Below are 57,671 nucleotides of genomic sequence, written 5' to 3'. Positions count from 1 at the left end.
GTAATAAAGTTGCTTATGAAAACATGGGAGCAACACTTACATTTAATGAATTAGATGAAAAAAGTGCAGCCTTTGCAGCTTATCTACAAAGAAAAGGGTTACAGAAAGGCGATCGTTTTGTTATTCAATCACCTAATCTTATTCAATATCCAATCGCTATTTTTGGCATTTTGCGTGCAGGATTGATTGTGGTAAATACAAATCCACTCTACACTCCCAAGGAAATGGAACATCAGTTTACAGATTCGGGTGCAAAAGGGATTTTGATTTTAGCAAATTTTGCTTCTAACCTTGAAAAGGTAATCAAGCATACAAGTATAGAACATGTTTTTGTTACAGAAGTAGCTGATATGGTAGGTGGTATAAAAGGTTGGGCTATGAATATGGCAATCAAGTATTTGAAGAAAATGGTTCCTTCTTATTCTCTTCCTCAAGCTGTTTCTTTTACAGATGCAATTTATGAAGGCAAGAAGTATAATTATAGTAAGCCAAAATTTGATTCTGGAGATGTTGCTTTCTTACAATATACAGGAGGAACAACAGGAGTTTCGAAGGGTGCAATGCTAACACACCGAAATATTTTAGCCAATATGCAACAGTTGGTTGCTTGGATAAATGCTAGTCCAATTAAAGAAGGAGTCGAAACAGGTATTACTGCGCTTCCATTGTATCATATCTTTGCACTTACCTTCAACTGTTTTGGATTTTTGCGTTATGGAGTTAAGAATGTTTTGATTACAAATCCTAGAGATATGGAAGGATTTGTAGAAGAACTCAAAAAACATAAAATGGGACTTATTAGTGGTGTAAATACACTTTTTAATGGTCTTTTGAATCAACCAGAATTTAAAAATGTAGATTTTTCTCATCTTAAAGTTGCTTTAGGTGGTGGAATGGCAGTGCAAGAAGCTGTAAATAATCGTTGGAAAGCTGTTACAGGACAACCTATTGCAGAAGCGTATGGACTTACCGAAACTTCACCAGGACTTATCGTAAATCCTCTAGCTGGAGATGTGCGTATTGGTTGGATTGGATTGCCTCTCCCAAGTACAGAAGTACGTATTTTGGATGATGCAGGAAACGATGTAGAACTTGGACAACCAGGTGAAATTTGTGGAAAAGGACCTCAAATTATGAAAGGCTATTGGGAGCGTCCAGAAGAAACTGCAAATGTGATGATAGGTGATTATTTCAAAACAGGAGATATTGGTGTAATGGATGAAGAAGGGTATTTCAAAATTGTGGATAGAAAGAAAGAAATGATTTTGGTTTCAGGTTTCAATGTTTATCCAAACGAAATTGAGGGTGTAATTGCACTCAATGACAAAGTTTTGGAAGTAGGTGTAATCGGAATTCCAGATGAAAAATCACACGAAGCAATTATGGCTTGTATCGTTAAGAAAGATGATAGCCTTACAAAAGAAGAAATAAGGGCTTTTTGTAAAGAACATTTGACAGGTTATAAAGTGCCAAAACACGTTGTTTTTAAAGATGAATTACCAAAATCTAATGTAGGTAAAATTCTTAGACGTGTCTTGAAAGAACAAGAACTAGGAACTGAAAAAGTCTAGTTATTTAGAATAAACAAATGATTTCACAACTAAAAGGGTTTCGAAAAGCAACAAGTTTTTCGAAACCTTTTTTTGATTATATCAATTCTATGCGTATTTATTGTTCCTTTTCTGTTGTGAGTAGGAACTCCAAGTGCAAGAATTTCTACATTTCTGCGAAGTCGTGAAGTAATAATATCATTGATAGAATCATTTATTTGGGCTGTGGCAGAAGAAGCAGACAAAAAAATAAAAGCAAAAAACAGAAAAGTTAGACTTTTTCTTTTTTAATAATAGAACATAATTTTTAGTTAAAGTTTATTTTAATAAAATAATTTATTCATTACGAATGAAAAATAAACTACGTTGCAAAGTAAGTAAATTGGAAGTAATAGTTAGAGATGTTTTTGAAAAATAATTCTATAAAAACTTGCATAATCGGAATTTAATTTCTATATTGAATCAAGTTACAGAATTAAAAGACACAAAAGGTGTTTTTGAAAGAATATTTAACAATTTGCTTTTGATGTTTTATTTCTAATTTTTATTGAAATCGTCAATACTTTTTTAGAAATTTTTATACTGAATTTTTGATAAGTTTTACCTCATCTACAAAAAGTAGTATTACTTTTGAGACCTTCAAATTTGTTTGAAAAGGTAATAGTACAAAAACAATTTTGTTATATGCATAAAAGTAAATTTACTGTAACTCGCAGTTTAATGTAGTTATTTCTACTATTAATCATCTAAATTATTCAATCGGGATTTTTTAGGTTTTGGAAGAAAAGCTACTTCATTTTTACTCGTATTGTTAATTTAATTTTAATTATATGGTATAAAAAATATTCAGATTTGTTTTTTAGAAAACGTTTATCTGTGAAAAATAGTGAATCACTTGATGTTTTGTTTGAAAATTAGTGATGGAAAGGCTTAAGTAAAATCTAAGTAAATAGTAGTTATGAATAGGGTAAAGAACTATTTATAAATTCTCTCTACAAAAATAGTGAGAATCTTTTAAAAACAATTTTCAGTTTCAAATTTTGTACGAATAAGAAAACGTATAAATATGATAACAGAACTCTTATGAAACATTCAAAATGGTAATGTAAATATATTCCTTTGGAGAGTAATGAAAGCTAAATACTTTGCTTTTAACCTTTCGCATCAAAGTAACCACATTAGTTTTAATTTTGAAGTCTAGTAATTTGTAATTCTTATTTTTTCATACTTATTATAAACAATTAAAAAGATAAGCCATTTATTCAAAAAACATTTCAATCAGTTATTATTTATTCAATATTGATAATAATAACTTCACTTGTATCTTTACTAATGTTTCACCTAGAGCTTCAAATAAACCATACAAATTTGCTCAACACTTATGTTAATTTTAATTCAAGATGTATTTCTCTTGTTCTAAATTCAGGTCTCAACTAATATAGTAAGCCCACAGGAAACCAGATAATGTAATTAGTAATTAAGAAAACAAGTAAAATCTGTTTTCATATCTTTTACAAAATCTATTTCACGATAATTCATCATTTTCGCTTACTTTTCAGATAAAATGAAATTTATCTAGTTGTATTTTATCCTGTCTAATCCTACAAAATCAATTTTATTCGAACTTAGTAGTTATGTATCTTTTGATAGTTTGAGTTAGAATCAATTTAGTACAAAAAAACAGCGAACAAAGTCAGTTTTATTTATTGTATTTTTATTTAAAATTTGTTCCTTCGTTATGAAAGCATCTTATATAGCCTAATCCTTACTATTTTTAGAATGGTAAGGATTAGTTTTTTTATAAAAACATTATTCACAAAAAGTTAGTTTATGAACTACATTATTATTATTCATTAAAACTAAAACCAAAGATGCATATCAAGCCATTTTTTTTATCTTTACTTATAATTTTTTCAACTGCCATTTTATTTTCAAGCTGCAAAAGCAATAAAAAAACAACAAACCTTACCGAAAATCAAAAATTAGCTAGAGTTTGGATGCTAACAGATATGAATGTAAATGAAGGAAATAATTTTTCAAAAGAAGACTTCATAAAAGTAGGAGCTAAACTAGACCTTACCAAACTAAAAGAAATTACAACTGACTTAGAAGGTAAGCGACTTGCACAAGGAAGTGCATTTATGGGGTGTAACAATATCTTTTTTTCAATTTCGACCAACGAAAAAACTAATTTAAGTAATAATATAACGTTCTCTCAAATAGGAATGACAAGAAAAGCTTGTCAGCAAAATATGGAACTAGAAACCAGTTTTGGAAAAAACCTTGCTGATATGATAACTTACAAATTAGAAGGACATTTTCTAACACTTTCTTCAGAAGACGGAAAAAGAATGAAATTTGTGGCTCAAGATTGGGACTAAACAAATAGAAAAAAAGGAAGTAAATTTTAACTATCTTATTTCCATTCTCTATGTATCTTTGTGTTTATGCTACAAAACTTTTACTTATTGGACAATTCTTTAGCTGATTTTTTTTCTTATTCAAGAAAAGTCAGCTTTTCTATGTTTATCATTTTTTTTGGGATATTTTTTTTCTCCTCCCTATCAAAGGCACAAACAAATACAAATGTTTTTTGGGCAAGCAAACTCATTGATTTTTCTTCTGAATATTTTGATGAAAATAACCCTACCCAACATACAGCAACACAAGTTTTAGGAAAACCAAATGTTTTGCCTGCTATTTGGCAAAGTCCGTGTGCTTGGTCGCCAGCACGTCCAGAAGCTCGTCAAGATGAATGGATAAAAGTGGGTTTTGAAAAAGCTATTTTTGTGAAGCAAATTGCTATTGCAGAGAGTTTTGGTGCTGGTGCAGTTTCGGCGATTATTCTCTACGATACAGAAGATAAAGGACATTTGATTTATAAAAATCAGCGAACAGAACCAATTTCTACACAAGGTAGAATGCTCAATGTTTATCTAAAACAAAAAACAACTTATAGAGTAAAAGCTGTAAAAATAAAACTCAATACCATTGATGTAGGAGGATGGAATAGTATTGATGCCATCGGAATTTCGGAAAGCGATATACAAATAAAGGCAGAAATAAATATCACACCAGTTATTCCTTTCAATGAAGTAGAACGCCTTCCAAGAACAGTAAATTCTTCGTATAGCGAAATTTTACCCATTATTTCTCCTGATGGAAAAACACTTTTTTTTGATAGAAAAGACCATCCACAAAACACACCTTCTATTTCAGCAGGAAAAGAAAATGATGATGTTTGGTTTTCTCGTCACCTTTCAGACACAGTTTGGAGTGAAGCACAGCGATTAGGTGAACCTGTAAATAATAATCAACACAATTATGTGTGTTCGGTAACACCTGATGGGAATGTTATTTTGCTTGCTAATGCTTATTTACCTAATGGAAAAATGGATCAAGGTGCATCAATCTCATACAAAACTATTGATGGTTCTTGGTCGTACCCAGAACCTTTGAAAATCAAGGATTTTTATAATACTGATAGATATGCAGAGATTTGTCTTGCTCCCAATCGCAAAGTTTTGATTATGGCTATTCGTAGAGAAGACACGTTCGGTTCACGAGATTTGTATGTTAGTTTTTTACAAAAAGATAACTCTTGGTCTGCCCCAAAAAATATGGGCAATATGCTCAATTCGGCAGCTTCTGAAATTACGCCTACACTTTCATCGGATAACAAAACGCTTTATTTTGCTTCGGATGGACGTAGTGGTTATGGAAGTTTTGATATGTATGTTAGTCGTAGGTTAGATGATACATGGACAAATTGGAGTGAGCCGTTGAATTTGGGAAATGTTCTGAATTCAGCAGGTTGGGATGCAGGTTATTCTATTGATGCTAGTGGAGAATATGCTTATTTTTCTTCTTCCAAACATTCAAACAAAACGACAGTTTCTGAGCTAGATATTTATCGTGCAAAACTCCACGTAGAAGTTCGTCCAGACCCAATTTTACTTATTTCAGGAACAGTCTATAATTCCAAAACAAAAGAACCAATCGGTGCAGAAATTTTTTATGAAATGTTGCCATCAGGAGACAATGCAGGAACAGCTCAAGCCGACCCACAAACAGGGAGTTATAAAATAGCTTTACCACCAAATTCAAATTATGGTTTCTTGGCAAAGTCAAGAGGTTTTGTGTCGGTAAGTGAAAATATTGATGCTAGAGGAAATGAAGTCTATAAAGAAATAAAACGAGATTTATACCTTACTCCAATAGAAGTTGGACAAAAAATAAGGCTGAATAATGTCTTTTTCAAACGAGGAACAAATGAACTTTTAGTAGAATCTTATCCAGAGCTTGACCGTTTAGTTATTTTTATGCTAGAGAATCCGACCATAAAAATAGAAGTAGAAGGACACACCGACCTTGAAGGAATACCTACTATGAATATGAAACTTTCTGCACTGCGTGTAAAAGCAATTCAAGATTATTTAGTCAAGAAAAAAATTGATAAATTAAGAATCGAAACTCGTCCGTATGGAAGTACACAACCCATTACACGACAAAGAGATGAGGAAAGTAAAAAACTTAATCGTAGAGTGGAATTTAAGATTTTGAGTTATTAATCTTAAAAAAAAATGAAATACATACTAATTCCATTTATTGCCCTAGGACTTGTTTTATCATTAATTATAAGGATTGAATATAATTGTAGTACAGGGCAAGACATGTTTCCTACTTATTATGCTAGTCCTTTCGTTTTTGCAGAACAATCTTTAGGAACTTCGTTAGAACGTTATTATAGTGTTTTTGGTGTAATTTGGAATACACTTGTTTGGAGTATTATACTAATTATACTTCAGTTAGTCATTTCAAAATTCATAAAATTCTACAACGAAAGTAAGGTAATCAAGGTTTTATACAGGATTTGTATTGGAATATTAATTATCTTTAGTAGTTTAAGTATAGCTTGGAATTCTCTTACAATAGGAGCTGGTTTTGAAGAAGGTTTCAATTATTGGTACATGGATTTAGATAAAAAAGCCAATAAATGGGGCGTAAAATGTGAGGGTAAATGGAAGTTTTGGCGTTGGGATTTTTGATAAAAAAAATCTTGTTTTATTATTAGACTTTAAAACGTAAATTTTATTATATTAGCGGTCATTTTATCCTTACTTTATGATTGATTTACCTAACTTACGTAAAAAAGAAAAGCCTTTTATGGCTCTTACTAGCTTGACTATCAAAGAGTTTGATGAGTTATTAGCTACTTTTTCTCCACTTTGGGAAAAACATTATATGTATTATGACCTCAAAGGAAAGGCTAGAAATAAGCCCACCTTCCGAGAACACGCAAAAATACAACTAAAAGGTAGTGAAATGAAACTTTTTTTTATCCTTTACTACTTGAAAAACAACCCTTTACAGGAATCTTTAGCTCTTACTTTTGATGTTTCTCAAGGAAAAGTTAATCAATGGATTAACAGCCTTCTTCCCATTTTAAAAGAAAGTTTAAGAAAAATTAATGTATTGCCTGCAAGAAATGAATCGGAATGGACAATAAAACTTGCAGATCGTGTTGAAGAAGCAGGTAAAGCCTTAGAGTTATGGGTAGATGGAAGCGAACGTGAAATTCCTCGTCCCTCCGATTACAAAGCTCAAAAAGAAGTATATAGTGGAAAAAAAAAAGCACACTATAAAAAATACTTTAGTTACAGATAAACATCAAGAGGTAGTTTTTTTAGGAGATACAGAAACAGGAAAAGTACACGATAAACGTTTATTAGAAGAAGATGATATTACCTTTCCTGAGGGAACTATTCTTCATCAAGATACTGGTTATCAAGGTCATAGACCTAAAGGTGTCCTTATTGAGCAACCCAAAAAAAAGCCTAGAGGAAAAGAATTATCGGAGCAGGACAAGGCTGAAAATAGTAAAAAGTCTAGTCGTAGAGTACGTGCAGAACACAGCATAGCAGGAGTAAAAAGACTTAGAATTGTCTTAGATGAAATCCGATTGTGGGGAGAAGAGGTAAGAGACCAAGTCATGGAAATTGCGTGTGGTATTCATAATTTAAGGGTAAAGACAAGAATAACCTATCAAAAATTATCGTAATAAAGTCTATTATCTACAAAAACTAATCACTTAAAAAATGGAACTTATATTCAAACATGGCTGGATACTATTCATTTTAGTAACACTGCTCAACGGTGTTATCCTAAAATTTAGAGCTAATAAGTACATAGAACAGAATCCTGAACTAAAAGAAGGGTATGATAACTACTTCAAAGGCTGGGTTTTCTTTGGAAATATTCCTTGGGTTATAATGGGAATAGGAGATTTGACAGGAATGACAAATAATATTTTTGAGTTTTTTGCTCCTAGAATGATGAATCCGATAGTATTATTTTTTCATTTTTCACTTATAGGATTATATATCCTAATGGCTTGGTGGGTTTATTTCAAAGGTGGAGCAGAGTTTATGGCAAATCATCCAGGACTTTTAAGAAATAATCCTAGTGCAAAGTATATCAAAATAACGATTCCTTTTATGCTTTTGGGAGGAGTAATAGCAATGATTTTTATGTGGAATTCTGTTATGCCAACACCTAAATTTTAAAACTACTCATTTCTCATGAATGACTACATAAAATTCATAGACAGCAATTCGATAAAACTAGGCAAAATAGCTTTCGAAATGAAAGACTACAACCTTAGCTTTACGAATTATAAAAAAGCAATAAAAAAACTCAAGCAATATAAAGGAAATGAAAAATATCCATTGCATTTGATTAGTCTTTTGGAAGAGAAAATCAATGAAGTTAAAGAAGAAGAAAAGCAAGAAAAAAACGAAAATAAATCTCAGTCTGCCTTAGAGTTTCAAAACTGGAATCTCTCTAAATCTTCATTTGTCAAGGGAAAACAATGTGTAAAATATCTGTATTTGGACAAACACAAGAAAAAAGAACGCACTCCACCAAGCGCAAAAACACTAGCACTTTTCAAAAAAGGACATCAATTTGAAGACCTTTTTAGAGAACAAAATTTTGAAAATGGAATCAATGTAAAAGAAAACCTAGGTTTCAATTTTGGTTATTTTCCTTCTTATACAGACTTTTTATTGAAAAAAAACGAAAAAATCACTCTTTTTGAAGCTACTTTTATAGAAAGTGATATTTTGGTCATGTGTGATGTGGTGGATAAAATAAGTGAAAACTTGTATGATTTTTATGAAATCAAATCTCATATTTATATGCAGGACGTAATTTGGAATGATTTGGCAATTCAATATTTCATCTGTAAACAAAAGTTTGGAGAAACAGCCATCAATACATTCAATGTCGTTTTGAGAGATGAAAATAACGAAGGAAATATAATTGATGTAAAAAATGAATTAGAGGAAAGAATAAAAGATATAGATTCATTAATACAAAAATTCAAAACTGTACTTGCGAGCGAAGAGCCAAAAATAGAAATGGGAGAGTATTGTCTTTCTCCTTATAAATGTGATTTTATGGAATATTGCGAGCAATTAAAATTGAATTTCAAGGCATAATTATATGTTTGCTTCTGAGGACGTATTTTCTTTAGCTTTAATTGAATACTTTTTTTTGTTTATGTCTATACAAGCAACATATTATACACTTAAAATTCATAACTCAGAAAGTAACTAAAACCAAGGTTTACAGGCTTATCATTTTGCCCAAAACCTGCAATCGTTGTGGGTTTAGCAAGTACATCATCTGGTTGATTGATTCGCATACGAATTCTGAACAAATAACTCATGTAGATATGCGATAAAAATCCTTTTCTAGCTAGATTTACTTTTAATCCAGCATTAATTTCTGCCCAACTAAAAGTTATATTATCTTCATTTAATTGTCTTGAAAAACGGGTACGTGGATTTTCGACAGCTTCTAAATCCCAATAACGATCATCAATATTATAATTTACTTTGTGAGAAAAGTTAGCAAAACCATATTTTGCTCCCAAAACAATAGCTTCTCTATCCAAAAGACGGTGTATTACATTATATTCCACACCTATTGTACCAAAATAACCTACATTTTGATACTCAAAAGAATTTGGAATATCTTTGAAGGAAAGTGCATCACCATAACCACCTTCCAAAACAGCAAACCAAATATTGTTCAAGGTAATTTCTGCATTACCATTAAAACGCAAAATATTTGGATTACGAGCATTATTAATCATAGACCACATATCTAATCCCAAACGAAAAGAAATAGGTGTATAAACGGCTGGAGACTTTGGTTCTTTTTTCTTTTTTACAACTACTTGTGTAGTATCATTTGTTGTAAATTGTGCCAAAACAGTATTCATTCCAAAAAATGAAATAAATAATAGAGTTGTCAAAAAAAATGGTGTAAAAAAATTAAAATATTTTTTTTTCATTATAGTTACAATTAAATCTATTTTAACTTATCGAATAATTCTGATATGAGGTAAAGGATTATCTGCATTGATTTCTTTCAATTCTTCTCTTATTACCTTCGCACTAGTAAAAGTACTGTAAAGAATTTCTACGTTATTAATGGCTTCATCATACCCACAATCAGGAGGTAAAATTTCTACATTGACTCTATATTTCATTGTCAAAGTATCTTGAATAGTATCACGAACCGAATTTAGAGTTCTATATTTATAAAAAACAAACATTGTTGTATCTACACGAGTGAAAATAGGCAGTTCGAAAGTCTTCAATTTATTTGTAGAATCGTATAGCGCAGTAGGCATTACTTCATTAGTACGAGTAAAAACCCCTACAATTTTATTAAATGCTGTGTCTATAGCTACTTCACTATCTTCGTTTGCATAAAAGGAAATAGCTGCAAATTGTACATTATCACTAATAAAAGTGCAGTTTTCACAACTAGAGAGTAAAAAAGGAAAACAAATAAGAGAAGAGTATAAAAGTCTTAACACGTATTTAGAATGAAGATTTGGCATAAATCAAGTTTTAAATAAAATTTGTAGCCACAAAAGTAACAAAGAGTTTGATAAAACTCTCTAAAGTAATTCTCTAATTTTGATTTTTAATAGAATTTATAAGCACAAACAAAAAACCTATTCAATTTTAACACTTTGAATAGGCTTTATACAAATAGATAGAAAGTTTTGGGTTAAGTAACTGGGCAAAATTATTTATAGGTTATTACAATCTGTCTGAAATTTTAAAAGTGGCTTGACAGTTTAAACTTTCAGGTTCTAATTTTTTTTAAAATTCTCACTAATTTCAATTTTTTACGTAGTTTTTGCATTTCTTTTTCAATCAAATTCCATTCAGCTATTGGAATTTGCACAGCTATTTTATTTCCTTCTGTATCAACTAAATAGGTAGTATTCATATAATTATATTTTTTAATGTTCTTCATAATTAACGCAAAAACTCTACTCTAAGTTTATTACTCTTTATCTTTTAATTTAAGCAAACTCATCAAATTTTGAAGGTTGCTAGATAATTGTGCATTTTCTAATTTAACTTTAATTGAAACCTCCTCAAAAGAATGTTTATCTTTCTTTTGGGGAGGTTTTTTTATAGAGTTTTATGTATAAAGCAGTTGATAATTTCTTGATTTAACAAAGTCTTCAAACTCTGTATTTTTCGTTGCAGGAAATTCTGTTTCAATTTCGCTATTCAAAATTTCTATTACTTTATGTCCTATCAAATTGTTGTTTTCTCCTCTTAAAGCCTTTTCATACCAATTTATTAAATCTACTTCTGTTACAATAGTCTGAATTTTTGACTTCCAACCAATTTGATTAAGAAGAGAAAGAATTATTTTTTGTTCAGCTTTTTTACATACAATTACTATTCTATCTGCTGTAATAGAATTGACAATATTTTCAGCCATTTCTTCATTTAATGAAAGATGTTTTATTTGAATTGCTAAACCAAAACTAGACCACATATCCAACCCTCTATCTGCTGCATTAGTAACTCCAACTCTATGAATTTTTGCTTTAGTTTTAAAGTTATTTTTGTCTGTGGATAGATTTAAAATGCGAGAAGTAAAATCAGAAAACTCTTCTAAAATAGGCTTTTTAGAGGGGCTGTAAGAAACTTCAATATCAATTTCTAGCACTTCAACGAGTGAAGAAAAAAGGGCAAAAACGATTATTTCATAAATTTTATCGAGACTTCTTTTTAAGAGCCTGTTCGAGTTTTTATTTTTTATTTCTTTTAGCTCCTTTGTTTATGAGATTCAAAATCATAGCTAAATACACAAATGCCTTTGCAGATTTTCTTGTTTTTTCATAATCTACTTTTAGTCTTCGGTTCTGATTGAGCCACGCAAATGTTCTTTCTACAACCCATCTTTTGGGTTGTGGAACAAATGCTTTATCATCTTTTTTTTCTCTTCTTGGACTATTGACAATTTCCACTTGCACTCCTGTTTGACTAAATATTTCAGTAGCCAAAGCCCCACTTCTATACCCTGCATCAGCAAGAATTTTGAAAAATGGTCTGCCTCTAAACTGAGCTAAATACGACAAATAAGCAAGTTGATTTACATCGGCTTGATTGGCTGGACTAATCTCTAATTCTAGTAAATTTCCTTGCGTATCTACTAAAATATGCCGTTTCCGTCCTTTTTTGAGCTTATAGCCGTCCACTCCTATCGCCTCTCCTCCATAAACACTCTGAACACTTTGAGAGTCTATACAACCCAAAGAAGGTCTTGGATTTCTACCTTGTGCTATACGTTCCCTTCTAACAAGCTTATCTAACAGCTTTTTATACCAACCTGTCTGCTGCCACTTACTGAAATAATCATACAAGCTACTCCAAGGAACACCATAACTACTAGGAAGCAAACGCCAACTGCTACCTGAACGAGTAAGATAGAATAGACCAGAAAATAAATTATACAAACTGTGTTTGCGTTTTCTTTTCAAATACGAAGAAGGTATAAATTTTTTCATATATTGCCAAAGAGCATCAGATAAATATTCATTAGTAAACATAGAAATTGATATTTTAATTAGTAACTGAAAATCAATTACTTAACTAATAAAAAAATCTGATGTTCTTTTTTTTTAAACTAAACTCGAACAGGCTCTAAACCTTTTTCCTTCCAAAATAAATCTAAAAACTCTGTGAGCTGAAAATTGCTTCTATCATGTAATTTGCAATAATCTAAAGCACTATTCATTTGAGTAAAACGCTTTGAAAATTGTGTGTAAATATGTGCTTCTATAATTCCATTTTTCGCTCTGTTTTCTTTTCCCAATATCTCTAATAAAGCAGGAGGAATAGCATTTTGATTGAAAATATCATCTTGATAACGAGCTGATGAAGTACTGACTCTACCCAGAAACTGCATACAAATTATGTCTCGCCATTTTTTAGAAGGATTGCGATAAGTTTCTAAATTAGAAAGGTCAATATCTCTTTCTACTCTATCCCTATAAAGAATTTCAGCAATTTGTATAGGTTTATACAAATGAACTCTTGATTTTTGGATAACTTTATCTAGTGCCTGTATTGCTATTTGAATATTCATAATTAGATTCTAAAATAGTAAGTTGTCTTGTAATTGGAAGAATTTTTTTGCTTTCCATTGCCTCCATCATTTTTTCTGCAACAGCTTCAAAAACTGGAATGGCGACACTATTTCCTGTCAGTTTTCGCATTGCTGTATAACTAACCACAACTTTAAAATCTTCTGGAAAGCCTTGTAAACGTAAAAGTTCTCTTTCTGAAAGTCTTCTATTTCCATTTACTAATAAATAATTGTAAGAACCTCCTGCACGTAAAGCACAAGAATAAGGCAAAACTGAAATATTTCCACCTTTGTTTTCGTGCCAAATAGAGGGAAAAAAGGGTTCTTTTTTTAATCTTGCTTGTCTTTTATCTAAAATTTTTTGAGAAGCAAAAAGTTTTTTATCTACTTCATTTTCAGGTGTCAAAAATTCAGAAAGTGGTGGGTATTCTCCTAAAGGCTTGGGAAACTGGAAGTTTATGTTTTCTCTAAAACCTACAATAATTGTACGCTCTCTTTTTTGTGGAAGTCCAAAATCTAAAGCATTTAAAACTGTATGATGTACAAAATATCCTAACTCTTCTAGTTTTTGTAAAATAACTTTAAAAGTTCGCCCTTTATCATGTGAACGTAACTGTTTTACATTTTCTAAGACAAATGAATAAGGTTTTTTTTCTTTGAGAATTTCTTCAATATTAAAAAAAAGAGTTCCTCTAGTATCCGAAAAACCTTCTCTATTTCCAATTACTGAAAAAGGCTGACAAGGAAACCCTGCTAATAAAATATCATGATTTGGTATTTCTTGTGGCAGAATTTGAGTAATATCTCCAAAGGGTTTTTCATCAAAATTTGCTTCATACATTTTTTGAGCATCTTTATCCCATTCTGAAGTAAATACATTTTGACAATTATATTTTTTAAAAGCTAAACGTAATCCTCCAATTCCTGCAAATAAATCTATTGTCTTTAATTTTTTCATAAAATTTTATTTTAAAACTATAATACTATTCCCTACAATCTATTCCTTCAATTTCAAATAAATAGTTTTTCCTTTTGGAATGGCTACATTAGGATTTAAAGATTGTGATACAATTCTTCCTTTTCCTTCAAAGGCGACTTTCATTCCTAAGTTTTCCAACAAATAAAGTGCATCACGAAGGCGCATTCCACGCACATCAGGAACAAGACTTGCAGCAGCTTGATTGTCTATCCACATAACTGTATCGGTTGCAACTTTCGTTTTTACCCATTGCTGAACCGTTTGGTTTTCTGTTTTGATTCCTAATTGAGAACATACCAAATCCAAATCTGGACGATAACCAGCACGAATAAAAGGCAAACGCATGTGTAAACTATCAGTTGCTGTTGGCTCAACTTCTGAAAGAGGCTTGTGCAAATAACGTTGATAAACTACATCAGAAACCTTACGAAAAATAGGTGCAGCTACTTCAGAAGCATAACGCTTATCTGTTTTTGGGTCGTCAATGACTACAATACACGAGTATTTTGGATTGTCAGCAGGAAAATAACCAGCAAAAGAAGTATAGTGGTCTTCGGTATATTCTCCATTTCTGACCTTTTCGGCAGTTCCTGTTTTTCCTGCAATTTGATAGATTTTTGTGTCAATTTTTTTGGCAGTTCCATTTTCTACTGCACCACGAAGCATTGTTTGTAATATTTTGACTGTTTTTTCTGAAAGTGTTTGTTTGTTTAATACTTTAGAATCAAAACTTTTTAGTGTTTTTCCTGCTTGTCTTGTCTGGCTTACAATAATTGGCTCAACCATTACTCCATTATTAGCAACCGTATTATAAAATGAAAGTGTTTGAAGAGGAGATAATTTAAGCTCATAACCAATAGACATCCAAGGAAGTGTACTTCCACTCCACGAAGAGTCAGAAGGAGATTTGATATAAGGCTGTGCTTCTCCTGCCATTTGAAAACCTAACGGACGAGAAAGCCCAAATTTTTTGAGATATTCGTAATACTTTTCAGGATTTTTACGGAAATACTTCCACACCAAAAGCGACATTCCAACATTAGATGACTTTTCAAAAACTTCTTGTACACTTAATTTTCCAAGCGCAGCCACATCACGCATAATTGCATCATCGTAATACTTATGAACTCCATCACCTGTTTGGACACTATCTGATAATGAAATGGGAATTTCTTCATCTTCAAAAAGTGCAGCCATAGACATCAACTTAAATGTAGATCCAGGTTCGGCAAGTCCCATATCTCCGACAGCATAATTATTGTTTTCTACATACGAACCGTTTGAGTTTATTCCCAAGTTTACAAGAGCCTTTATTTCTCCTGTTGCTACTTCCATTAAAATAACTGAACCATATTCTGCTTTATACTGACGAAGTGCATTTTGTAGAATCTGATGGACTGTATCTTGCAGATTTATATCAATCGTAGTCTGAATATCAATCCCTGGTTTGGGTCTGACTTGCGACATATCATCAACAGGCTTCCAAAAACCACCTGCAATAAGTTCGTACAATGCCTCACCTGCCACACCTTGCAACTCACTATTAAAACTATACTCCAATCCTCTACCGTTCAAGGATTGAGTGGTATCTTCTTCGGTTACAAAGCCAATAGTACGTCTTGCAAGTTCTCCAAAAGGTAAAAAACGTCTGTCGGTTTGTTCGTAAATTACGCCTCCTTTATTTCTACCTTCTCTAAAAATGGGAAATTTAGATAGTTTTTTATAGTTTTCGTGGTCAATTAATTCTTTACTAATTACGTAATATTTCTTTTTGTTTTTACGATAGTCTCTTAAAATATTTACATAATAACTAGGCTCTTCTTCCTTATAAAACTTAGATAAGAGCATTCCTAAAGAATCAATTCCACCTTCAAAAATGCTGCTATCTGCCACTGTTGGGTCAATAGCAACACGATAAAAAGGCAAAGAAGTAGCCAAAAGACTGCCATCATCTGCCAAAATGCTTCCTCTAGTCGGTTGTACATCACGCATTTCTACACCTCTAGCTTTACTGCTCCAACGCTCGCCTTCTACAATCTGAATGTTCATCATTTTATAAACAATCACTAAGGCAATCAGTGAAACCACCAAAAAAGCGATTCGGACACGAGCGAGTATGTATTTTCTTATTCCTGTTTTTGCCATAAATCAATTACGAATTACGAATTACGGATTACGAATTACGAATTACGGATTACGAATTACGAACTATGAATTAAAAATTACGACTACTAAATTTAGCATAGAAATAGTAGTTTATCGTAATTCGTAATTGACAATTCGTAATTGGCTATTCCGATATTCTTACTAATGGTTTTTCTCTTTCTTTTAAGCCTAATTGTTCAGCTTTTTTAGCTACTACTTGTCTTCTGCTATCATATACATAACGAGTTTGTAAAGCATGATAATCGATTTGATATTCTTCTACTTCTTGACGAAGCTGAGTAACTTCTCTAACTACTCGTTCTGTATAATGACGATTTGCAATATAGATAATTCCAAAAAAAGAAACATACAAAACATAAGGCATTATTCGGAATAAAAAATCTTGGTCAATGGTAAAATCCCACTCAGCTAGATTTCTCCAAAAGCCTCTTTTTGTAGGAATTTTGATTTCTTTTTCTTCCTCAATATGTTTGAATGTGTTTTGAATTTTTGCCATTTTTCTTAAATTATTAAAATACCGTAACTTATTAGCGAGTGATTAATATGATTTTTATGATAAAATGAAGATAAATACCAATACATTTTTGAAATTTCATTTGAAATTAACTGGTAACTAATTACTCCTCACTGGTAACTGATTTCTCTCCACATCCTTCAAACATTTGATTGTCATATAAAAAGAAAGTGTGATAACCATAATCTTTGTCCGACATTCCGTCTGAACAAGCACACTCTTCTCCTTTTTTGACGACTAATTGCGCTTGTTTTCCGTCTTGGTCTTCCAAAAAATAAGTCATAAAATATTCTATGGGTCTGCTTTCTGCTGCTTTCGGTTCTACATATTCGAAAGTTATAGAATCTAATCCATATTTTGAAAACAAAATACCACTTTTACGAACTTCTGCACTCCAAAAAGGTTCAGTTCCAAAACTTTTAAATAAAACTTCATCTGTTCCTATTTGGATAGGGGCTTTTTTGACTTTCTTTTGTTCTTCATTTTTTTCTTCTACTTTTTTATCAGATTCGTCTGTACTTGCGTGACTTTTTGAAGGCGAATCACAAGAAAAGCAAAGAAATAATATAAATATAGGAATAATAAATTTCATAGTGTTTTAGATTAAATAAGTGAACTAGAAACCGTCAACGAGGTCAAGACCGTCGTTGAGGATAGAAATTAAAAACCAAGAGCTTGTTGAAATTCGGCTACTCTACGGTCTTTTTCTTCGTTTCTGATTTCATCCATTTTTTGTTCGATTTCTAGTTCAAGTTTTGTTTCTTCATCAAGAGCATTTTTGAGTACAATAAGTGATTGATAAGCATCTTTACGAGTTTGAACAAACGAATTTGTTTTGGCTTGATAAACTAAATAATCAATTCCTTTTTTTTGAATATCTTTAGGTTGATTGATAAGATATTGCGTAAAATGATTGAGAAAATAACTCATTTCTGAACCCGAAATTCTATTCATATTTTTCACAAACCAATCATATTTTCCTTCAATTCCATAAACAGAATAATATTCTCCTAAAGCATAAACGACATGACGCTCTTCAATATTTTCGAAAGGCTCAACTTTATCCAACGCCTCTGCACCATATACATTTATCAATGAATAAATTGTATTACTGATCACAAAATAAGAAGAATCTTTTAGAGTTTGTTCCCAAAGTTGAGGAAAAGCTCCATACTGTGAAACAATATCAATAGCAGAGGCACGAGTTAGGTTATCTTTATCATTAAGAGCCATTTCTTTGAGTAAAGTTACGACTTCTGTAATATGTTTTTCAACATCTTCTGCTTCTGGATTTTCTAAATTTGCAAGATTATATTCTCCTAGCGAACGAATAGCCTGTGTTCTATATGCTGCAAAATCATTATTTTTTGCTACTTCCATTAATAAATTAAAAGTTGTATCATTTTCTACCGAACCAGCCAAATTATATAAAGCTGCTATTTTTGGAATATAATTTTCATAATACTTTGCTTGCAAACGCCATTCTTGATGTGTTTTTTCTTCTTGATTTTTTTGAGCTAAAAGATAACCAGAAGGATCAAAGACAACTAACTCTGGTTTTGATTCCGTTTTAAATTCAAAAATCTGTTCTGCTTTATCTAAGGTAAATTTATGTCTTGTAGATTTTCCATTTTCCCAAATATCCACTTCTAAAGGTAGGCGATAAATAGGAGAATAACGCAAATCTTGTGTCTGCGTAATGGTCATTTTGAGCGTTCCATCTTGGTAATTTTGTTCAATATTTAGTTCTGGATGCCCTGCTTCCATAAACCATTGATTAAAAAACCACTTTAAATCCATTCCTGTAACTTCCTCTGCTATTAATCTCAAATTATCTAATTCTACGGATTTGAAAGCATTTGCTTTTACGTATTTTTGAAGCGTAATTTTGAAGGCTTCATCTCCAATATGATAACGCAACATATTCAAAACTACTGCACCTTTTGCATAAGAATGAGAATCAAACATATCATCCTCACTTGTATAAAAATAACGAATAATAGGCTCTCTTTTGGCTTGAGATTCTCTAAAATAGCTTGTTTTTTCATTGGCAATATTTTGGTCGGCATCTTTTTTTCCTTTGCTATGCTCTAACCAAAGATACTCTCCATAATCAGCAAAAGATTCGTTCATGGCAAGATTTGCCCAAGATTCTGCTGTCATCAAATCTCCAAACCATTGATGGAAGAGTTCATGAGAAATAATTCCTTCCCAGTCGTGGTCTTGAACCGAACGCTTATCTACTAAAAGCCCTTCCATAAAAACGGAAGCACTTGTATTTTCCATTGCACCCGAAGTATAATCACGAACGATAATTTGAGCGTATTTTTCCCAAGGATATGGATAATCTAAGTAGTTGGAATAAAATTCTATCATTTCAGGCGTTTTACCAAAAACATCTTTTGCATACGGAGCGTGCCATTTTTCGGTGTAATAATACAAAGGGACATCTTTCCATTTGTCTTCAATAATTGCAAATTCTCCTACGGCAACCATTGTAAGGTAGGGCGCATGAGGCTTTTCCATTTTCCAATAATCGGTACGTGTTCCGTCATTATTTTTTTGAGAAGAAACAAGTCTTCCATTTGAAAGTGTCTGTAAAGAATCAGCTACAGTAATTAAAACTTCTTGTGTTCCTCTAAAATTAGAACCTTCAAAAGTTGGAAACCACATGGAATTGTTTGACGTTTCGCCTTGTGTCCAAATCTGTTTTGGTTTTCCTTTTGTTTTGCCTTCTGGGTTGATAAAGAAAAAACCTTCTTCTTCAATATTTGAAAGTACACTATTTGTCCAAATTGCCTCATTTGGTTTGGCTATATAATTTATTTCTACTGTTATTTTTTCATCTTTTTTATATTCTCTATCCAAACGAATAGTGAGCCACTTTCCATCATAATCCCAACGCAACGGCTTTGTAGTTTGGTTTTTTGAACTTCCTGCCAAGAGTTTTATAGATTCTATTGCTAGTCCTTTTGCATCTAAATCAATTTTATTTTGGTCATAAAAATGAGGCTGAACTGTCAGAGTAGCTGTTGAGTAAACCCACTGTCTTTCCCAATCTGGAGTAATATTAAGTTTTGTATGAAGTAAATCAAATTCTTTTGTTTTGGTAGCATGATAACTTCCTTTTTTGGGTTTCCAAATTGGCTCTGGAATATCTTTTTTAAATTGATTTTCAGATTCTTCTATCGGAACAAGAAATTCATTGGCTGTATTTGTTGTGTCTTTTTTAGTGGAATTATCCGTGGTAGATTGTGTAGGTTTACACGACGACACAAAAAGCGAAGTAGAAACGAAAAAAAGAACTGCAAAAAATGTAGGCACAAACTGAGCAGAAAAAAAAGAAGGGAAACGTAGCGATTTATTCATACTGAAAAAAGATTTTTGTAAAATTTTATACAACTTACAAAAAAACTCAAATTTAATGAATAAAAAAAGGGGAAAATCTTGAATTATCTTTTTAAAAAGGTAAGAAGGAACAACAACTATCCAAGTTGAACTATTATCAAGAGCTTTTTTTGTAAAAGACTATTGAGAATTTTGTATTTTATAGACAAGGGAAAATCGTCGTACTCCAAATTTAGATAACTATTTTGTATCTTTAAACTGAGAGCAAATAATCAATAATAAAAGCTCTAAAAGTTTAATTTTACTTTAGATACACCACAAACTGATATTAAAATGAAGTTACCTCAATTTTTTTCTAAAATATTCTTTATTGTAACAATAGTAGTTTTTTCAAGTACTTTGACTTCTTGTGAAAGAGATGAAGATAATAATAATGATTGTATTTCTTTAGCCAATGATATTACTGTTACTGCCCAAGCTTATTCTTCTGACCCAAATTCAGTTGCAAACTGTAATGCCTATAAAGCTGCTTTAGAAGCATATATTTCAGGTTGTTATAGTAGTGCTGATATTTCTTCTTTTCAAGAAACACTTAGGGATTTGGACTGTGAGTAAGGAAAAACACACTCTGTGAAAAAAGTTTTTTTTGTAAAGAGTGTGTTTCAGATTCTTTCTAAGAAAGTTTATTCTTAAACATTTCATAACCAATTTCTCGAACTAATTGAAATTCATTACTTTCTTTCCAAATTCCGATACTTGGATGAGAAACTCCATTAAAAGTAGAAGTTTTGACCATTGTATAATGAATCATATCATCAAAAACGATTTTAATCATTGATTTTTAATTTGTTCTACCAAATTCTACTAATTGAACTGCTATCTAAGTAATCATCAAAAATAACATCACAACTTACCAAATTCATGTTCTCAGATGATGCTTGTACAAAAAGTAATCTATCAAATGGGTCTTTATGAAAATACGGTAAATTTCTCAGCAAAAATGTATGTTCTATTTTTATAGGAAGGATTTGTATTCCATTTTCCCAAACTAATTTTTGTAGTTCTTCCATTGACAAATCCATCTCCAATTTGTCTATACTTATTTTAATAACAATTTCCCAAAAACTTACTACACTCACAAATATAGTATTCTTCGGTTCTTGTATAGTTTTTCTTGCCTTATTACTTAATTTTTTATCGCCTTCAAAAAACCAAATTAAAGCATGTGTATCTAGCAAAATATTCATTCAATTTTTTGATTAATTGGGCATATATTCGTCAAAATGGTCTAAAGGTTCATCAAAATCATCACTCATTCTGAATTTTCCTTTTGCACAACCAAATTGAGGAGTTTTCTTTGTCTTAGTTTCTGAAAACTGTTTTGTGAGTAAATAATCCATAAAATTTAATAACTCTTGTTTTAAGTTGTCAGAGTTAAGTAAAAATAGCTTTGAGTATATTTCTTGGTCTTTCATATTTTTTCTGATTTGTGAGTACGTTTATTTTTTAAATAAACGTACCTTTAATTATTTTTGTTCTAAGACAATTTATTCTTAAACATTTCATAACCAATTTCTCTAACTAATTGAAATTCATTGCTTTCTTTCCAAATGCCAATACTTGGATGTGGAACGCCATTAAAAGTAGAAGTTTTGACCATTGTGTAATGAATCATATCATCAAAAACTATTTTATCATTAATTTTCAATTCATTTTCAAAGGCATAATCTCCCATTCCGATAAAATCTCCTGCCAAACACGTAGAGCCACCAAAACGATAAACGTATTTTCCTTCACTCTTCGAACTTGTAGTAGCATCTTCTGCATTCCAAATTTTAGGTTTATAGGGCATTTCCAAACAGTCTGGCATGTGAGCCGTGAAAGAAACATCTAAAATAGCGACCTCAATCCCTCTACTATCCATCACATCTTGAACAGAAGCCACCAAATAACCTGTTTGCCAACCGATAGCTTCCCCTGGTTCTAGGATAATTTGAACATTATATTTTTCTTTTATTCTATTGAGTAGTTTTACTAAAAGCTCTACATCATAATCTTTTCTAGTGATATGATGCCCACCACCCATATTAAGCCATTTTGCTTGATGCAAAAGATGTCCAAATTTTTCTTCTACATGAATAAGTGTGCGCTCTAATGTATCCGAACCTTGCTCACAAAGTGTATGAAAATGTAATCCTTCAATTCCTTCTGGAAGGTTTTCGCCTATTTTATCAAAAGTGAGTCCGAACCTGGAACCTGGCACACAAGGATTGTATAAATCGGTTTCTACTTCTGAATATTCGGGATTGATACGCAAACCTGCTGATATTTTTTTGCTTGTTTTTGCTTCGTTTTTGGCTAATTTATCTTTGAAACGTTCATATTGAGAAAGAGAATTGAAACTAATATGATTTACATACGTCATTATTTCGTCAAATTCTTTATCTGTATAAGCAGGTGCGTAGGCGTGAACTTCTTGTCCAAATTCCTCAAAAGCCAAACGAGCTTCATAAAGCGAACTAGATGTACAACCATGTAAATACTGGCGCACCAAAGGAAATGTACTAAACATCGAAAAGCCTTTTAAAGCACAAATAATATGCGCTCCTGTTTGCTTTTGTACACTATCCAAAATTTCTAAATTTCGGCGAAGGAGTTTTTCTTCCAAAACAAAACAAGGCGAAGGAATTTTTGAAATATCTATCATTACAGTTTATATATTTTAAAATTGTCTGACACTTATGAAAGCGTCTGACAATGCTAGATTTTATTTTTTATGTAAAGTTAGTTTTATTTGAAAATAAATAAGAGTTGAAATAAAAATTACTCACTTTATATCTTGATGTTTTACTGAGCTAATTGTATCAGAAATACCATATTCATATTCTCTTAAACCACTCTGTATTAATTGAAACCTCCTCTATAAGTTCTGTTTTAACCCCTAATGAAAGCTCCTTCAATTTATCACATAATAAATCTCCATCAATTAAATCAATAGGAGGCGCACCATCTCTAGTGGCTTCTTTTACAGCTTCTCTTGTGAAATTTCCTGTTGTTATAAAAAGACCTTTGTCTGCTCTTCCTTGCATTGCACCTCTGAAATCTCTCACATCACCCGAACCAACAGAGCCTTTATATCTCTTAGATTGAAAGAATACGTGAAAACTCAAGAAACCATTCATTCTAACAATACCTTTACCATCAATTCCTCCATCTCCACTTTTTCCAGTTACTTCCACTTGCACAAAACCACTTTCTCTAAGAATCCTTTGACAAAGCCTTTCAAAAGCTGAGGGTTCGATTTGTAGGATAGTTGATATTAAATTTTCTTTCCAGTCTATATTTTCTTCTACCTCTTCTTTTGCTTCGTTTTTTATGTTTGTATTTTTCTCTTTTCTACTTTGATAAGTCAGTTCTCTTACTTTTTTTACAATTTCATCAGAATTGAAAGTTTCTGGGGCTAGTTCATTATCTATTAATGACCAAACACCACGAGAAGAATTTTCTATAACTCCATATTTCTTTAAGTATGTTCTTGCCCAAGCTAAACGATAATCAACCTCACTTTGCACGCCATTTTCATCGTGTTGAACTTCCAAAATTTCTTCTGATAATTCTGCAAGTAAATACACAGTTTCATTAATTTCATCAATAGAACCTGAACCACCAAGTTTTTTTAATGCTTTCAAAGTTGGAATTATAAATTTATCGTACTTAGGTATTTTCATGATTTTTTTTGTAAAAATAAATGATTCTTTTTATTTCACTTGCAAAAGTTCCTTTGCGCTATTATACGTACTCGTACTTGGCGTAGAACCTCCAATCATTTGAGCAATTTCTTTTACTCGCTCATCGTTTGAGAGTTTTTTGATTCTTGAAACAGTACGGTCAGATGAGTTGTCTTTGTAAATAAAATAATGTGTACTTCCCTGTGAGGCAACTTGTGGTAAATGACTAATAATCAAAACTTGGTGTGTTTTGGACATATCTTGAATGATTTTACCCATTTTGAGGGCAATTTCTCCCGAAATACCTGTATCAATTTCATCAAAAACGAGTGTAGGAAGTGAAATGTGTTTTGCCAAACGGTATTTTATACACAACATCAAACGAGAAAATTCTCCACCAGAAGCGACATCTTTCAATGGCTGTGGAGAAATTCCTTTATTTGCTGAAAACCAAAATTCTACCAAATCAGCACCAGATGGGCTAAGAGAAATAGGCGTAATTTCGATTTGAAAACGAGCATTTGGCATTCCTAAGTCTCCCAAAAGGTAATTTATTTCATTTTGTGTATCTTCTACAACTGACTTTCTTTGTTCGGTAAGTTGATTTGCTAAATCTGTCAAATAGGATTTACTTCTTAAAATCTCTTCTTTTAAGTCTTTCAAATCATCATCAAAATTTTCTACTTTTCTTACTTTATCAGCAATTTCATCACGAATTTGTATTAATTCTTCACTGCTCTGAACATTGTGTTTGTTTTCCAAATGATACAAAGCACTCAAAATTTGTTTTACAATTCCTGCCGTTTCTTCGTCTGTTACTAACTCACCAGATTCGATTTCAATTTCTTTCGAAATATCTTGAATTTCTATCATAGCACTATTCAAACGCTCATAAAGTGCATTGAAAGAAGGTGAAAAAGAACTCGTTTTTGAAAGCGCATGAACAGCTTCTCTCAAAATATTTTCAGCCGAATATTCTTCATCAGACAAAGAATTAAAGGCAATCGACATTTGAGTTCGGATAAAATCTACATTTTCAAGGCGTTCTAACTCTTGTTCTAGTTCTTCTTTATTTATTTTTTCTAAATCTGCTTTTTCTAGTTCTTCCAAAAGATGCATGTTATAATCGTACTCTTTTCGAAGTCGTATCTCTTCATTTTTTAGCTCTTCATATTTCTTTATGATTTTTCTGTATTGCTTAAACTCATGTCCATACATCTCCAAAAGTGTTTTTGTATTGGCATACAAATCCAAAACATCTCTCTGATAATCATTCGAAAAAAGCTGCATAGTATCGTGTTGGGCGTGAATATCCATCAAACGAACAGCAATTTTTTTGAGTGAATCTAAAGGAACAGGTGTATCATTAATGAAAGCTCTTGAACGACCATTTGGCGAAATTTGCCTTCTGATAATACATGTTGTGTCGTATTCTACATCTTCTTTCTCAAAAACTTTTTTAAGGTTATAATTTGCAATATCAAAAGTACCTTCAATGACACATTTGCCATCAGGATTGAGAAGCACTTTTGTGTCTGCTCGGTTTCCTGCCAAAAGTCCTAATGCACCACGCAAGATAGATTTTCCTGCACCTGTTTCGCCTGTAATGACGTTGAGATGAGAATCTGGCTGGATTTCTAAATGCTCTATGAGCGCATAATTATCGATAAGCAAATGTTTGAGCATAGTATTTTTTATTAAACTGTCGCTCGTGGAACACAAGCAACGGTTGAAAGATAACTAGAATGTTTTTTTAATAGACTAAAAATACACAAACCTATAAGGTTTTCAAAACCTTATAGGTTTAAATAATCAATAGTTTTTTACCTTTGTAAGATAAATTATTCTGCTCACAAAATTAGCAAAAAGTATTGAATTTTATCTAAATGTCTAAAATAAAATCGATTTTTTCTTCTTTCTTGTCTTATTTTTTAGTAATTGGGCTTCTTTTGGTGTGGAGTATGCCAATTTTGTATCTTTTTACAGCTTTTGATGGTGAAAGTAGTACAGCTTGGAATCATATTGCCAAAAATCTTTTATTGGATTATACATTAGGCTCTCTCAAAATGCTTTTTGGTGTGAGTGTGGGAGTGCTTTTTTTTGGTGTTCCGACGGCTTGGCTTGTTTCTACAACGGATTTTTTTGGACGTAAATTTTTTGAGTGGGCGTTGGTATTGCCTCTTGCTATTCCTGCTTATATTTTGGCTTATACTTACGCTGCTACACTTTCTTATACAGGTGGAGTTGGTATTTTTTTGAGAGAAAATGATTTACCTTCTGTACAAATTATGTCAGATTTTGGAGGTGTTTTTATTTTGTCTTTGGCTCTTTATCCGTATGTCTATGCAGTAAGCAAAACAGCTTTTTCGAATCAATTAGGAAGTGTTTGGGAGGCTTCAAAGATGCTAGGGAAATCCTCTTTCTATACTTTTTTTAAGGTTGTTTTGCCACTTGCTCGTCCGTTTATTTTTGGTGGACTTTTTCTTGTCTTGATGGAAGTTTTGAATGAATACGGAACATTCAAATATTACGGAATCCAGACTTTTACAACAGGTATTTTTAGTGCGTGGGCTAAGTTTGGAGATGTAAAGGCTGCTCTGCGACTGGCTTTGTGTCTTTTGGGAGTGATTGTTTTCTTAGTGATTTTGGAAAAAAAACAACGTGGTAGGATGGGTTTTTCAGATGATAAAAATACGGCTCAAATGCCTAGAAAAAAACTGAGTTTTTATCAGCAAACTCTCGCTTTAATTTTTTGTAGTTTTATTTTTTGTTTTGCCTTTGGGTTTCCTGTTTTGCAGCTTATTTTTTGGACAGTCAAAGAATTTCAAGATAAAGGAATAAGCGAAGTTTTGAATCAAGAAATTTATGATTTGGCTTCTCATACAATTACTTTGGCTTTTTTAAGTGCTTTTGTAGTTGTGATTGTAGCTATTTTATTAGGTCTTTTTCAAAAACGAATTAATAGTTTACATGTCGTTGGTGGGGACACCAACAACGGCAGGAGGGGTAGTGTATTCGTCAGTGGGGACAACGGCAGAGGTAACGATAACAACAATGGCAAAAAAATAAATTATTACAGTTTTATTCGTTACATCAAAAATTACCCTTTTTCATTATTCTTTCAAAAATCTATCAGTCGAATTGCTACTATGGGTTATGCTGTTCCAGGGGCTGTGATTGCTGTGGGAGTTTTGGGTGTTTTTCTTTGGATTGATAAAAAGTTATATTCCTTTTTACTTAATAATTTTGATATAAAAATCGGTTTGTTTGTTTCTGGAACTGTCGTTTCTTTGATTTATGCGTATTCTGTTCGTTTTTTGTCGGTTGGTTTTCAACCTGTTGAAAGTCAATTAATTAAAATAGGAAGTTCTTTAGAGTCTGCATCAAAAATGTTAGGTAAAAATTCGACACAGACATTTTTCAAAATAACTTTACCACTTCTTCGCCCTGCTATGCTGACAGCTTTACTTTTGGTTTTTGTAGATGTGAGTAAAGAATTACCTCTGACACTTATTTTACGCCCTTTTAATTATGATACACTTGCTACAAAAGCCTACGAACTTGCAGACCAAGAATTTGTAGCTCAATCAGCTTTGCCTGCATTACTAATTATTTTGGTAAGTCTTTTACCTGCCATTTTGCTTTCACAAGTAAGTAAAAAGAAGAAGTTACCAAATACGATAAAGAAGGGGAAATAATTAAGTATAGGTACAGTCTGCATGGAAATAAAATTTTTTATTCTCCAATCTCTATTTTTTTATTCTCCTTAACCTTCTTAAAATATGACCAACTCGTTTCATTTGGTTGAGAATATTCTGTCGGAGCGTGTTCAAAAATAGGTTGTTTTGCTCTTACATAGTCTTTTACATCTTTTGGCAACCCTTCAAACCCTTCCAAAACTTTATAACCTCTACACTGATATACCAAATACCCTTTTCTATCACCCATATTCATAAAAGGAAGCCATTGTCCTATACGTGTCCAAGAAATAGTAGCAGGAACATCTGTCAGCATTGGATTTTCTAAATCTGATTTTTTTACAAAAAACTGAAATAATTCTGCACCTTGATACAAATCACTTTGTACATTTTGAGGAAATTCTTTGCGAGTGATAAGTGACGGATAAGTCAGAAAAATATCAGCATAAAAACAAACAATATCTTCGCCTAATTCACTATAAGGAATGCCATAAACTGTACTTTCCTTATGGTTTTGTTCATAGTTTTCTTTGATGTTATATGGGAATCGTTGATTTACAGGGTTATTCCAAACATGAATAATTTCCACGGAATCAATTTTTTCATCTAAAAGAGGATTGTTCATCTTCTCCAAAATCTTTCCTGTTTTTGGGTCTGTATATAAAGCGACTTCTCTAGTCAATAATTGTCTTGAAGAATCTGTCTTTAGCCATCTTGATACACTAAAACCTTTCATTCCCAGTATCTTTTTACTACGCTGACCATCAATGAAAGAATAAATACTTCCTTCCCAATAGTAAATACTTTCTTTTGTTTGATTCGAACTATCCAAACCTTCAATAGAGCTTCTAATTTTCATAAAAGCGTCAAAATTTTGTTTGTCGTCTTCTAAGTTAATTTCTTTACTTGGGTCTGAATCTAAAATTATTTTGTCTTTTGTTCCAAAATTTCTAGTGCTAGATTCGCTATTCTGACTTATTTCGCTTTTCTTTGTTTGACAACTAAAAATAGTGAGGCTAAGAGTACTTATTCCTATCCAAAATAAAAGATTAAAATGTGCTTTTCTAAACATACATTGAGCTTTTTTGATAAAATAGTAGTTGTTGGTATTTAATTCTATTCCTAATTGATTTTCTGTAAAGCTAAACAAATTAGTAAGTTTTAGATTATAATTTTGAAAATTTTTACAAAAAAACGAGCATAAAATGGAAATTATTGGAAGAGTAGAAGAAGTGGGACTGACTGATTTGGGAGTTCCTTTAATAGATGCCAAAACAGATACAGGAGCTTATACCTCTTCACTACATTGTCATAATATTAGGGTAATAGAAGAAGAAGGAAAACAGTTTTTGTGTTTTTCGATTTTAGATCCCACTCATGAAGATTATCAAGAAAAAGAATATAAATTGGAGGAGTTTTCTCAAGCCAAAGTGCGTAGCTCAAACGGAGTAGCACAAACTCGTTACAAAATCCATACTCGTGTACGTATCGGACGAAGCGATTATAAGACCTATTTTACACTTACAAACCGAAAAAACATGCGCTACCCAATTTTGCTTGGTAGAAAGTTATTAAGCAAACGTTTTTTGGTAGATTGTTCACAAACCTATTTATTGCCTCTACCCAAGAAAAAGAAATGAAAATTGCAGTTCTCTCTACAAGTGATACTTTGTATTCTACACGTAGGCTCATCGAAGCCATCAAACAAAAAGGGCATACAGCTAGAGTCATTGACCATACCAAATGTCATTTTGGAATGGAAAAAGGACTTCCAACAATTTATTACAAAGGAAAATTACTGGGTCAATACGATGCCATTATTCCAAGAATTGGAGCATCTGTTACTTATTTCGGAACAGCCGTAGTTCGTCAGTTTGAAATGCGAGATACTTTTTGTGCCAATAGTTCACAAAGTATTTCACAATCTAGGGACAAACTTCGTAGCCTTCAATTATTATCAAAAATAGGTGTCGGAATTCCTAAAACGGTTTTTGCTAAATTTCCAAAAGACAAAGAAGTCGACATGCTTATTAGTGAAGTAGGAGGAACACCTGTTGTGATAAAACTTTTAGAAGGAACACAAGGATTAGGTGTTGTTTTGGCAGATACAGCACAAGCTGCAAAATCAACTATCGAAGCATTTTCTGGTTTGAAAGCTAATATTTTGATTCAAGAATTTATTGCAGAAGCTGGAGGTGCTGATATTCGTGCTTTTGTAGTGGACGGAAAGGTAGTTGGTTCGATGAAACGACAAGGAAAAGAAGGAGAGTTTCGTTCAAACCTTCATAGAGGAGGGCAAAGTAATATCATAGAACTCTCAAAAATAGAACGCAAAACAGCCGTAAAAGCTGCTAAAGTAATGGGACTTTCTGTTGCTGGTGTAGATATTTTGATTTCCGATAGAGGACCTTTGGTTTTGGAAGTAAATTCTTCTCCTGGTTTGCAAGGAATAGAAACGGCTACACAAGTAGATATTGCTACAAAAATAGTCGAATATGTAGAACGTGGCGTAATTGCCAAACGAGCAGAACTTGCAGCTATGCAAGAAGACGATGATGAAGATGATGAATAAATTTCAAGTCATTATTAGAATAAGTAACTGAGCAAATTATGTCTGATATCTCAAAGTTGTCTTGATAGTTTAAATTCTCACTTTCTAATTCTTTTTTTAAATGGTGTTACACAAAGTAGGATATTTAATCATGTTTTATTTTTTTTGTAAGTTATCATCAGTAGGGACATCGAAAATGGCGATATTAGCCTTTGAAAACTATGGTAATATCGGATTCGAACCGATGCCCCCCTTCACCAGTGATGTTAAGTTCTCTTTTTAAAGCATATTTTTTGAAACTGTGTACGAAATAAAATTTGGTTATACATTACATTTTCAGAATATTTATCTATTAGGAAATTGAGTGCTATAGTATTGAAAATAGCTCTATTTACTGCATGTTTACTATTTTTAACTTTGTTATCATCCTGTTTGAATACAATATCTTTATTTCTGTGTGCTTTATTTTCAATATCCCAATGCCCTCTAATACCTACATTAAATGACTTGGCTGAGAATCCCTCTTCTAGTTTTTTATTTGAAACATAATAACGACGAGTAGGAGTTACTTTAGTAGGTTCAATAACTGTTTTATAAATTACGATAATTGTTTCAATGCACTGCCATTCTTTCACTTTTTGCACATAATCGTAGCAGTAGCATTGCCAAGTTGTTTTTATGCCATTCTTTTTTTTTCTATAATGTGAGTGTCTCTATGAGTAGTAGTAAGTAGTGTAGTTTCTAAACTAGCTAGTAACTTTGGAGTATTTCCTTTTACTTGAACTGTAAAGTCATTTCCACTAGCGACAATACTTTTTAATGTTTTTTTTGGCAATGTAGAGCATCCAATGTAAACATTAAGCCTTTGTCTTTCAAATTCTTAAGTAGTAACTCTAAAACTATTTTAGCTTCTGATTCTTGTTTATCTTTATTCATATAATCTTTCAATAAAATACTCAAACCTGTTTTTTGACAAAATAAACTCACTACACTAACATAATCTTGTTTGCTTGTATGAGAAGAACTAACGGTAGAACATAGAGTTTGTCCATCTCCTGCTATCCAATCTCCTTTTTCTAATTCCGAATGAGAAAGCATAACAGTATTAAAAGAGGCTGCAAAAGATAAACTATCTAAATAAGATAAAAAAGTATGAAAAGTGCCATAACTAGGAGTACCATGTTTTAAATCAAAATAATCTATAAATACGTCTTGATAAGAAATACAAAAAGTAGCCATTTTACGACTACTCTCATAGCCACAAGCAATACTCAAAAAAATCATCCACATCATAGATTCAAAAGAGTAACGCTGACCTTGACTTCTACGGCTATCTTCCATGTTTCTGATAAAGTCACTAAATTCCATAAACCAAATTTTATTCTGTCAATAAAAAAACAAAAATACAAAATCAATTAGAACTTAACATCACTGCCCCCTTCACTGCTAGCGAAGTGCTCTAGCCAACTGAGCTAAATCCCCATTTTACAGACTTAAAAGGTTTATAAAAATCAAACTAATTCTTTGAAAAATAAGTTCAGTTTTTACATTTTTGTTTAGCCTAGCTAATAAAAGTGTATTTTTTCATAAATGCAAATTTTATTTTATTTCGTACCTTTGCTGTAACTAGATCAGACTTTCTTACTTGTTGGTGTTGCTATCATTAAAACACGAACAATAATTTAATAATAAGAACACGAACTGTAGATAATTACTACATCAAATTCGTAATTCGTAATTCGTAATTAATTTATGCGTAAAGTAGCTTTTTACACCTTGGGTTGCAAACTCAATTTTTCTGAAACCTCAACTATTGCCCGTCAGTTTGAAGAGCGTGGTTATGAGCGTGTCGAATTTGCTGAAAATCCAGATATTTTTGTCATCAATACCTGTTCGGTTACAGAAAACGCAGATAAAAAGTGTAAGCAGATTGTAAAACAAGCTAAAAAAACATCGCCAAATTCTTTTGTAATTATTATTGGTTGTTATGCTCAACTCAAACCACAAGAAATTGCTACTATAAAAGGTGTTGATGCCGTTTTGGGAGCAGCCGAAAAATTCCGTTTGTTTGAAGTTTTGAATGATTTTGAGCAAAAAGATACTGTTCAACTTTGCGCTTCTGAAATTTCACAAGCGACTGATTTTAATACAGCTTATTCATTCGGCGACCGTACACGTACATTTTTGAAAGTTCAAGATGGTTGTGATTATAATTGTGCTTTTTGTACGATTCCACTTGCTAGAGGAAATAGCAGAAGTGATACAGTAGAAAATATTTTGAAAGCTACAAGAGAAATTGCAGCTACAAAAGTAAAAGAAATTGTCTTGACAGGTGTAAATACAGGTGATTATGGCTTGATAAACAATGAGCGTGTTCATACTTTTTTCGAACTTGTACAAGAACTGGATAAAGTAGAAGGAATTGAGCGCTTTCGTATTTCGTCTATCGAACCTAATTTATTATCTGATGAAATTATCGAATTTGTAGCTAATTCTAAAAGGTTTGTGCCTCATTTTCATATTCCTTTACAGTCGGGTAGCGATGAGATTTTGCGTTTTATGCGTCGTCGTTATAAAACGAGTTTGTATAGTGAAAGAATAGAAAAAATTAAAAATCTAATGCCTGATGCGTGTATTGGTGTCGATGTAATTGTTGGTTTTCCAGGCGAAAGTGAAGAACATTTTATGGAAACATATAATTTTCTGCATAGCTTAGATATTTCTTATTTGCATGTTTTTACTTATTCAGAACGCCAAAATACAAAGGCTGCTGATATGAAAAATGCAGTTCCTAAAAAAGTTCGTGCCGAGCGTTCGAAGATGTTACATAGTCTTTCTGATAAAAAACGAAATTATTTTTACCAATCTCAATTAGGAAAAGCCAAGATAGTTTTGTGGGAAAATGAAGTCAAAGAAGACAAAATCTTTGGATTTACAGAAAATTATGTTCGTGTAAATCAAGCCTATAATGTTTCTTTGCCTAATACACTTCAAGAAGTAGAATTGAAAGATATTGATTTGTCTAATTCCAATCTAACTGTAAATGTTTTGCCTGTTTCTGAATTGGTATAGTTAATATAAACTACTTTTTGAATAAAATCAATGTGATTTTTTCAGGCTTTCCATTTTTTCCATTTTCTTGTTTGTAATAATAATCTTCAATAAAATTCTCAAAATCGACGATAAAATAAAATAGAAAATCACGAACTTGATAAAAATCTATATTTCCGTAAGTATGTTTCAAAAGTTCGGTCATTCTGTATGAAACCTTTACTTTTTCTAAAAGCGTATTTATTTTCTTTACTCCTTTTGCAGCTTTACTGGTTGCTTTTTCATCGATTAAAGAAAAGGATTGGTTTAGAATAAGAGGTTCGTTTTTTTCTAATTTCATAAACTGACTTGCAAAAGAAGAATAGGCTTTTTCGATAGGAAACTCAAAACTATAATTAGTAATAATGAGGTTAGAATCTAATTGAGTACTTTCATACACTTTTAATGCAGGACGTTCTTCTTTTGTATAAACTTTTCCTATTTCTATTCCATTTGTTTTCGTGTGAATAGTAAGTTCTGGCTTATCATATTTATTGTGATAATGGTCAATTACGATTTTTTCCCAGCCTTTTGGTTGTGCTAATGGATTATTTGCTGCTGGATGCCATTGATGAAAAACAGGCGATTTTTCAGCATTGAGCCATTTCATTTCTAACTTTTTATCTTTATTTTTCTCATACTTATAGTTCAATAATCGTCTATTCAAATCTTTATCTTCTATTCCCCAAAGCCTAAAATATTCATCAAAAGCTCCTATTTTTTTTAGTTTTTCTGTTGGAATAACGACAATTCCCATAGCCGATTCTTTACTACTCTTTTCAAATTGATTCGGATTTTCAATATTTAAGCTATGATTTTCCTGATATTTATCATACTCAAAGTCTTCATTCAAATAAAAACATTGATAATGCAAAAGTGTATTTTGAGTTGCGTTTTTATCGACTTCTTCCAAAAAATTAGGTGAATAAATCATATCTACATCAGCAATAATACAATATTCTCCTTTTGCTAAATAAATGCCGTTGTTGATAGAAGCCGAACGTGACCAAAACATTCCTCTTACTTCATTAAAAACATAATTTACTTTATCCAAATTTTCACAAAAATCTTCTAACTCATCCGAAATAGAAATATCACTTCCATAATCTATAAAAATGACTTCATAGTCTGTATCATTTCTTTGAATGAGTTTTTGATGCTGAAGAGAAAGCAAACAGCGTTTGGCTATTTTTGTGTCTCGGTTGCGATAAGGAACAATGAAAGAGAATTTTGACATGTGAATGAGGTAAGAAAACGAAAACAATTTAAACAGAATATCAAAAATAAGGATAAAATTTAGTTTTTGGTCTAAATACAGCATTTGCCTAAGGCAAACGCACGAAATTTTATTTTTTAAGAATTGGTTCAAGCGAGGACGCTTAAACCAGTTTTTGTCTAATTCAAGCGTCCTCGCTTGAATTTTAAAACTAAAAAAATAGGTCAAAAAGAGTGTAAAATCACACATTTTATTTTCGTGCGTTTGCCCTAGCATTTGCCTGTAATTAATTATTAGGACTTTTAGAAATTCTAAATTGAAGTTTAAAATTTTGATAATTTTACTGAAATGGAATCATTAGAAATGAAATAAAGTAAAAACTGCAATCAGATTTTGAAAATAGTTGTAAAAAGATTTATATTTTGAGTATTTTTGTTGATGAAAAAATTAGATATTCGAACCATAGATGTTATTCAATATTTGCAACCTTTACGAGAAGGTGGTTCGCTTCCTGCTATTGTCAAAGGTGATGATGATTTTTTGTATGTCCTAAAATTTAGAGGTGCAGGACAAGGAAAAATGGCTTTAATCGCAGAATTTATTGGTGGCGAAATGGCACGAGCAATAGGCTTGAAAGTTCCTGAACTTGTATTTATGAATCTTGATGAATCATTTAGTAAGAGTCAGCCTGATGAAGAAATTCAAGATTTACTCAAATTTAGTGTTGGTCTAAACCTTGGTTTGCAGTTTTTATCGTCTGCTATTACCTACGACCCTTTAGTAAATGATGTAGATAAAATGATTGCTTCTAAAGTAGTAATTTTGGATAGTATTATCAGTAATATCGACCGAACAGATAAAAATACAAACCTATTACATTGGAATAATGAATTATGGATAATCGACAATGGAGCTAGTTTTTATTTTCATCACAACTGGGATAATTGGAAAAGTCATCTGACAAGAACATTCCCACTCATTAAAGACCACGTTCTTTTAAGTAAAGCCGAAAAACTAACTGAGGCTGCAACCGAAATTAAGCAGTTATTAAGTAAAGATGTAATTATTGATATTGTATCGACTATTCCAGAAGATTGGTTGATGAGTGAATCTATCAGTTTAAGTCCACAAGAAATGAGAGAAGCCTATATCGAATTTATAACTACCAAACTCTCTAATATTGACTTATTAGTTAAAGAAGCTAATTATGCAAGATAGGCAAAATATACAAGACAAATTTACCTTCAAATACGCCATCATTCGTATTGTTCCAAAAGTAGAACGAGAAGAATTCTTTAATGTAGGTGTTATCGTTTTTTGTAAACGAAAAAAGTTTTTAGACATCAAATACACTATTAATGAAACAAAATTAAAGACATTTTCATGTGAAATAGAATTAGAATTATTGAATGATTATTTAAAGGCTTGGAAACTGGTTTGTGAAGGAAATTCTGCCAGTGGAAAAATAGGTCAATTAGAATTATCCGAACGTTTTGGATGGCTAACAGCCAGCAGAAGCACAATCATTCAAAGTTCTAAAACCTACTCTGGATTAGATAGTGACCCCAAAAAAGCATTAGAAACGATATTTAAAGAGCAGGTTTTATAAGAAAATGAGTATTGAATTTATAAAATTGGATGAATATATTCAAATCAACAGGAAAACTTTGTCAGTAGTTTTTGGTAATCCAAAATAACTCTGACAATAGTTTAGACCAAACAACAGCACACTTATTTTTTTAAATCAACAATCCACTTTCTTCTTTGCCAAATCTTTTGAGTGCGTTTATATGAGCAATAAGTGCATCAGAAAAACTTTCATTCATTAAATAAGGAATATCAAATTCAGCAGCCGTTTGTTGTACTATTTTAGAGATTTCAGGATAATGAATATGACAAATTTTGGTAAATAAATGATGTTCTACTTGAAAATTCAGACCTCCAATATACCACGAGAGCAGCTTGTTTTTTGGTGCAAAATCTACGGTTGTGTTCATTTGATGGATTGCCCAATCTTGTGTAATTTCATTTTTTTCGTTAGGCAATGGATGTGTAGTTCCTTCAACAGTATGCGCCAACTGAAAAATAACTGTTAGGACTAATCCTGCTACAAATTGCATGACCAAAAAACCTATGGCTACATTCAAAACAGGAATATCAAAAAATACAATAGGAAGTAATATGATTACAAAAGTATATATAATCTTGGATAAAATTAATTTGATAAATGTAAACCATTTTTTTTCTCCTTTTATGACATAACGCTTAAATTGAAGAAAATCCTTTACAAAAACCCAATAAATAGTTTGTAATCCATAAAAAAAGAAAGCATAAATATATTGATATTTGTGAAACCACTTTACTTCTGTATGGGGAGAAAAACGCAAAACAAATTTATCAGAAATATCATCGTCTTGATGAACTACATTTGTAAAAGTATGGTGCAATAAATTATGTTGTACTTTCCAATTATCGACCGAGCCACCTACCAAAGTAAGTGTATTGCCTAAGAGTTTGTTTATCCATTCCGAACGAGAATACGAACCATGATTTGCATCATGCATCACACTCATCCCAATTCCTGCAATACCTAGTCCCATTATTGACCATAAAACAGTAGAAATGATAAAACTAGGGTTGTAAGCTAAAATATAAATAAAAGGTAAAATATAGGCAGATAGTAAAATAATCGTCTTGATTACCATACCTGTATTTGCATTTTTACTAATATTGTTGGTAATAAAATAATCATCTACTCTCTTTTTTAAGGTCGGAAAGAATAAACTTTTGTCTTTAGGCTTGAATTTTACGTAGTTTTTCATAGTGGATAAGTTTCACAAAATTATTTATTTAAAATTTGTGTCTTGCAAATTTAGGGTTTTAGTTTTATACTTTAGAAAAAGATTTTGTTTCTAGTTGAAATTATTGAAAAGAAATTCAATAATCCTACTTCACTTAGGTCGTAACTTAATTTATTATATTTGTATATTATTTAAAAATTTAACTATAAAAACATGAAAAATCTACTTGTATTACTAATGCTATTTATCTCAACTCTAAGTTTTGGACAAAATATTGAAACTGGAAAATTATGGAGAACAAAAGGAGTGTATGATTCTTTAGGAAATTTTATGGAACAAGCAAAAGTTCAGATTTTTCTTTATAGCACAACGTCAAATCAGTTTCATAGAATGGAAACTCAAGACAGAATAAATATGAAAAGTGGTGAAACTAATGTATTTGTTTATAGAGACACATTAAACTTGACTTCTTTAGATGACAAAATATACAAACTGAATGAAGAAGAAACAATGACCGTCCATACAAACGATTCACTGACAATAAACTATAAAGGATATACATTGTCTTATGTCAAATTGAATGAAAAACCAAGTAATACAACTGTAAATAAATTGAAAAAAGAATTAATAAAAGCACCTTTATTTCAATCTATTGAAAAAGTAAAAGAATATAGATTTACTTATCAAGAAAATGGATTAGTTAAAACTAAAACGTTAGACAGAGATTACGAATGGGAGTCAGAATATAAAATTATTGATTTTAATGGTTTTGTATTCTTACAAGGAATTACATCTGCGCCAAAACTGATTACAAAAGTAGAAAAAGGAAAAATAGAGTTTCTTGAAATAGATTATCGTTTTGAGAACAAAGAAGGTAAATTGGCAAAATAAATATAACAAGTAAATCTATTATCAATGAGTTATCACAATCAAGACTATTGGATTGAAAAACTAAATTTGACTTCTCATCCTGAAGGAGGTTTTTTTGCAGAAACATATCGTGCAGAAGGAATTATTCCTAAAAGTGTATTACCCAAGAACTTTTTTGGAAATTGTGCATACAGTACTGCTATCTATTTTTTACTTACAGGAGATACTTTTTCGGCTTTTCATCGTATTGCTTCTGACGAAATGTGGCATTTTTATGATGGCGATCCACTTTCCATTTTCTTTTTTGATGATTTGGGAAATCTTCATGAAAAAGTATTGGGACTAGATATTGAAAAAAAACAGTTTCCTCAAGTTGTAATTCCTGCTGGACTTTGGTTTGCTTCACGTTGTCAGAATCCTAATGGTTTTACTTTATCGGGTTGTACAGTTGCTCCAGCATTTGATTTTGCTGATTTCGAACTAGCTAAGTATGAAGAGTTATCAAAAGAATTTCCAAAACATAGCAAGCTAATTAGAGAACTGACACGGATATAAAAAAAACTTTGAGTTGATTATTTACTACTTATAATTCAAAAAAAACATGCTTTTAAATCACCTTTTACATCATTACAAAGTCATTTTAGGTTCTGGTTCTCCACGTAGAAAGCAGCTTTTATCTTCTATGGATATAGAGTTTGAGCAGCGTGTAAAAGACGTAGAGGAAGATATTTTACCTGAGTGGCAAACAAAAGAAGTCGCTCAAAAATTAGCAGAACGAAAAGCCTTAGCACAACAAAGTGAATTAAAGGAAAACAATTCAGACTTTTTGAATGAAGTTTTAATTACTTCAGATACGATTGTAGTCATTGAAGATAAAATACTCAACAAACCTCAAAATAAATTTGAAGCTAGAGAAATGCTACATCTTCTTTCAGGTAAAAAACATTTGGTTATTACAGGGGTTTGTATTTGTACAAAATCAAAGTTACATAGCTTTTCGGATGAAACAGAAGTGTTTTTTAAAGAATTAAGTCAAAATGAAATTGATTATTATATTCAAAAATATAAACCTTTTGATAAAGCTGGTTCGTATGGAGCGCAAGAATGGCTCGGAATGATAGGAGTGGAAAAAATAAATGGAAGTTATTTTAATGTTATGGGATTACCTGTTCAAAAACTATATAAAGAATGGATAGCTTTTCTAAGCTAAACCAAAAATCCTGTTTATATCCATCTTTCAAGCTATTAAATTAGCTATAAGAAGTAACTAATTACCTTAATTATTTTAATTTTATCTTAATTTTTGAAATTACTTTTACGGAATACATAAAAAAACCACAGTTAATGTCCTTTATTATTTTCGTTTAGTTAGTTGCTATTAATGATATAATTATATGATAAATTTATTTTATGTATAAAAATAAAATAAAACAAGAGGGCTTGTAAAACAACAAAAGTTTTATAATCAACCTATTATCCACATCAAATTAAAAAACAAGATTTGCAAAAATTAATAAAATAAACGAATTTGCATTATGTAGAATTCTCTTAGATGTGACTTTCTTAAAAATATCCTATCTGTTACTTTTATAATTAATTTAAATATGCCTTTCCAAAATCTACTAAATAATGTGGTGGGAATGTGTGCGTACTTTTTTCTAGTTTTTTTTGTGCCATTCTCGCATGCTTTTCCCCAACATCATGCGCTTACAGGCTCAATTCCACTAGATAACACCTTCCAAAATGCCCTTACTCTTTTCGAACAGCAACATTATGAGGCCGCTCAAAAAACTTTTTTATCTTTTTTATCTTATGAAAACTCTTCTGTTTCCCCTCAGAATGAATTAAACAAGAAAATAGAAGCGACTTATTATGTACGACTTTGTGAGTTGTATCTCAAAAAATCATACTCAGAAAAAAATAGTATTGAATTTATTTCAAAATATGAACAAACGCTCTATGCTGATAATCTCAAACTTGCTTTAGCCAACTCTTTCTACAATGAAGAAAATTACCGAAGAGCAGCCTATTATTTTTCACCTTTAGAAAAATCTCGTCCTACTGAAAAAGATGAATTAGAAATTAATTTTCGTTTGGCATATTCGTATTTCAAAATTGGAAGAACAAAAGAAGCTCTACGTACTTTTGCCTCTTTGCAATCAAAAAATAATGAATATTATGCTCAAGCTAGTTATTATGTAGGTTTTATCAATTATGAATTAGGAAGTTTTGAGCAAGCTATTGAAAATCTAAATCAAGCAAAGGCAGACAAAAAATATACAGAAAGTACAAACAAACTGATTGCTAAAGCCTATTACAATTTGGAAGAATGTCAAGGTTTGAGTGATTTTCTGTCTTCAATAGCAAATGAAAGACACGATGTTGAACTTTTTTATTATGCAGCTCAGTGTGCTTACCTCAACAAAGAATATGATTTGGCTTATGAATGGTTTGGACGTTATAAACGAAATAGCAAACAGCTTTCTGACTCTGTTGCTTATCAATATCTCAATACGCTTTATGCAGTAGAAAATTATGATGAGTTTTTGGATTATGAAACGTCTTCACTGGCGGGTGGAGCATTTTACTCTCCTATTTTACTCATGAAGGCAAGTATTTATGAAAAACAAAATAACTACAAAAAAGCTGCTTCTACTTATGACGAATTAGCAGCCTTTAATCCTTCAGAAGCTGAAAAAGCCTATTATTCTAAACTTAAAAATCTGTACTTATCAGAAGAATATAGTGTATTGATTAGTGAAAGTAAAAAGTTTGAAAATAAATTTCCTCAAAGTCTGTATTTGTCAGAAGCAATTTTATTTACTGCTGATGCTCTAGCTTCTAACCAAGATGCACAAACAGCAATGGCATATTTAAAAGTTAGAGATTCGAAGAATCTAAATCAGAATCAAGACCAAATCAAAAAAATGTATGTTCATTTGGCTTTGCAGTCTATCAAAGAACTTTTTAATCAATCTTCGTACAATGAAATGAATCAAGCCATTGGGCAGCTCAAAAATGACATGCAACTCAATGATTCACTTCAAAACTTTATTAATTTTTATACAGCAGAAGCATTTTTACATACTCAAAAAGTAACAGAAGCTGAAAGTTATTATAAAAAAATACCTACTTCTAGTCGTTTTTATGCTGATGCAAAATATGGAATGGGAGTTATTAATTTTAATAAAGCAAATTATAGTAGTGTTGCCAAACAAAATGCACTTGTTTTATTGGAAGAATATTTATCTACGCCGACTGGAATTACAAAAGAAAAAGCTGTCGATGCTCTTACTCGTGTAGCAACAATTTATGCTGTCAATAAGCATTATAAAGAAGCCGAAGTCAATTTTATGAAAGCCTTGACTTTGGGAGATTCTGAGACAGAATATATTAATTTTTCTTTAGGACAAATTTATTTTGTTCAGAACGATTATTCAAAAGCCATGCATCAGTTTGATAAAGTAATGCAAACGCCAAATTCGTTGTATGCTCAATATTCGCAAGTGATGAAAGCAAAAATTTATGAAAGCCAAGGCAATCGCAAGCAAGTGATAGCTCTTTTGGATGATTTTATTAAGCGTTATCCTCAAAGTGAAAAACTAGCAGAAGCCTTATATAGTCGTGGAAATGCATGGTATGGATTAGGAGAAAATAAGAATGTAATCAATGACTATACAGCATTAATTATAAATTATCCGAATACAGACAAAGCAAAAATGGCTCTCAATACACTAGAAAATTATCCTGATTTTGGTGTGGTGGTAGAAAATATAGATGAACTTAGAAATATATATGCTCGTAATAATTCAAATTATGACCCCAATAATTCTACAGCATCAAATTCAATTACAAATCCTACTACTAATGATGGTATTCAACAAGAATTTGATAAAGGATTCAAACTTTATGAAAACAATGAATTTTCAGGTGCAATAGCTATTTTTAGAAAAATTATTGCTACTCATGAAATTGCAGGAACTATTCATTATGACCGTATTTATTATTATTTGGGTAAAAGTTATCAATATTATGGTGATAATTCTCAAGCAATAAATAATTTGCAGCGAGTAGGAGGACAAATGCAAACGGATGCACTTTCTGATATGGGGGATATTGAATTTGGTAGAGAAAATTATAATAGTGCTATTACACAGTATAAAAGTTTGGCTAAAGCAGCTCCTAATGATGCAAAACGTATAGAAGCGTGGGAAAAACTAACTAAAACTTATTGTAAGCAAGAAGATTATGCTACGGCAAACGATTATTTGGCTATCATTCGAAACAAAAAATCATACTCAAATAATGACTTTGTTCGGTTGTATGAAAACAAAATTTTGGCAGGGCAACAGCAAGTAGATGCAGCCATTGAAGGTTTTTCAAAACTAGGAAATGATAGACAAGCCAATCCAAAATATGCCTCAGAAGCTCTTTACGAACTGGCAGCACTGATGCACAATATCGGAGATGATTCAAGTGCAAAATCAATTCTGAAAGACTTGAAAAAACAGTTTGCAGAACAAACAGAAACACAACAAAAAGCAAATAAATTAGCTTTACTGTTGAATTAAATATCCTACAAAATAAAGTAATTTGGTAGCCTGACTACTATCAAGTTACTTTATTTGAAATTCTATCCTAATATATACCAATAGCTTTCTTCCAAAATGAAAAAAATAGCTACAAAAATTCTATCCATTTACCTTTTTATCCATTTACTGACTGTCTTCTCACCAGATTTTGGACAAAAAGCCCTTGCTCAAGGGCAAGCCGAATTAGAGCAAGAAAATGTTGATGTCAATAAAACCAATGAGTTTGAATTAATTTCGAAACCTCCTATCAAAACAAACGTTCAAATTGATGAACTTCCGAATTTGACAATTTCGAAAGATGAAGAGATTGATTTTAGTGAGGCAATGACCTTTAGTAGGCTCACTTTTAGAGAAATCCCAAATGAACTTGCTCCATCTATCCCAAAAGAAATGTTAGGGAATTATGTAAAGGCAGGTTTTGGAAATTATATAACACCTTATTTTGAAGGTTTTTATAGCCATGATTTTAATGAAAGAAATAAATACGGTGTTTTTGCTCGTCATTTTTCTTCTATGAATGGTGTTGTTGATGGACAAAACTCTGGTTATGGAAATACAAATGTTTTGCTTTTTTCGGAACACACAAAAGAAAGGTTTGTTCTCTCATCTTCTATTAATTATAACTTAGAACGAGTTCATTATTATGGCTATAATCCAAAAAATATATTGGATTTTGAAATACCTGAAAAGAAAGATATTCGTCAGACTTATCACAGACTAGAAACTAAAATTGATTTTTCGTCGCTTCCTCAAAAAGATGAATTTGGAGATTCTAGTGCTGATAAATTAGCGTATGAAGTTTCTGTTGGATTTAATCTTTTTGCTGCTAGAGATAATGTAAGTGAATGGCAAATTCCTGTTTTGGGAAATATTACGTATGCTATTTCTGAGAAATCAAGAATTAAATTAGATGCAGAATTTCATCAAACACAACAAAAAAGTGATTTTTTAAGCATAGATAATCAAACTATCAAACTAAAAAATGATAGAATGTTAGCTAGTTTTGTTCCTTCTTATAACTTCTCTACTGAAAATTTAACGCTAAATGTTGGTGCAGGAATGGCATATAGTTCGGATTCTCTTTTGGAAAATGCAACTGGAAACAAACTTTTTTTCTATCCAACTATTGATTTTTCTTATCAACTCGCTAAAGATAAATTTTGGATTTTGGGAGAGATTGGAGGAGGCGTAAAACCACAATTTTTGAGAATGCTAACCGTTCAAAATCCTTTTTTAGCTTCTGTGCAGCCTCTTAGCCATACTTTTTCACAAGTGGATGCAAACTTAGCTATTCAAGCCAAAATCAATAAAAATTTAAAAGCAAATGCAGAAGTAGGATTTGCAATGTATGATAATATGCCCTTTTTTGCTCCTTCTGTTTCGGATTCTTCGCAGTTTGGTTTGTTATACGATAAAGTAAACATCTTCCGTTTGGGAGTTTCTTCTTCCTATCAAAAAAATAATTTTAATGCTCGTTTGTCGGCTAACTATTTTGGTTACTCGCTTACAGATTTAGAAATTGCTCATCATCGTCCAAATTTTCAAACAAGTTTGAGTGTAGGTTATACGTTTATAGAAAAGCTCAAAACAGAACTTACTTTACAGCAGCTTTTTGGTATCCAAACTCAAAATCCTGTTTCTGAAACAGTTTATGATTTGAAACCAATTCATGATTTGAGTTTGTCAGTTTCGTATAAATTTACCGACCGAATTTCTGCTTTTGTGAACGGATATAATCTAATTGGACAGAATTATCAACGTTTTGTTTATTATCCAAATAATGGAATTACTGCTGTGGTGGGAGGAAAATATATATTTTAGATAAGTAATATAAATATTGCATTTCTCTTTTACTGGTGCAAGATTCTATCTTGTATCTATCTATTTCGTCAGCATATACTGACAAAAAAGAGCGTCCAAGCAAAATACTTGAACGAGAAATATGTAAAGGGAAAAATAACTTTTATTTTGGTATAATCTTGTCATAAAAAATGGTTTCAAATGTACATTTGAAACCATTTTTTGCTGAACTATTTTTGAATTTTCTAAATTTATACCAAAATAAATATTAAACTTCACTGGTGCAAGATTCTATCTTGTATCTATCTATTTCGTCAGCATATGCTGACAAAAAAGAGCGTCCAAGCAAAATACTTGAACGAGAAATCCAAAGGGAAAAATAGATTTTATTTTGGTATTAGTCTTCTTTTTTAATTTTGGAATTAGCATGAATTCTAAATAAAATATAAAGTGGAATTAAAGAAAGAACAAGATATAATTCCCAACCATAATCAGCTCCTTTACTCCCCAAATTTATAAAAATATAAGCTGCTCCACCTAATAAAGCAATCAAAACAACGATTGACATATTACCAAATAATGTTTTGCGTTTTTCTTTTGCTCTTCCAAATGAACCTCTTAACACAGAATGTTCTTCATTGTAGCTACTAAGTTCATTTAATTCTTCTTTTACCTCCTCTTTTTCTAGTTGTTTTAATCGTTCTTCGGCTTCTGCCCAGCGTTTGCGTTTGTCTAAGTCTTCTTTATCTGGATTATAAAAGCGAGGTTGAAACTCAAATTTTTTGTGTTTGGGAAGGCGTGCTGATTTTTTGAACATAAGATTATCGGATTTTATTTTAATTACTATTCATTCAACTATAAAAATACAGCTATATCTAAAAAGTAACAGAATGCCACAAAAATACTAGATTTTAATGGAAACGAAAAAATAACCTACTCGTTTGAAACTAATCACTAATCACTAATCACTAATCACTAATCACTAATCACTAATCACTAATTCAGTTAATTTTTCTATTGTTTTCCAGTTTCTTGTTGTTGCCTTTGTCTTTAATTTTTTCTCAAAAAAGTTATTTGTCAGTTTTGAGGTATGATACTTTCCTTCACAAAAAATAAAGACATTATTTTCTGTAATTTCAAATTTATCTGTTGTCTTTGATTCAATTTCTTTTGTTTTCTCTATATTTTCAGTTGTTGGAATATGTTCCAAAAAAGTCAGATGAAGATTATTGATTAATTCTTTTTTGTCTTCTTCATTTTTTATAAATGGATTTGAAGATTGAATATTAATTAATTCTTCTTTTGTTCGTATGATTACAGGAACTTCAAAATTATATTTCTCAAAAATTGCTTTTTCTATCTTAGTAGAAATTTCACTTCTGTCTAAATCTGAATTAAACTCAGAATCAAAAACTACATTTCCACTTTGGATATAGGTTTCTATATTCAGAAAACCTAAGTTTTGATACAATTCTTTCAAATCTTTCATCAAAATTTTTCGTTTTCCTCCTACGTTGATTCCTCTCAAAATGGAAATGTATTTCATAATAAATTTAGAAGTTAGATTTTAGAAGTCAGAATTAAAAACCAATTTAGAATACAATACATAATAAATTTGAAATTTTGAAATTAATTCTAAATTTTACCTTCTGAAATCTAAATTTATTTTATTTCTGCGTCCATTGTATCACTTACCACATAATAACGAGGGTCATCGATAGAACGCTCAATTACTTCTTCAAATTTTGGATTTGCTTTTAATAGAAGCGTAATACACTCTTCGCTCAAATGGGTTAGTTTTATTTCTTTTCCTAAATCTAAATAACGATTTGCAACTCCTCTTAGTGCCTCAATGCCTGAATGGTCGCTTACTTTTGATTCTATAAAATCTATTTCTACTTTTTCTGGGTCTGTTTTTGGGTCAAATTTAGCACTAAAAGCTTGTGTCGAACCAAAAAATAAAGGTCCCCAAATCTCATATACTTTTGTTCCGTTTTCTTTAGTGTGTTTTCTAGCACGAATACGAGTTGCATTTTCCCAAGCAAAAACTAAAGCTGACATAATTACACCAACAAAAACAGCAATCGCCAAATCTTGCCACACCGTAACAGCCGAAACAGTAATCAAAACAATAGCATCAGAAACAGGAATTTTGTGTAAAATACGGAAACTACTCCAAGCAAAAGTTCCGATAACCACCATAAACATAACACCAACAAGCGCAGCAATAGGAATTTGTTCGATAAGTGGCGCACCAAAAAGAACAAAACATAATAGCGCAATCGCAGCAATAACACCTGACAAGCGACCACGTCCACCAGATTCTACATTGATAATCGATTGTCCAATCATTGCACAACCACCCATTCCACCAAAAAGACCATTCAAAATATTTGCAGTTCCTTGAGCGACACACTCACGATTTCCACTTCCTCGGCTTTCTGTCATTTCATCCAATAAATTAAGAGTCATTAAAGATTCTATCAAGCCTACGGCAGCTAAAAGAAAAGCTGTTGATAAAATAAGTGTCCAATGCTCTTTCATTGTATAGAAAAGCGTAAAAACTTGGTTTTGAAAAGTAGGTAAAGAGCCCTCAATTCCTGTTGATTTTCCTCCACTTCCTTCAATTACAAATGATTTTACTGTTCCTACTTCTATATTTCCTAAAATTGTGATAGCAGCTACTACAACAATGGCAACTAAAGCCGACGGAACTTTTTTGGTTAGTTTTGGCAATCCAAACATAATTCCCATTGTAAGAGCTACCAGACCAATCATAATATACATATCATTTCCTTGTAACCATACTTTTTCAGCAGTACCTGCGACTGTTACAGTTTCTTTAAAAAAATCTATTTGTGCCATAAAAATCACAATCGCAAGACCATTTACAAAACCCATCATTACAGGATGAGGAATCAAACGGACAAACTTTCCCAAACGAAAAACACCAGCCAAAACTTGAAATATACCAACTAACAAAAGCGTAATAAAGAGCCATTGCACACCTAAATAATCAGCTTCCATTCCTAAAGCTGCACCTACTTCATTTCCTTTCATAATCAAATGCGTACTAACTACAACGGCAGCCATCGCACCCGTAGCACCTGAAATCATCCCTGGTCGTCCTCCAAAAATTGCTGTAACAATGCCCATCATAAAAGCACCATAAAGTCCAATTATTGGGTCAATTCCTGCCACAAAAGCAAAGGCAATCGCTTCAGGAACAAGTGCTAAAGCAACTGTAAGTCCTGAAAGAACATCATCTTTGGGGTTTTGTGTAAAGGTTTTAGAAAAATTTTGAGTAAAGTTTTTGAATATCGAAGTCATTTTTTGAATTTATTTTGTAAAGTTTTTATCTGTATTTTCTTTATTTGATTGTGTGTAGTGTTGTATTTTTTTAACGAAGGTGCAAAGGTACGATTTTTAAATTTGGGAATACATTTTAAACACAGAGTTCACAGAGAACGTAAAGGGATGAAATACAAATACATTTTAACTACAGAGGAAGAAGAGTTTAGAAGAGAATAAAAAAATCCATTATCTATTTTTTAATAAATAATGGACTTTAAAACAATTTAAAACTTTGACAGTCCTTTCAGAAGGCTGTCAATAGTTGAAATGTTAAACTATTATCAGAGTTATTTTGGATTACCAAAAAACTACTGACAAAATTTTTTTATATTTTATGCCTTAACTGTATTTTCCTCATTCTTAAATGCCTGACGAGGTTTTATTTGCAAGATTTGGAATAATTCTTTGTCTGTTTTGGCATCTGGATTTGGAGTAGTAAGAAGTTTATCACCTGCAAAAATAGAATTTGCACCAGCCAAGAAACAAAGAGCTTGTTCCTCAACGCTCATTCTGACACGACCAGCAGAAAGGCGAACCATTGCTTTAGGCATAATAATTCGTGCTGTCGCTATCATTCTGACCATTTCCCAAACAGAAACCTTTTCTTGTTCTTCCAAAGGCGTTCCTTCCACAGGCACAAGCGCATTTACAGGAACAGATTCTGGATGTTCTGGAAGTGTTGCAAGCGTATGAAGCATTCCGATACGGTCTTCTTCTGCCTCGCCCATTCCGATAATTCCACCCGAACAAACCGAAATACCAGACTTACGAACATTCTCTAAGGTATCCAAACGATTCGAATAATCTCTTGTGCTGATAATTTTGTCGTAATATTCTTCGCTTGTATCTAAGTTGTGATTGTAGGCGTACAGTCCTGCTTCTTTTAGTTTGTTTGCTTGTTCTTCGGTGAGCATTCCGAGTGTACAACAGACTTCTAAACCCATTCCATTGATTTCTTTTACAGCATCAACTACTCGGTCAAATTCTCTTCCGTTACGAACTTCTCTCCACGCTGCTCCCATACAAAAGCGTGTACTGCCAGATTCTTTGGCTTCCTTTGCTTTTTCTACAATTTCTTGATTTTTGAGCATTCTACTTGCTTCTACGTCGGTGTGATAGCGTGCAGCTTGTGGACAGTACGAACAATCTTCTGGACAACCTCCAGTTTTGACAGATAAAAGTGTACAAACTTGTACTTCTGATGTTTCGTGGAATTTTCTGTGGACACTTGCGCCTTTATAGATGAGTTCTAAAACTGGTGTATTATAAATTTCGGCTATTTCTGCACGAGTCCAATTTGTTTTTATTAAGTGGTCTAATGGTGTTTCTGACATTTGCGTGTATTTTTATATGAATGAGTTTTTAAATTCTATAGTATAAGAAATGAAAACCAATAAATTATTTTTTCATAAATCACAAACTATCGATAATAAATCATAATTGACTTCGCAAAGCTATAGGTTGTCTTAACTGCTTTGATAAATCGTAATTTTTAATTCGTAATTCGTAATTGTTTCTCAATTTACACAAAAATAGAAAAAACAAAATTCTAATCTTTCCTTCTATTCCAAAATGATAAAAAAAGCCTTCAAAATACCCTAAAAATCAGTCTAATAAATACCTTTTTAGGGTCCATTAAAAATTTCATAAAAAAACAGTAAAATCAATAAGTGAAATTACGAATTTTCTAAAGAATTAAATAAAATATTGCTAAATATTCATATTTTAATTAATTTCGTTGATAAATTTGCAACAAAAGAATCTTTTCCTTTACTTTGTATCATCAGAAAGGGAAAAATATTACAAATTTCATAAACGCTAAAAGAGCATTTGAAATTTAACTAATAACGACTTACTGATAAATAAAAATGTAGGGTGATGAAATTTTGGCAGCCATGCCCCTCGGTCTCAGGGGTGAAGGTTTGGGATAAATCAAATAGCTATTTCTGATAACTATCTGACTAACTACTTCGTGAAGGTTCGAGTCCTTCTCCTACAGCAAAATGTTTTAGTGAATTGAAACAAATCAAAAAAGACTTGTCGGTAAGATTATTTACTGACAAGTTTTTTTGTTTCGGAGCTTTATATGAAAAACATATTCTTTTACAAGACTAAGTTTGTAGTTTATCGGTTTATTAAAATTACTTTTGTTTATCTTTAAATAATTCTTTAACAAGATATTTACCTATATCTGATACTTGAGAAAAATCACCAAAAACACTATGCTTCTTTAGTTGTTTAATTAGCTTATTTGTATTCTTTATCTCCTCTACATATAGCAGCATATAGACTATCATATACATTTCTTCATCAGATAACTTAGACTTAAACAAATCAAGATAATTACCATTTGTTATTACTTCTAACTCATCTATTTTCTCTAATACTGTTCTAATTTGATTAAGATAGTTATTCCAAAATGCTATTTTCTTTTGATAAGTTTGTAGAGTTAATTTAGATGTATCCATTGCAGCTTCTGCTTCTTTATTCTTTTGCTGTACAGCCCAGTCTTCATCCTTCAAGTATTGTTCAATATCTAAATAAGTTTGTTGTACAGCTTGTTTTCCTTTAATTATTGTATTAATAGGTATATTATTCCCCACTCTATCATCGTTTAAAAGCACAAGGTTATCGACAGTATTATCAAAATACTCTAATAAATAGTAAAAACTTTTTTCTTTAATAGCAAGATTATATTGATTTTGGTTATTACCAACCATAGTATCTATATGTGTAGCAAGAGTTTTGAGTTGGTTTATTTGACTTAGACTCTGTTTTTTATTATCATTTACGAGTTGTTTAATTGTTTTTGCCTGCTCTATAAGTTGTGTCTCTTTTTTAACCATATACTCCTCTTGCTTCTCATTAGCTACTTTTTGTTGTGCTTCTTTCTGTTTTATGTATTCAGCTTGTTCGTTGTTAATTTTCACCTGTTGTCTATATGTAGCAAAAACTAAGATGAAGGCAAATATGGCAGCAATACCAGCTACATGTGTTCCAAAATCACTAAATGCTTTAGAGTCAATAACAAACCATTCAAATTTAGTAAAAGTATTTAGACATATATGTGAATATATATATGTAGGAATTATAACTATAAAATATGCCATAGCTAAATATGATAAAATAGTTATTAAGGAAGTTGTTTTTGAACCTTTATCACCTTTTGCTTCTCCACTCTCTTTTATTTCTTCACTATCTTTTGAGTCAGCCATGTTTTTTTATTAAAAAGTATGTAGTTATTTTTTTAAATGAAAAATACGAAAAGTTATTTATATTTCACACAAAAGAAATAGTTTTCCTAAAATTACCTCAATGATTTGATATATAAACCCAAATAAAAAACAATTCCCCTAATGTTTTCTCTAGCATCTAAAAAAAACTTCAAACTATTTTAAAAATTTATTTCAAACTATCTTTCTGAAAATCAATCGCTTAGTAGTGTGTTGATATATTTTATTCATTTTTTTTGAAAAATTTTTAGGATAGTGTTTGGATATTAAGAAAAAGAACGTACCTTTGCATCGCACTAAGGGAAACAAACACATCAAAAAACAAATTATTTTTAAGAAGTAATTGAAAATTTTGAACTAAAAGTCTCTCAAAAGTGTAATTGGTGTAAGAATCAATTTCATAAATACGGTGATGTAGCTCAGCTGGTAGAGCGTCGGACTGAAAATCCGTGTGTCGGTGGTTCGAGCCCACTCATCACCACCGTAGTAAAAACCCAAATTAAGTAATAACTTTTTTTGGGTTTTTTTTGTTGTCTTAAATTATTAAGTCCTTTATTATTTTTTTTATCCTCAACGACGACAAAGTCTCGTTGACAGTTAAAAAATAGAACATAACCGTCGTTGAGACTCAAATGAAGTCGTCAACGAGGATTTAAAATAGAAAATTTATCACTAATCACTTACCATTAATCACTCTTTATGTCTGAATTCAATTCTTATCTTCCTTCTGATTTACCTGTTCCAGCTTTTCACGGCTTACTTTTGGGCGCAATTTCGCCTCGTCCGATTGCCTTTGCCAGTACGATAGACAAAGATGGAAATGTCAATCTTTCTCCTTTTAGTTTCTTTAATGTTTTTGGTGCAAATCCTCCCACACTTATTTTTTCGCCTGCCAGAAGAGGAAGAGATAACACCATAAAACATACTTTAGAAAATGTAAGAGAGGTAAAAGAGGTTGTCATTAATATGGTTTCGTATTCGATGGTAGAACAGATGTCGCTTTCCAGTACAGAATACGATAAAGGAGTAAACGAATTTATTAAAGCAGGATTCACTCCGATTGCATCCGAAAAAGTCCGTCCTCCTAGAGTGTTGGAGTCGCCAGCACAGTTTGAGTGTGAAGTAACACAGATTATCGAAACAGGACAAGAAGGAGGCGCAGGAAATTTAGTTATTTGTGAAATCAAGAAAATGCACATCAATAAAGCTGTTTTTGATAAAGAGGAAAAAATAGATCCTCATTTGATAGATTTGGTCGCTCGTATGGGAGGAAATTATTATTGTAGAGCAAGTGGAGATTCTGTCTTTGAAGTAGAAAAACCATTGACCACAAAAGGAATTGGAGTAGATTCTCTTCCTGATGCCATAAAAAACAGTAAATTTTTATCTGGAAATACATTAGGAAAACTAGGTAATATAGAAAAAATGCCAACCATAGAAGAACTAGAAATTTCTAAAGATGTCTTTGAAAATGAAGAAGCACAACACAAAACAGCAGAAAAACTAGCACAAAAAGGAAATGTTATGGAAGCATGGGCAGTTCTTTTGAGCTAAAACTTTTTCTATAACTGTCAGTTTAAAAATCTCTCACTCAAAAATACAAACTATGAAAGCAATTTGGAACGGTCAAGTAATTGCAGAAAGCGACACAACAGTACAAATAGAAGGAAATCATTATTTCCCTGCTGATTCTGTCAAAAAAGAATTTTTAAAGGAAAGCGACCACAAAAGTATGTGTCCTTGGAAGGGAACAGCTTCGTATTATTCCTTAGATGTAAATGGAGAAGAAAACAAAAATGCCGTTTGGTATTATCCAACTCCAAAAGATGCAGCTAAAGAAATTGGTGGAAAAATGGCTTTTTGGAAAGGTGTAGAAGTAGTGAAATAAGAAAATATTCAATCATAAAATGAAGAAGAATTGCTGTAAATGGCAATTCTTTTTTATTTTGGAAGATAAATTGACAGGGAGTAGAAACAAAAAAACAGATTGAAAATGCAAAAGATATTTTTATACATCAACATTATTTTTCTATTAGCTTCTTGTTCAAAAAAGATAGCTTATAATCATACAGAGGATTTTACGGAGCAAGAAGACTCTAATTATACAAAGCAAAAAATAGAAAAAATGGTTGCAACTCATCTTGCAACACTAGGAAAAGCAGTTGAAGAATATAAAAACAAGCAAAGTTGGAGAGAAACAACTTTCAAAGATTCACTCATAGAAGTACGATATGATTATCAAGATTCGAAATTTGTAAATATAATTGCTTTTAGAGATACAATTTGTTTTGTAGAAATAATTTCTGAACATTTCAAAATTACACCTAATACTGTTGATACAGTTATTTCAGACAATCATTTTGAAGGATGTAAAAATTATTTTAAGAAAATGTATCAAACCAATTTAGATATTTCTACGCTTCCAAAGAGTATATTTGATATAAGAGGGGATTTTGGAATAGCTGTTGGAGCAGCAGGAACACCAACTGAATATGGAAAAATATATTTAGATTTAAAGGAAAAAGGAGTAAATAGTGAAGAAGTATTGAAACTAATGACAAGTCTAAATCCATATCAGCAACTCAATGGATATTTATTATACGATGAAGAAAAACACCAGATTTCTAAATCTGTAATTGACTTGGTAGAAAAATCAACTTACAAGATAAATTATCGTTATGGTTGTTCGCCATATTATCCTCCTGTTACTATTTTAGATGTCAAGAAAATAATGAAAGAATACTAAAATCAAAACGAAAATTCATTTTCATTCTCTGTATTTAAAATGTATTTCTTCCTTATCTTTACCAAAAAAAACACCTAAAAAAAAACTTTTGAACGCACTAGGAAGACACGTCATCGTCGAACTTTACGACTGCAAACCCTCACTTTTAGACGACGTTACGTATGTACAAAACGCCATGCAAAATGCTGCACAACAAGCAGGAGCAACAATTATTAATCTTACTTTTCATCATTTTTCGCCATTCGGAGTTTCGGGAGTGGTCGTGATTCAAGAAAGTCATTTAGCGATTCATACGTGGCCTGAGTGGGGTTTTGCTTCGATTGATTTGTTTACATGTGGCGAAAGTACAGACCCTTGGAAATGCTACAACGTTTTGAAAGATGCTTTTTCGGCAAGTCATGGCTCAACGATTGAAATGCGAAGAGGACAATTAGAACTCTTAAAGAAAAATGATTACAAAGCTGAAAATATTGCTCAAAATAGACCAGTTTTAAATGAAAAACCTGCTTTTGTTTCAGAAAATGAAAATAAAGAAGTAAACCAAGAAAAATTAAACCAAATAAGTAAAGAGATTTGGTTTACAGAGCGAGATGAAAATTTAGCTTTATCACTCAAACACAAAGGCGATTTATTATTTAGAAAACAAAGCGAGTTTCAGAAAGTAGAAGTTTTTGATACGTTTGCTTTTGGGAAGGCATTGGTTTTGGATGGTTTGGTAGTCGCTACCGAAAAAGATGAAGCTGCTTATCACGAAATGCTTGTTCATCCTGCTTTTACATTTTACAATAATCATAATCCTGATTTTCATTCTAATAATTTAAACGCTAAAAAAACAGGAATTAAAGTATTGATTATTGGAGGAGGAGATGGAGGAACAGCACGAGAAGTTTTGCGTTACGATTCGGTAGAAAAAACAATCATGATTGAGCAAGACAAAACAGTTACAGAAGCTGCCAAAGCTCATTTTGAAAGTCTTACAAGTGCTTTAGAAAATCCAAAATTAGAACTCATTTTTTTAGAGGCAAATCAATTTTTGAATAATTACTCAACTACCCACAACAAACAAAAATTTGATATAATAATCGTAGATGCAGCCGACACCACACAAGAACCTATTTTAGATACAACATTTTTCAAAAAACTCTATAATTTATTAGACGAAAATGGAATTTTGGCTACTCAATGTGATGCACCTCGCTGGCATCAAGAGCGTTTTGTGAGCATCATAAATTCTTTAAAAGAAGTGTTTTTATTCAATCCAAACAATAAAACTGTTTTACCTTATTTGAGTTCGGTGGCTTCGTTGCCTACTGGAATGTGGGGTTTTGCGTGTGCAGCTAAAAATCAAGATTATTTTAAAACTAACAATCAAAATTTTGATGCTGATTTTGATGATGAATTATTTTATTATAATCAAGAAATACAACAAGCTGCTTTTTGTCTTCCTAATTTTATTAAGAATTTGTTAAGTTAAGGACAGACATTATTTAGAGAAACAGGTATTTTAAATCAAGGATATTTTATTCTTCTTCTGAATTAAAATTATTTTCAAAAAATAAAAGGAATTATAAAATAAAAGGCAAAATTGTTTCGTAAATTAGTATGTTAGCCGAATTTTTTATACCTTTTCAGTAAAAATAAGCAAGATAATTTAGAGTTTTCTCAAAAAAACAGTTTGTTTTTTATCAAAATAGAAAAAAGAACTAAATTAAGTTTTGAAAACTTCCGAAAAAACTATTCTTTTGCTTTATTAATTGAATACTTCAAAATTTTAATACGTAATTAATTATTTATTCACACACACAAACAGTGAAAGTTTTATGAAAAAATTTCTCAAAAAAGCAACTACAAGCATCATTGGAGCAGGATTGTTAAGCGCAGGTTTACTTCTTTCAAGCTCTAATGTGATGGCAAGTGGTTATCAAGTTGTCTTGCAAGGTAGCCGAGTAACTGCAATGGGTAACTGTGCAGTCGGATTTCGTTCTGGCGCACCAAGTTTATTCTTTAATCCTGGTGCAATGGCAATGGAACAAAATAGTTCTATTATGCTAGGAGCAAACTTTGTAAGTTCTAGTGTGCAGTATGCAGCACCAAATAGTACGTATAGAGCTGAAACATCATCTCCAACTTCTACACCATTTTTTGCGTATGGTATTTACAAAGTTAATGATAAACTCAATGTAGGTTTAGGTGTTGTTACTCCTTTTGGTTCTACAGTAACTTGGGGTGATGAATGGCAAGGTCGTTTTGCTTTAAATGAACTTAGTTTGGCAGCTTTTGTAATACAGCCAACAGTCAGTTATCAAGTTTCTGAAAAATTTGGAATTGGTGCAGGACTAGATATTGCAACAGGTTCTGTTTCTCTTCGTCGTAGTGCGCCTTTAGAAGCACAAGATGGAACTAAATCTTATGCACTATTAGAAGGAAATGCAAATCCAGCAGTAGGTTTCAATGTTGGAGCTTATTATGAAGCGAGTGAAAAATTCTCTTTAGGTATAAGTTATCGTTCTAAAATAGATTTAACCGTAGAAGATGGAGAGGCAACTTTTGTTGTTCCTAGTTTAGTTCAATCTCGTTTTGAGGCTACAAAATTTAATTCTACTCTTCCTTTGCCTTCTGTTCTTTCAATTGGAGCAGGTATTAAGCCAACAGACAAACTTCAACTTGCATTAGAATGGAGCATGACAGGATGGTCTGCTTATGAAGAATTGAAATTTGACTACAATGCACCTGTATTAGGAGCAACAGAAACAGTTTCAGAGCGTAATTACAAAAATTCTTCTGTATTCAAATTAGGTGCTGAATACATGGCTACCGAATCACTTGCATTACGTGGAGGTATTTATTATGACCAAACAGCAGTAGAAGATGGTTACATCACTCCAGAAACTCCAGACGCAAACACAATGGGTTATACTTTAGGATTAGGTTATACAGTAGGCGAAAAATTTACTATTGATGTACATTATTTATTAGTAGATAAAGCAGAACGTTCGAATGTAGCAGCACCAAACTCTGGTGGAATTGATGGAACTTTCGAAGCAGGTGCAAATATATTTGGTTTTGGACTTTCTTACAAATTTGGTAGTTCTTCAAAGGCTGCTGAATAAAAATTATAGTGATTAGTTATTAATGGTTAGTGATTAATTTGAGGATTAAAAATTAAACCAAAAATAGCATTTACAAAAATCATTAAATTTTACAGTACATTAATTTATATTATTTAAAAAAATACAAAAATTAGCATATATTCATTATGAAATTATACAACAAATTTTTTTCACGCTGGACAGGTGTAGCTATGCTTGCTACTATGGGGCTTTTTGCTTGTCAGCCAGAAATTGAAGTCGAAACACCTGTAAGTGGTAGTGCAGACTTTACAACTTATGTAGCTTTAGGAAACTCACTCACAGCAGGTTATGCAGATGGGGGAGTATATCGTGAATCACAAATCAATTCTTATCCTGAGATGATGGCTAAGAGTATGAAAGAAGTGAATTCAAGCCTAAACTTCTCAACTCCTCTTATGCCAGCAGGCAATGGTAGTGGTTATCTACAATTAGTTAATGGTTCTCCTTCGCCTGTTGCTCCTGACCCAAGTGCGTTTGCATCTGTTGCAAGTGGAGGTCCTTATCAAAATATGGGTGTACCAGGTGCTAGAGTAAAAAACTTAACACAAGTTGGTTATGGTTCGGCACAAGGTAATCCATACTATGCTCGCTTTGCATCTAACCCTGGAGCTACAATAGCAGGAGAAGCAGCAGCTCAAAACCCTACTTTTTTTACGCTTTGGATTGGAAACAATGACGTACTTGGTTATGCGACTTCGGGTGGTGACCAAGGAGGCGATGCAATCACTCCAGTAGAAGAATTCAGAACTGACTTTGACAAAATCTTGACTGAGATGGATGGTGCTAGTGGTGGGGCAATCGCTAATATCCCTAATATCTTAGCTGCTCC

The 57,671-nt window shown here is 31.7% G+C and carries 54 protein-coding genes, 1 tRNA gene and 1 pseudogene (2 of these 56 running past the window's edge); 27 read left to right on the top strand and 29 right to left on the bottom strand.

All coding sequences use genetic code 11. From position 1 onward, the window contains the following. Positions 1–1,571 carry the 3' portion of an AMP-binding protein gene (locus ACE193_RS08220; RefSeq protein ID WP_375562517.1) on the top strand. Its footprint begins 109 nt before the window's first position, so 1,571 of the gene's 1,680 nt are visible here — the last part of the coding sequence; the start codon falls outside the window, past its left edge; it ends in the stop codon at positions 1,569–1,571. Positions 1,572–1,600: 29 nt separating this feature from the next. Here the strand turns inward: ACE193_RS08220 and ACE193_RS08215 are convergent, their stop codons facing one another. Next, the gene (locus tag ACE193_RS08215; RefSeq protein WP_375562516.1) at positions 1,601–1,795 is read right to left on the bottom strand and encodes a hypothetical protein; all 195 of its coding nucleotides are present in this window, start codon (positions 1,793–1,795) and stop codon (positions 1,601–1,603) included. A 1,626-nt stretch (positions 1,796–3,421) separates the two neighbouring features. On the opposite strand from ACE193_RS08215, the gene ACE193_RS08210 reads away from it, so the two are divergent. From ACE193_RS08210 to ACE193_RS08180, 7 genes are all read left to right on the top strand, one after another. Next, positions 3,422–3,931 (top strand): META domain-containing protein, encoded by a 510-nt coding sequence (locus tag ACE193_RS08210; RefSeq protein WP_375562515.1) that lies wholly within the window; start codon positions 3,422–3,424, stop codon positions 3,929–3,931. Between the two features lie 87 nt (positions 3,932–4,018). Next, a complete protein-coding gene (locus ACE193_RS08205; RefSeq protein WP_375562514.1) occupies positions 4,019–6,121 on the top strand; it encodes an OmpA family protein in 2,103 nt (700 codons plus the stop codon). 12 nt (positions 6,122–6,133) lie between these two features. Then, the gene (locus tag ACE193_RS08200) at positions 6,134–6,598 is read left to right on the top strand and encodes a hypothetical protein (protein ID WP_375562513.1); all 465 of its coding nucleotides are present in this window, start codon (positions 6,134–6,136) and stop codon (positions 6,596–6,598) included. Positions 6,599–6,674: 76 nt separating this feature from the next. After that, positions 6,675–7,217, top strand: coding sequence for a transposase family protein (locus ACE193_RS08195; RefSeq protein ID WP_375558620.1), 543 nt, complete (start codon positions 6,675–6,677; stop codon positions 7,215–7,217). Beyond that, positions 7,171–7,611 (top strand): transposase family protein, encoded by a 441-nt coding sequence (locus tag ACE193_RS08190; RefSeq protein WP_375558619.1) that lies wholly within the window; start codon positions 7,171–7,173, stop codon positions 7,609–7,611. The genes ACE193_RS08195 and ACE193_RS08190 overlap by 47 nt, the downstream gene beginning before the upstream one ends. Positions 7,612–7,648: 37 nt before the next feature. Beyond that, positions 7,649–8,116, top strand: a complete 468-nt coding sequence (locus ACE193_RS08185) for a hypothetical protein (RefSeq protein ID WP_375562512.1) — start codon at positions 7,649–7,651, stop codon at positions 8,114–8,116. A 15-nt stretch (positions 8,117–8,131) separates the two neighbouring features. Next, entirely contained in the window at positions 8,132–9,052 is a 921-nt protein-coding gene (locus ACE193_RS08180; protein WP_375562511.1) for a hypothetical protein, read from the top strand. Between the two features lie 89 nt (positions 9,053–9,141). On the opposite strand, the gene ACE193_RS08175 is transcribed toward ACE193_RS08180, so the two are convergent. From ACE193_RS08175 to ACE193_RS08125, 11 genes are all read right to left on the bottom strand, one after another. Continuing rightward, complete coding sequence (locus ACE193_RS08175) at positions 9,142–9,873, bottom strand: DUF6048 family protein (protein ID WP_375562510.1); 732 nt, start codon at positions 9,871–9,873, stop codon at positions 9,142–9,144. A 66-nt stretch (positions 9,874–9,939) separates the two neighbouring features. After that, positions 9,940–10,467 (bottom strand): DUF6452 family protein, encoded by a 528-nt coding sequence (locus ACE193_RS08170; RefSeq protein ID WP_375562509.1) that lies wholly within the window; start codon positions 10,465–10,467, stop codon positions 9,940–9,942. Positions 10,468–10,718: 251 nt separating this feature from the next. Beyond that, positions 10,719–10,865, bottom strand: coding sequence for a hypothetical protein (locus ACE193_RS08165; RefSeq protein WP_375562508.1), 147 nt, complete (start codon positions 10,863–10,865; stop codon positions 10,719–10,721). 198 nt (positions 10,866–11,063) lie between these two features. Further along, positions 11,064–11,696 (bottom strand): HaeII family restriction endonuclease, encoded by a 633-nt coding sequence (locus ACE193_RS08160; protein WP_375563351.1) that lies wholly within the window; start codon positions 11,694–11,696, stop codon positions 11,064–11,066. Further along, positions 11,686–12,486, bottom strand: coding sequence for an IS5 family transposase (locus tag ACE193_RS08155; protein ID WP_375558806.1), 801 nt, complete (start codon positions 12,484–12,486; stop codon positions 11,686–11,688). Before ACE193_RS08155 ends, ACE193_RS08160 begins: the two co-directional genes overlap by 11 nt. 77 nt (positions 12,487–12,563) lie before the next feature. After that, a complete protein-coding gene (locus ACE193_RS08150) occupies positions 12,564–13,025 on the bottom strand; it encodes a HaeII family restriction endonuclease (RefSeq protein ID WP_375562507.1) in 462 nt (153 codons plus the stop codon). Next, positions 12,991–13,983, bottom strand: coding sequence for a DNA (cytosine-5-)-methyltransferase (gene dcm, locus ACE193_RS08145; protein ID WP_375562506.1), 993 nt, complete (start codon positions 13,981–13,983; stop codon positions 12,991–12,993). The genes ACE193_RS08150 and dcm overlap by 35 nt, the downstream gene beginning before the upstream one ends. Before the next feature lie 39 nt (positions 13,984–14,022). Beyond that, complete coding sequence (locus ACE193_RS08140; RefSeq protein WP_375562505.1) at positions 14,023–16,149, bottom strand: penicillin-binding protein; 2,127 nt, start codon at positions 16,147–16,149, stop codon at positions 14,023–14,025. Between the two features lie 145 nt (positions 16,150–16,294). Beyond that, positions 16,295–16,666, bottom strand: a complete 372-nt coding sequence (locus ACE193_RS08135; RefSeq protein WP_375562504.1) for an FtsL-like putative cell division protein — start codon at positions 16,664–16,666, stop codon at positions 16,295–16,297. A gap of 121 nt (positions 16,667–16,787) precedes the next feature. Then, on the bottom strand, positions 16,788–17,276 hold the full coding sequence (locus ACE193_RS08130; RefSeq protein ID WP_375562503.1) for a COG3650 family protein: 489 nt from the start codon (positions 17,274–17,276) through the stop codon (positions 16,788–16,790). 68 nt (positions 17,277–17,344) lie between these two features. Next, on the bottom strand, positions 17,345–20,053 hold the full coding sequence (locus tag ACE193_RS08125; protein WP_375562502.1) for a M1 family aminopeptidase: 2,709 nt from the start codon (positions 20,051–20,053) through the stop codon (positions 17,345–17,347). Between the two features lie 312 nt (positions 20,054–20,365). On the opposite strand from ACE193_RS08125, the gene ACE193_RS08120 reads away from it, so the two are divergent. Continuing rightward, positions 20,366–20,647, top strand: a complete 282-nt coding sequence (locus ACE193_RS08120) for a hypothetical protein (RefSeq protein ID WP_375562501.1) — start codon at positions 20,366–20,368, stop codon at positions 20,645–20,647. A gap of 58 nt (positions 20,648–20,705) precedes the next feature. Here ACE193_RS08120 and ACE193_RS08115 read toward each other — a convergent pair. The 6 genes and pseudogenes from ACE193_RS08115 to recN all read right to left on the bottom strand — a co-directional run. Next, positions 20,706–20,861: pseudogene (locus tag ACE193_RS08115) on the bottom strand (carboxynorspermidine decarboxylase); the annotation flags it as partial. Positions 20,862–20,883: 22 nt separating this feature from the next. Continuing rightward, positions 20,884–21,279 carry a type II toxin-antitoxin system VapC family toxin gene (locus ACE193_RS08110; protein WP_375562500.1) on the bottom strand — a complete coding sequence of 132 codons (396 nt, stop codon included), beginning with the start codon at positions 21,277–21,279 and terminating at the stop codon, positions 20,884–20,886. Between the two features lie 12 nt (positions 21,280–21,291). Beyond that, positions 21,292–21,507 carry a DUF2281 domain-containing protein gene (locus tag ACE193_RS08105; protein WP_375562499.1) on the bottom strand — a complete coding sequence of 72 codons (216 nt, stop codon included), beginning with the start codon at positions 21,505–21,507 and terminating at the stop codon, positions 21,292–21,294. Between the two features lie 62 nt (positions 21,508–21,569). Next, complete coding sequence (gene nspC, locus ACE193_RS08100) at positions 21,570–22,739, bottom strand: carboxynorspermidine decarboxylase (protein WP_375562498.1); 1,170 nt, start codon at positions 22,737–22,739, stop codon at positions 21,570–21,572. A gap of 172 nt (positions 22,740–22,911) precedes the next feature. After that, positions 22,912–23,760 (bottom strand): restriction endonuclease, encoded by an 849-nt coding sequence (locus ACE193_RS08095; RefSeq protein WP_375562497.1) that lies wholly within the window; start codon positions 23,758–23,760, stop codon positions 22,912–22,914. 30 nt (positions 23,761–23,790) lie between these two features. Further along, entirely contained in the window at positions 23,791–25,446 is a 1,656-nt protein-coding gene (gene recN / locus ACE193_RS08090; RefSeq protein WP_375562496.1) for a DNA repair protein RecN, read from the bottom strand. Between the two features lie 200 nt (positions 25,447–25,646). On the opposite strand from recN, the gene ACE193_RS08085 reads away from it, so the two are divergent. Continuing rightward, positions 25,647–27,458, top strand: a complete 1,812-nt coding sequence (locus ACE193_RS08085) for an ABC transporter permease (RefSeq protein WP_375562495.1) — start codon at positions 25,647–25,649, stop codon at positions 27,456–27,458. 37 nt (positions 27,459–27,495) lie between these two features. Here the strand turns inward: ACE193_RS08085 and ACE193_RS08080 are convergent, their stop codons facing one another. Then, positions 27,496–28,608 (bottom strand): DUF1838 domain-containing protein, encoded by a 1,113-nt coding sequence (locus ACE193_RS08080; protein WP_375562494.1) that lies wholly within the window; start codon positions 28,606–28,608, stop codon positions 27,496–27,498. 55 nt (positions 28,609–28,663) lie between these two features. On the opposite strand from ACE193_RS08080, the gene ACE193_RS08075 reads away from it, so the two are divergent. Together ACE193_RS08075 and rimK are read left to right on the top strand one after the other, a co-directional pair. After that, entirely contained in the window at positions 28,664–29,098 is a 435-nt protein-coding gene (locus ACE193_RS08075; RefSeq protein WP_375562493.1) for an ATP-dependent zinc protease, read from the top strand. Continuing rightward, positions 29,095–30,030 (top strand): 30S ribosomal protein S6--L-glutamate ligase, encoded by a 936-nt coding sequence (gene rimK / locus ACE193_RS08070; protein ID WP_375562492.1) that lies wholly within the window; start codon positions 29,095–29,097, stop codon positions 30,028–30,030. The genes ACE193_RS08075 and rimK overlap by 4 nt, the downstream gene beginning before the upstream one ends. A 245-nt stretch (positions 30,031–30,275) precedes the next feature. Here rimK and ACE193_RS08065 read toward each other — a convergent pair whose 3' ends face one another. From ACE193_RS08065 to ACE193_RS08055, 3 genes are read right to left on the bottom strand one after another with little or no spacing between them, the layout of a single operon-like run. Further along, a complete protein-coding gene (locus ACE193_RS08065; RefSeq protein WP_375562491.1) occupies positions 30,276–30,653 on the bottom strand; it encodes a hypothetical protein in 378 nt (125 codons plus the stop codon). A gap of 32 nt (positions 30,654–30,685) precedes the next feature. Beyond that, positions 30,686–30,844: a hypothetical protein gene (locus ACE193_RS08060; protein ID WP_375562490.1), complete on the bottom strand. Its 159-nt coding sequence runs from the start codon at positions 30,842–30,844 to the stop codon at positions 30,686–30,688. Beyond that, positions 30,826–31,377, bottom strand: coding sequence for an ISAs1 family transposase (locus ACE193_RS08055; RefSeq protein ID WP_375562489.1), 552 nt, complete (start codon positions 31,375–31,377; stop codon positions 30,826–30,828). The genes ACE193_RS08060 and ACE193_RS08055 overlap by 19 nt, the downstream gene beginning before the upstream one ends. Before the next feature lie 384 nt (positions 31,378–31,761). Between ACE193_RS08055 and mtaB the strand changes: the two genes are divergently transcribed. After that, complete coding sequence (gene mtaB / locus ACE193_RS08050) at positions 31,762–33,081, top strand: tRNA (N(6)-L-threonylcarbamoyladenosine(37)-C(2))-methylthiotransferase MtaB (protein ID WP_375562488.1); 1,320 nt, start codon at positions 31,762–31,764, stop codon at positions 33,079–33,081. A gap of 10 nt (positions 33,082–33,091) precedes the next feature. Here mtaB and ACE193_RS08045 read toward each other — a convergent pair whose 3' ends face one another. Continuing rightward, positions 33,092–34,336, bottom strand: a complete 1,245-nt coding sequence (locus tag ACE193_RS08045; protein WP_375562487.1) for a glycosyltransferase — start codon at positions 34,334–34,336, stop codon at positions 33,092–33,094. Positions 34,337–34,753: 417 nt separating this feature from the next. On the opposite strand from ACE193_RS08045, the gene ACE193_RS08040 reads away from it, so the two are divergent. Beyond that, positions 34,754–35,533, top strand: coding sequence for a HipA family kinase (locus ACE193_RS08040; protein WP_375562486.1), 780 nt, complete (start codon positions 34,754–34,756; stop codon positions 35,531–35,533). Then, a complete protein-coding gene (locus tag ACE193_RS08035; protein WP_375562485.1) occupies positions 35,523–35,924 on the top strand; it encodes a DUF3037 domain-containing protein in 402 nt (133 codons plus the stop codon). Before ACE193_RS08040 ends, ACE193_RS08035 begins: the two co-directional genes overlap by 11 nt. Positions 35,925–36,054: 130 nt before the next feature. Here ACE193_RS08035 and ACE193_RS08030 read toward each other — a convergent pair whose 3' ends face one another. Next, on the bottom strand, positions 36,055–37,137 hold the full coding sequence (locus ACE193_RS08030; RefSeq protein ID WP_375562484.1) for a fatty acid desaturase family protein: 1,083 nt from the start codon (positions 37,135–37,137) through the stop codon (positions 36,055–36,057). A gap of 192 nt (positions 37,138–37,329) precedes the next feature. On the opposite strand from ACE193_RS08030, the gene ACE193_RS08025 reads away from it, so the two are divergent. The 5 genes from ACE193_RS08025 (at position 37,330) to ACE193_RS08005 (ending at position 44,399) form a co-directional block, all read left to right on the top strand. Then, positions 37,330–38,007, top strand: coding sequence for a hypothetical protein (locus tag ACE193_RS08025; protein WP_375562483.1), 678 nt, complete (start codon positions 37,330–37,332; stop codon positions 38,005–38,007). A 24-nt stretch (positions 38,008–38,031) separates the two neighbouring features. Further along, a complete protein-coding gene (locus ACE193_RS08020; protein WP_375562482.1) occupies positions 38,032–38,541 on the top strand; it encodes a cupin domain-containing protein in 510 nt (169 codons plus the stop codon). 46 nt (positions 38,542–38,587) lie between these two features. Beyond that, a complete protein-coding gene (locus ACE193_RS08015) occupies positions 38,588–39,196 on the top strand; it encodes a Maf family nucleotide pyrophosphatase (protein WP_375562481.1) in 609 nt (202 codons plus the stop codon). 394 nt (positions 39,197–39,590) lie between these two features. Continuing rightward, on the top strand, positions 39,591–42,557 hold the full coding sequence (locus ACE193_RS08010; protein WP_375562480.1) for a tetratricopeptide repeat protein: 2,967 nt from the start codon (positions 39,591–39,593) through the stop codon (positions 42,555–42,557). A gap of 96 nt (positions 42,558–42,653) precedes the next feature. Next, a complete protein-coding gene (locus tag ACE193_RS08005) occupies positions 42,654–44,399 on the top strand; it encodes a hypothetical protein (protein ID WP_375562479.1) in 1,746 nt (581 codons plus the stop codon). Between the two features lie 376 nt (positions 44,400–44,775). Here the strand turns inward: ACE193_RS08005 and ACE193_RS08000 are convergent, their stop codons facing one another. The 5 genes from ACE193_RS08000 to ACE193_RS07980 form a co-directional block, all read right to left on the bottom strand. Then, a complete protein-coding gene (locus ACE193_RS08000) occupies positions 44,776–45,195 on the bottom strand; it encodes a hypothetical protein (RefSeq protein ID WP_375562478.1) in 420 nt (139 codons plus the stop codon). A 165-nt stretch (positions 45,196–45,360) separates the two neighbouring features. Then, a complete protein-coding gene (locus ACE193_RS07995) occupies positions 45,361–45,924 on the bottom strand; it encodes a DUF1697 domain-containing protein (protein ID WP_375562477.1) in 564 nt (187 codons plus the stop codon). Positions 45,925–46,040: 116 nt separating this feature from the next. Then, positions 46,041–47,708 carry a SulP family inorganic anion transporter gene (locus tag ACE193_RS07990; RefSeq protein WP_375562476.1) on the bottom strand — a complete coding sequence of 556 codons (1,668 nt, stop codon included), beginning with the start codon at positions 47,706–47,708 and terminating at the stop codon, positions 46,041–46,043. Between the two features lie 356 nt (positions 47,709–48,064). Continuing rightward, positions 48,065–49,066: a biotin synthase BioB gene (gene bioB, locus ACE193_RS07985; RefSeq protein WP_375562475.1), complete on the bottom strand. Its 1,002-nt coding sequence runs from the start codon at positions 49,064–49,066 to the stop codon at positions 48,065–48,067. A gap of 807 nt (positions 49,067–49,873) precedes the next feature. Next, positions 49,874–50,947, bottom strand: coding sequence for a hypothetical protein (locus ACE193_RS07980; RefSeq protein ID WP_375562474.1), 1,074 nt, complete (start codon positions 50,945–50,947; stop codon positions 49,874–49,876). Positions 50,948–51,373: 426 nt separating this feature from the next. Here ACE193_RS07980 and ACE193_RS07975 point away from each other — a divergent pair. The 7 genes from ACE193_RS07975 to ACE193_RS07945 form a co-directional block, all read left to right on the top strand. Then, positions 51,374–51,446 (top strand) — tRNA-Phe (locus ACE193_RS07975). Positions 51,447–51,664: 218 nt separating this feature from the next. Next, entirely contained in the window at positions 51,665–52,519 is an 855-nt protein-coding gene (locus ACE193_RS07970) for a flavin reductase family protein (RefSeq protein WP_375562473.1), read from the top strand. 52 nt (positions 52,520–52,571) lie between these two features. Continuing rightward, entirely contained in the window at positions 52,572–52,853 is a 282-nt protein-coding gene (locus ACE193_RS07965; protein ID WP_375562472.1) for a DUF427 domain-containing protein, read from the top strand. Between the two features lie 105 nt (positions 52,854–52,958). Beyond that, positions 52,959–53,711 carry a hypothetical protein gene (locus ACE193_RS07960; RefSeq protein ID WP_375562471.1) on the top strand — a complete coding sequence of 251 codons (753 nt, stop codon included), beginning with the start codon at positions 52,959–52,961 and terminating at the stop codon, positions 53,709–53,711. A gap of 88 nt (positions 53,712–53,799) precedes the next feature. Further along, the gene (gene speD, locus ACE193_RS07955) at positions 53,800–55,185 is read left to right on the top strand and encodes an adenosylmethionine decarboxylase (RefSeq protein WP_375562470.1); all 1,386 of its coding nucleotides are present in this window, start codon (positions 53,800–53,802) and stop codon (positions 55,183–55,185) included. Between the two features lie 346 nt (positions 55,186–55,531). After that, positions 55,532–56,821, top strand: coding sequence for an OmpP1/FadL family transporter (locus tag ACE193_RS07950; protein WP_375562469.1), 1,290 nt, complete (start codon positions 55,532–55,534; stop codon positions 56,819–56,821). Positions 56,822–56,967: 146 nt separating this feature from the next. Continuing rightward, a protein-coding gene (locus ACE193_RS07945; RefSeq protein WP_375562468.1) for an SGNH/GDSL hydrolase family protein crosses the window boundary here: on the top strand, positions 56,968–57,671 show its 5' portion. It continues 823 nt past the right edge of the window; 704 of the gene's 1,527 nt are visible here — the first part of the coding sequence; it begins with the start codon at positions 56,968–56,970; its stop codon lies off the right edge, out of view.

Source organism: Bernardetia aquimarina (assembly GCF_042180575.1).
GTDB lineage: Bacteria > Bacteroidota > Bacteroidia > Cytophagales > Bernardetiaceae > Bernardetia.
The sequence above is the reverse complement of the archived record's forward strand: the minus strand, read 5'-3'. Positions and strand labels throughout refer to the sequence as shown.

Coding starts and splice junctions, on each gene's coding strand:
- ACE193_RS08210 (WP_375562515.1), top strand. CDS start 3,422: ATGCATATCAAGCCATTTTTTTTATCTTTACTTATAATTTTTTCAACT.
- ACE193_RS08200 (WP_375562513.1), top strand. CDS start 6,134: ATGAAATACATACTAATTCCATTTATTGCCCTAGGACTTGTTTTATCA.
- ACE193_RS08195 (WP_375558620.1), top strand. CDS start 6,675: ATGATTGATTTACCTAACTTACGTAAAAAAGAAAAGCCTTTTATGGCT.
- ACE193_RS08185 (WP_375562512.1), top strand. CDS start 7,649: ATGGAACTTATATTCAAACATGGCTGGATACTATTCATTTTAGTAACA.
- ACE193_RS08180 (WP_375562511.1), top strand. CDS start 8,132: ATGAATGACTACATAAAATTCATAGACAGCAATTCGATAAAACTAGGC.
- ACE193_RS08170 (WP_375562509.1), bottom strand. CDS start 10,467: ATGCCAAATCTTCATTCTAAATACGTGTTAAGACTTTTATACTCTTCT.
- ACE193_RS08165 (WP_375562508.1), bottom strand. CDS start 10,865: ATGAATACTACCTATTTAGTTGATACAGAAGGAAATAAAATAGCTGTG.
- ACE193_RS08155 (WP_375558806.1), bottom strand. CDS start 12,486: ATGTTTACTAATGAATATTTATCTGATGCTCTTTGGCAATATATGAAA.
- ACE193_RS08150 (WP_375562507.1), bottom strand. CDS start 13,025: ATGAATATTCAAATAGCAATACAGGCACTAGATAAAGTTATCCAAAAA.
- dcm (WP_375562506.1), bottom strand. CDS start 13,983: ATGAAAAAATTAAAGACAATAGATTTATTTGCAGGAATTGGAGGATTA.
- ACE193_RS08140 (WP_375562505.1), bottom strand. CDS start 16,149: ATGGCAAAAACAGGAATAAGAAAATACATACTCGCTCGTGTCCGAATC.
- ACE193_RS08135 (WP_375562504.1), bottom strand. CDS start 16,666: ATGGCAAAAATTCAAAACACATTCAAACATATTGAGGAAGAAAAAGAA.
- ACE193_RS08130 (WP_375562503.1), bottom strand. CDS start 17,276: ATGAAATTTATTATTCCTATATTTATATTATTTCTTTGCTTTTCTTGT.
- ACE193_RS08125 (WP_375562502.1), bottom strand. CDS start 20,053: ATGAATAAATCGCTACGTTTCCCTTCTTTTTTTTCTGCTCAGTTTGTG.
- ACE193_RS08120 (WP_375562501.1), top strand. CDS start 20,366: ATGAAGTTACCTCAATTTTTTTCTAAAATATTCTTTATTGTAACAATA.
- ACE193_RS08110 (WP_375562500.1), bottom strand. CDS start 21,279: ATGAATATTTTGCTAGATACACATGCTTTAATTTGGTTTTTTGAAGGC.
- ACE193_RS08105 (WP_375562499.1), bottom strand. CDS start 21,507: ATGAAAGACCAAGAAATATACTCAAAGCTATTTTTACTTAACTCTGAC.
- nspC (WP_375562498.1), bottom strand. CDS start 22,739: ATGATAGATATTTCAAAAATTCCTTCGCCTTGTTTTGTTTTGGAAGAA.
- ACE193_RS08095 (WP_375562497.1), bottom strand. CDS start 23,760: ATGAAAATACCTAAGTACGATAAATTTATAATTCCAACTTTGAAAGCA.
- recN (WP_375562496.1), bottom strand. CDS start 25,446: ATGCTCAAACATTTGCTTATCGATAATTATGCGCTCATAGAGCATTTA.
- ACE193_RS08085 (WP_375562495.1), top strand. CDS start 25,647: ATGTCTAAAATAAAATCGATTTTTTCTTCTTTCTTGTCTTATTTTTTA.
- ACE193_RS08075 (WP_375562493.1), top strand. CDS start 28,664: ATGGAAATTATTGGAAGAGTAGAAGAAGTGGGACTGACTGATTTGGGA.
- rimK (WP_375562492.1), top strand. CDS start 29,095: ATGAAAATTGCAGTTCTCTCTACAAGTGATACTTTGTATTCTACACGT.
- ACE193_RS08055 (WP_375562489.1), bottom strand. CDS start 31,377: ATGGAATTTAGTGACTTTATCAGAAACATGGAAGATAGCCGTAGAAGT.
- mtaB (WP_375562488.1), top strand. CDS start 31,762: ATGCGTAAAGTAGCTTTTTACACCTTGGGTTGCAAACTCAATTTTTCT.
- ACE193_RS08045 (WP_375562487.1), bottom strand. CDS start 34,336: ATGTCAAAATTCTCTTTCATTGTTCCTTATCGCAACCGAGACACAAAA.
- ACE193_RS08040 (WP_375562486.1), top strand. CDS start 34,754: ATGAAAAAATTAGATATTCGAACCATAGATGTTATTCAATATTTGCAA.
- ACE193_RS08035 (WP_375562485.1), top strand. CDS start 35,523: ATGCAAGATAGGCAAAATATACAAGACAAATTTACCTTCAAATACGCC.
- ACE193_RS08030 (WP_375562484.1), bottom strand. CDS start 37,137: ATGAAAAACTACGTAAAATTCAAGCCTAAAGACAAAAGTTTATTCTTT.
- ACE193_RS08025 (WP_375562483.1), top strand. CDS start 37,330: ATGAAAAATCTACTTGTATTACTAATGCTATTTATCTCAACTCTAAGT.
- ACE193_RS08020 (WP_375562482.1), top strand. CDS start 38,032: ATGAGTTATCACAATCAAGACTATTGGATTGAAAAACTAAATTTGACT.
- ACE193_RS08015 (WP_375562481.1), top strand. CDS start 38,588: ATGCTTTTAAATCACCTTTTACATCATTACAAAGTCATTTTAGGTTCT.
- ACE193_RS08010 (WP_375562480.1), top strand. CDS start 39,591: ATGCCTTTCCAAAATCTACTAAATAATGTGGTGGGAATGTGTGCGTAC.
- ACE193_RS08005 (WP_375562479.1), top strand. CDS start 42,654: ATGAAAAAAATAGCTACAAAAATTCTATCCATTTACCTTTTTATCCAT.
- ACE193_RS08000 (WP_375562478.1), bottom strand. CDS start 45,195: ATGTTCAAAAAATCAGCACGCCTTCCCAAACACAAAAAATTTGAGTTT.
- ACE193_RS07995 (WP_375562477.1), bottom strand. CDS start 45,924: ATGAAATACATTTCCATTTTGAGAGGAATCAACGTAGGAGGAAAACGA.
- ACE193_RS07990 (WP_375562476.1), bottom strand. CDS start 47,708: ATGACTTCGATATTCAAAAACTTTACTCAAAATTTTTCTAAAACCTTT.
- bioB (WP_375562475.1), bottom strand. CDS start 49,066: ATGTCAGAAACACCATTAGACCACTTAATAAAAACAAATTGGACTCGT.
- ACE193_RS07980 (WP_375562474.1), bottom strand. CDS start 50,947: ATGGCTGACTCAAAAGATAGTGAAGAAATAAAAGAGAGTGGAGAAGCA.
- ACE193_RS07970 (WP_375562473.1), top strand. CDS start 51,665: ATGTCTGAATTCAATTCTTATCTTCCTTCTGATTTACCTGTTCCAGCT.
- ACE193_RS07965 (WP_375562472.1), top strand. CDS start 52,572: ATGAAAGCAATTTGGAACGGTCAAGTAATTGCAGAAAGCGACACAACA.
- ACE193_RS07960 (WP_375562471.1), top strand. CDS start 52,959: ATGCAAAAGATATTTTTATACATCAACATTATTTTTCTATTAGCTTCT.
- ACE193_RS07950 (WP_375562469.1), top strand. CDS start 55,532: ATGAAAAAATTTCTCAAAAAAGCAACTACAAGCATCATTGGAGCAGGA.